This is a genomic window from Streptomyces sp. NPDC002032 (genome assembly GCF_042890765.1).
Classification (GTDB): domain Bacteria; phylum Actinomycetota; class Actinomycetes; order Streptomycetales; family Streptomycetaceae; genus Streptomyces.
In genome coordinates this window covers 112,276-169,946 of record NZ_JBIASM010000007.1, presented here as the reverse complement: position 1 = coordinate 169,946, position 57,671 = coordinate 112,276, and the positions used below count along the sequence as shown (strand labels likewise).

Below are 57,671 nucleotides of genomic sequence, written 5' to 3'. Positions count from 1 at the left end.
GGCGCGCGGATGGCCGGGTTGGTGACCTCCAGGTTCCACTCGTGCGCCGCGTAGGAGTGCACGAAGTAGAAGCGGGCGTCGGCGTCGAGCCCGGCGAAGGCCTGGCTGTCGGCGGGGGCGTCCACGGTGTTCCAGCCCATGTGGGGGACGACGGGGGCCTTGAGCGGGCCGACCGTGCCGGGCCACTCGTCGAGGCCCTCGGTCTCCACGCCGTGCTCGATGCCGCGTTCGAAGAGGATCTGCATGCCGACGCAGATGCCCATGACGGGGCGGCCCCCGGAGAGCCGGCGGCCGATGATCCAGTCGCCGCGGGCGTCCTTCAGGCCGCGCATGCAGGCGGAGAAGGCGCCGACGCCGGGGACGAGGAGGCCGTCGGCGTCCATGGCCTTGTCGTAGTCGCGGGTGATCTCGACGTCCGCGCCGACGCGGGCGAGGGCGCGCTCGGCGGAGCGGACGTTGCCGAACCCGTAGTCGAAGACGACGACGTTCTTGCGTGCGGTCATTCCCAGATCCCTTGGATGCGCAGGACTCCGGCGACGAGGCACATGACGGAGCCGATGGCGAGCAGGACGATGACCGACACGGGCATCTTCTGCTTCTGGAAGGAGTAGACGCCGCCGGCCAGGAACAGGCCGAGGACGATCAGGATGGTGTTGAGGCCGTTCACGGCTAGAGGGCGCCCTTCGTGGAGGGCAGGATGCCGGCGGCGCGCGGGTCGAACTCGGCGGCGTAGCGCAGGGCCCGGGCGAGGGCCTTGAACTGGCACTCCACGATGTGGTGGGCGTTGCGCCCGTACGGGACGTGGATGTGCAGGGCGATCTGGGCCTGCGCGACGAAGGACTCGAAGATGTGCCGGGTCATCGTCGTGTCGTACTCGCCGATCATCGGCGCCATGTTCTCGGGCTCGGTGTGCACGAGGTAGGGGCGGCCGGAGAGGTCCACGGTGACCTGGGCGAGGGACTCGTCCAGCGGCACGGTGCAGTTGCCGAAGCGGTAGATGCCCACCTTGTCGCCGAGGGCCTGCCGGAAGGCGGCGCCCAGCGCGAGGGCGGTGTCCTCGATGGTGTGGTGGCTGTCGATGTGCAGGTCGCCGTCGGTCTTGACGGTGAGGTCGAAGAGGCCGTGGCGGCCGAGCTGGTCGAGCATGTGGTCGTAGAAGCCCACGCCGGTCGAGACGTCGACCTTGCCGGTGCCGTCGAGGTTTATCTCGACGAGGACCGAGGTCTCCTTCGTGGTGCGTTCGACCCGTCCGATGCGGCTCATGCCTGCTGCTCCTTCTTCAGTGCGCGAACCGCTTCCAGGAACGCGTCGTTCTCGGCCGGGGTGCCGGCGGTGACCCGCAGCCAGCCCGGTACGCCGTTGTCCCGGACCAGGACGCCCTGGTCGAGGATCTGCTGCCAGGCGGTGTGCGAGTCCGCGAACTTCCCGAACTGGATGAAGTTCGCGTCGGACTCGGTGACCTCGAAGCCGAGGGCCAGCAGCTCGGTGACGAGGCGGTCCCGTTCGGCCTTGAGCTGCTCGACGTAGCCGAGCAGGGTGTCGGTGTGCTCCAGGGCGGCCAGCGCGGTCGCCTGGGTGACGGCCGACAGGTGGTACGGCAGGCGCACCAGCTGGACGGCGTCGACGACGGCGGGGTGCGCGGCCAGGTAGCCCAGGCGCAGTCCGGCGGCGCCGAAGGCCTTGGACATGGTCCGGGAGATCACGAGGTTCGGGCGGCCCTCGATCAGCGGCAGCAGCGAGTCCCGGTGGCTGAACTCCACGTACGCCTCGTCCACGATCACCAGGGACGGCTTGGCCGCCTGCGCGGCCTCGTAGAGGGCGAGGACGGTCTCCGCGCCGACCGCGGTGCCCGTGGGGTTGTTGGGGGAGGTGATGAAGACGACCTCGGGGGCGTGCGCGGCGATGGCCCGCTCGGCGGCCTCCACGTCGATGGTGAAGTCCTCCCGGCGGGGCCCGGAGATCCAGCCGGTGCCGGTGCCCCGGGCGATCAGCGCGTGCATCGAGTACGAGGGCTCGAAGCCGATCGCGGTGCGCCCCGGCCCGCCGAAGGTCTGGAGCAGCTGCTGGAGCACCTCGTTGGAGCCGTTGGCGGCCCAGACGTTCTCGTACGCCACCGGGTGCCTGCCCGTACGGGTGAGGTAGGCGGCCAGCTCGGTGCGCAGCTCGACGGCGTCCCGGTCGGGGTAGCGGTTGAGGGTCCGGGCGGCGTCGGCGACGCGCTCGGCGATCCGCGCGACGAGCTCTGCGGGGAGCTCGTACGGGTTCTCGTTGGTGTTCAGCTGGACGGGCACGTCGAGCTGGGGGGCGCCGTACGGGCTCTTGCCGCGCAGCTCGTCCCGGATGGGCAGGTCGTCGATGCCGAAGCTCACTGGGTGGGCACCTTCCATCCGAAGCGCGCCTTCAGGGCGGCGCCGTGCGCGGGCAGGTCCTCGGCCTCGGCCAGCGTCACCACGTGGTGGGTGACCTCGGCGAGGGCGTCGCGCGTGTAGTCGACGATGTGGATGCCGCGCAGGAAGGACTGCACGGACAGGCCGGAGGAGTGGCAGGCGCAGCCGCCGGTGGGCAGCACGTGGTTCGATCCGGCGCAGTAGTCGCCCAGCGAGACGGGGGACCAGGGGCCGACGAAGACGGCTCCGGCGTTGCGGACGCGGGCGGCCCAGTCGGCGGCGTCCGCGGTCTGGATCTCCAGGTGCTCGGCGCCGTACGCGTCGACGACCTTGAGGCCGTCCTCCAGGCTGTCGACCAGCACGATCGCGGACTGCCTGCCGGCCAGGGCGGGCTTGATCCGGTCCTCGACGTGCTTGGTGGCGGCGACCTGGGGCGCCAGCTCGCGCTCGACGGCCTCGGCCAGCTCCGCGGAGTCCGTGACGAGGACGGCGGCGGCCAGCGGGTCGTGCTCGGCCTGGCTGATCAGGTCGGCGGCGACGTGCACCGGGTCGGCCGTGGAGTCCGCGAGGACCGCGATCTCGGTGGGGCCGGCCTCGGTGTCGATGCCGATCTTCCCGGTGAAGTAGCGCTTGGCGGCGGCCACCCAGATGTTGCCGGGGCCGGTGACCATGTTGACCGGCAGGCAGTCCTCGGTGCCGTACGCGAACATCGCGACGGCGACGGCGCCACCGGCCGCGTACACCTCGTCCACGCCGAGCAGCGCGCACGCGGCGAGGATCGTCGGGTGCGGCAGGCCCCCGAACTCCTTCTGCGGCGGGGAGGCGAGCGCGATCGACTCGACGCCGGCCTCCTGCGCCGGTACGACGTTCATGACGACGGACGACGGGTACACGGAACGCCCGCCGGGGGCGTACAGCCCCACGCGCTCGACCGGAACCCACTTCTCGGTCACGGTGCCGCCGGGGACCACCTGGGTGGTGTGCTCGGTGCGGCGCTGGCTGCGGTGCACGATCCGGGCACGCCGGATCGACTCCTCCAGGGCGGCGCGGACGGCCGGATCCAGCTGCTCCAGGGCGGCCTTGATGGCCTCCGCGGGGACCCTGACCTGCGAGAGTTCCACCCCGTCGAACTTCCGCGCGTACTCGATCAGCGCCGCCGTGCCACGATGATGGACGTCCTCGCAGATGGGCCGCACCTTCTCCAGGGCGGCTTCCACGTCGAACTCGGCACGGGGCAGCAGATCGCGCAGGGCGCCCCCCTCGGGGAGGGAGTCACCGCGCAGGTCGATACGAGAGATCACCCCCCAATTCTCTCAGACCGATTCCCGGCACCGTTCGCCCGTATCACTGGCTGATACGCGTCCCGGATGTCACCGGCGCCCCTTAGCGTTCTCGTACACGTAACGGGACAGCGGGGGGCTGCCATGACCGAAGTGCGGGTGGACGGGGTTCCGCCGGACCTCACGGACGCCGAACGGCAGATGTGGCAGACCTTCCGGGCGGGCACCGTGTGCGACCTCGGCACCCGGATCGCCGAGCTGGACGATCCGCACGGCGACGCCGTCTGGGGGCCCGAGCGGCGGGTCCGGGCCGAGGTGGTGGCGCTGCTGCTGCTGGCCGGGCCGGAGCCCGTCCCGGGCCGCGTCGGCTGCCTGAAGCTGCGCGGGGCGCAGATCACCGGGCGCCTGGACCTGTCGGGGGGCGCGGTGCCCCCGTACGTCGAGATCCGCTCGTGCCGCTTCGACAGCGAGATCCAGCTCTCCGAGACGCGCTTCGGCACGCTGCGGCTGGACAACTGCGCGGTCCCCCGGATCGAGGCGGCCCGGCTGCACACCGAGGGTGACCTGCACCTGGCGCGCTGCCGGGTGGCGCGCGGGATCCGGCTGACCGACGCGCAGATCGGCACGGACCTGCTGATCAGCCAGGCCGTCTTCCGGCGCGACGGCCGGGGCCGGGCCTTCGCCGCCGACGGGATGGCCGTCGCACAGGACTTCCAGGCCGACCTGCTGGAGGCGTACGGGGAGGTCAGCCTGCGCGCGGCGAAGGTCGGCGCCTCGATGAGCCTGCGCGGGGCACGGCTGTACAACCCGGACGGCCGGCGCGCGCTGAACGCCCCGACGCTGACCGTCGAGCGGACCCTCTACCTGACCTCGATCGCCGCCCCGGAGGCCGGGGACCCCTCCCGCCCGTACGACTGGGGGCAGACCCCGACGCGCGGCGGCCCGGAGCGGCCCTTCGAGTGCCGGGGCGGGCTGCGGCTGGACGACGGCCGCTTCGGGGACTCCGTCGACTTCTACGGGGCCCGGTTCGACCTGCGGCCCGAGCAGGAGGTCTCGCTCCGGCGGATCCAGACCCCCGAGTTCCGCTTCGTCGGCGACGCCCCGGAGCGGGGCCGGGTGGTGGTGTCGGGCGCGAAGGTGGTCAAGCTCGTCGACCGCTCCACGAGCTGGCCCGGCCCGGGCCGGCTGTCCATGGAGGGCTTCGTCTACGGGAACCTCGCCCCTCGGGGCCACTTCCCGCTCGCCCGCCGCCTGGAATGGGTGGCGGCCGCCACGCCCGAGTACTCGCCGGAGCCGTACGAACGGCTGGCCGCCGTACTGCGGGACGGCGGGGAGGACTCCGACGCCCGCGAGGTGCTGCTGGCCAAGCAGCGGCGGCGCCGGTCCACCCTCCCGCCCGCCGCCCGGGCCTGGGGCTACGTACAGGACTGGACGGTGGTCTACGGCTACCGGCCCGGGCGGGCGGCGCTGTGGATGGCGGTGCTGTGGGCGGCGGGCGCCCTGCTGTTCTCCGGCCACCGCCCGGAGCCGATCAAGGCGGACGAGCACCCGCAGTGGAACGCCGCCCTGTACGCGCTCGATCTGCTGCTCCCGGTGATCGACCTCGGCCAGGAGGGGCAGTGGAAGGTGACGGGCGGCTGGCAGTGGGCGGCGGCCTCCCTGGTCCTGCTGGGGTGGATCCTGGCCACGACGGTGGCCGCGGGCGCGTCCCGGCTGCTGCGGCGGGGGTGACGGCCCGGGCCGTCCGGCCACTACCCTGTGCCTCGTGACCACCGTTCGCCTGCCCCTCTTCCCGCTGAACCAGGTTCTGTTCCCGGGCCTCGTGCTGCCGCTGAACATCTTCGAGGAGCGCTATCGCGCCATGATGCGCGACCTGCTGAAGACCGGGGAGGACGAGCCGCGCCGGTTCGCCGTCGTGGCGATCCGCGACGGCCGGGAAGTGGCGCCGACCGGGCCCGGTCTGCCCGACCAGACCGCCCTGCCCGAGCGGGGTCCGGCGGCGGGCTTCGGCCCGGACCCCGTCCAGGCCTTCCACCGGGTCGGCTGCATCGCGGACGCGGCGACGATCCGGGAGCGCGAGGACGGCACCTTCGAGGTCCTCGCCACCGGCACCACCCGGGTGCGGCTGCTCTCCGTCGACGCGTCGGGACCCTTCCTGGTCGCCGAGCTGGAGGAACTCCCCGAGGACGCGGGCGACGGCGCGGGGGCCCTCTCCGAGGGGGTCCTGCGGGCCTTCCGCAGCTACCAGAAGCGGCTGGCGGGGGCCCGCGAGCGCACCCTGGCCCCGGCGCCGGACCTGCCGGACGAGCCGTCGGTGGTGTCCTACCTGGTGGCGGCCGCCGCCGTGCTCGACATCCCCTCGAAGCAGCGCCTGCTCCAGGCCCCCGACACCGCGACCCGCCTCGCGGAGGAGCTCAAGCTGCTCCGCTCGGAGACGGCCGTGATCCGCCACCTGCCGTCCCTCCCGGCGGTGGAGCTGACCCGCACCCCGACGAGCCCGAACTGACGAGATGGCCAAGAAGAAGCAGCAGCAGACGGCGGCGGGCACCCCGGCGATGGCGGCCCTGACCGCGGCCGGCGCCGACTTCACCACCCACGCCTACGAGCACGACCCGGCCCACCCCTCGTACGGCGAGGAGGCCGCCGAGGCCATGGGCGTCTCCCCCGACCGGGTCTTCAAGACGCTGGTCGCGGAGGCCGACGGAGTCCTCACGGTGGCGGTGGTCCCGGTCTCGGGCTCGCTGGACCTGAAGGCGCTGGCGGCGGCGGTGGGCGCCAAGCGGGCGGCGATGGCCGACCCGGCCCTGGCGGAACGCACCACGGGCTACGTCCGGGGCGGCATCTCCCCCCTGGGCCAGCGCAAGCGCCTGCGCACGGTGGTGGACGCCTCGGCCGCGGCCCACGCCACGATCTGCGTCTCGGCGGGCCGCCGGGGCCTGGAGGTGGAACTCTCCCCCACCACCCTCACCACCCTCACCTCAGCCACCCTGGCCCCCATCGCCCGCCCCTCATAACCCGCCCAACCCAGCCCCGCCGGCGTTTGAGGCGCGGGCGCGGAGCGCCGTGTCGTAACCCGCGCCGCCCAACCCAGCCCCGCCGGCGCTTGAGGCGCGGGCGCGGAGCGCCGTGTCGTCAGTGAGCCGCGCCGGCGTCCGAGGCGGGAACGGTGGAAGGGCGGGCAGGGGACGGCCCCGCGCAGCGGCACCGCACCCACCCCCGAACGGGGTCCGTCAGGACTTGGCCGGGTCCGCGTGGACGTGCGGCGGCGGGTAGGTCCCGGGCCACTCCTCGGCGGGAGCCGGATCCCGCGGCCCCCAGACGGCGGTCAGCCCCAGGTGCACCGCCACGGCCGTCATCGGCCACACCAGCAGCGCCCCGTACGCGAGCAACTGCAGCGGCGCGTCGAACGGCACCCCCTTGCCCGCCTTCGCGGCCGCGGCCGGCACGTCGGAGCTCGGCCCGAGCCACAGCCCCAGCCGCCACCCCACCAGCGCGGCGAAGCACGCCCCGAGGGCCAGCGCGATGACCAGCGGCACGCCCCCGCGCCGCCGCCACAGGAAGACGCCGAGCGCGCTCAGCACCCCGAACCCCAGCGCGAGCAGGAAGAACGTCCCGTCGGCCCCGATCCGGGCCTCGCTCTCGGTGTCGCGCAGGAAGACGGCCTCGCCGTTGGAGACGTACTGGACGCGCGGGGCCAGCCACTCCCACAGCAGCCCGAGGAGCACGCCCGACACGCCCACCACGAGGGCGACGGCGGCCGCGTCGCGGATGTCCGCCGGGGTGACGGCGGGCTCCGGGCTCGGGAGGTCGGAGGGGGTCGGCGGCGGGGTCAGGGCTTCGGTCACCCCCACATCGTGCCAGGTACCCCCGCCGTCGGCGTCAGCGGACCGCCGCCCGCCGGTACGCCCAGGTCGCGGCCGCCAGCGACAGCACCCCGACGGCTCCGCACACCCCGAGGTCGAGGACGACGGCCGCCCAGTCGGGGTGCGGGGCGAAGGTCTCCGCGAAGGCCTGCACCCCGTAGGTGGAGGGCAGCAGGTCCCGCGCCCACACGATGAGCTCCGGCATCCGCTCCGGCGGCAGCACCCCGAGCAGCAGCGCCGCCGACATGCCCAGCTGACCGGCCAGCGTGGCCAGCTCCTGGCGCGGCGCGAGCAGCCCCAGCGCGGCGCCGAGCCCCGCCAGCGCGGCCCCGGCCAGCGGCACCACCGCGGCCAGGATCCACAGCCCGCCCATCGGCAGCCCGAACAGCGCGCAGCCGAAGACGGCCGTCACCAGGGTCCCCGGCAGGGTGAAGGAGGCGTACGCGGCCGCGGCGCCCAGCACCACGGAGGCGGGCGGCACCGGCAGGGTGGCGTAGTGGTCCAGCCCGCCGCTCGCCCTCAGCTGCCCGAAGTACTGGGCGAGCAGGTTCAGCGCGACGAAGGCGACGACGAGCACCGACGAGCCGGCGACGACGGCCCGCGCCTCGGAGCCGCCGCCCCCGTCGACCACGCCCCGCATCAGGATCATGATCCCGACGGACTGGAAGGTGGCGACGAACAGCAGCGGGATCCGCGCCACGCGCGCCCGCGACAGCTGGGCCCGGTACACGGCGGCGAGCGCGGGGAAGAACCGGGCCCGGGGCGCGAGGGCCCCTGGAACGCACGCGGGAGCGGGTACGGCGGGAGCGGCGACCGGCCCGGCGGCAGCGGCGGCAACGACGTCGGTCACGACTTGACCAGGCCCTTCATCCGGCCGCCCAGCGCGAGGTACACGTCCTCAAGACTCGGGGTGGCCAACGTGAAATCGTCGAGGGCGGCGAAGGCCGGACCCCCGGTCACGGCGGCGACGGCCGCCCGTGCCTCCTCCTGGCCCAGCCGCAGCACCCAGCGGCGCCCCGACTCGGCGGCCGCCGGGGCGAGCGCCGCGACCTCGGGCACCTCCAGCGGCGGGGCGGTCCGCCACACCAGTTCCAGGCGGACCTCGTCGGAGACCGCCGCCCTGAGTCCGGCGGGGGTGTCACAGGCGATGACCTTGCCCTGGTCGATGACGGCGACCCGGTCGAGGACGGTCTCGGCCTCGATGACGTTGTGGGTGACCAGCAGGACGGTGGCCCCGTGCCGGGCGCGGCGCCGGTCGACGGCGGCCCACACCGCCCGCCGGGCGACCGGGTCCATGCCGGTGGTGGGCTCGTCGAGGACGAGCACGGGCCGCTCCCCCACCAGTGCGGCGGCGAAGCAGGCGAGACGGCGCTGACCGCCGGAGAGCTTCTTCAGGGGCCGCCCGGCGATCTCGGTGAGCGCGAGCTCCTCCAGTACCTCGTCCCGCGCGGTCCGCGCCTCGCGGGCGCCGAGGCCGCGCAGCCGGCCGGTGGTCTCGGCGGCGAGGGCGACGGTGAGTTCGTCGAGGGCGGTGGATTCCTGCCCGAGGTAGGCGAGGAGGCGGGCGGCCCGTTCGGGGTGGCGCACGAGGTCGTGGCCGAGCAGGGTGACGCTGCCCGCGTCGGGCCGCATCAGGCCCGTGAGCTGGCGGACCAGGGTGGACTTGCCGGCGCCGTTGGGGCCGAGCAGGCCGAAGATCTCGCCGCGCCGGACCTCCAGGCAGATCCCGTCGGTGGCGCGGGTCTCGGGCAGTGCGGGGGCCCCGCGCCGGCCGCGTACGGCCGGGTAGGTCTTGACCAGGTCACGCACCGCGCAGACCACGTCGGAAGCCGCTGCGGCGGCCGCTGCCGTGCTGTGCCCTGCCTGTGCTGTGCCCGTACTCACGAGGGAGCAGCCTACGCGGCTTCCGCCCCTACTCGGCCGCCGGGGTCGGCGGGCCGGGGGCCACCGGGGCGGCCGCCGGACCGGGCGCGCCGCCGATGTGCTCGGCCGCCGCGCGGACGTCGATCTCGCGCCAGAACCCGGCGCGGATGGCGTAGCGGTCGTGTTCGTCGATCTGGTCGTCCTTGTGCGCGAGCAGCCCGAACCGGGCGGCGTAGCGCAGCAGCTCCCCGTCGATGCGGTGCGGGACGCGCGGGTACATGGTGGCGAGCTTCTGGAGGTGGACGCTCTCCGGGAGCCGTTCCATCCAGCGCCGGGCGAACACCTGGCCGACCTCGAACGGGTCGCCGCCGACGGTGGTGATGTCCTCCTCGCGGTCGGCCCAGCGCTGTTCGGCGCTGGTGAGCTGGGCGAGAGTGGGCAGCGAGGCGGTCTCGGCGGGTTCGCCGAGGGGGCCGGCCCGGTCGACCCAGCCCTTGTCGGAGGACCAGCGCAGGGCGCTGGTCGGGCCCGGGGCGCCCTGGCCGTTCTGGGGCTGCGCGGGGCCGGTGGGCTGGGCGGGGGCGCGCAGCGAGGCGAGGTCCTTGGGGGTGGGGACGGGTTTGGCGCCCTCGGCGGCGGGCGCCGGTACGGGTGCTCCGTCCGGGGGGTTTCCGGCGAGGGCCGGGGCGGGGGTGGTGTCGCCGTTAGCCGGGACGGCGCCCGCGCCGTTGCCGTTGCCGTTGCGGGCGGCTTCGGCGAGGGCCGCTTCGGGCAGGGGCGCGGAGAGGATCGCGGCGATCTCGGGGCGGGGCGCGGGCGGCGGGGGGCAGAGTCCGGCGAGGTCGCGGGCGCGGACGGCCCGGGTGATCCAGGCGCGGTCCAGGACGCGGCGTTCGTCGGCTTCGGCGACGAGGTCCTCGGACTGGTTGTAGTCCCCGTCGGCGGCCTGCACGGCCCACAGGTGGACGGCGACGCCGTGTTCTTTGGCGGACATCAGGCCGGGCAGCAGGTCGCCGTCGCCGGTGACGAGGACGACGTCGGAGCAGGCCCGGTTGCGGGCGAGTTCGGTGAGCTCGGCGTGCATGGCGGCGTCCACGCCCTTCTGCGCCCAGCGGCCGTCGCTGCGGGTCAGGGCGCCGAGCCGGACGGTGACGCGGGGCATGACGCGCAGCCTGCGGTGTTCGGGCTGCGGCACCCGGTCGGGGGCGCCGTCGAACCAGTAGATGCGCAGCAGGGGCTGTTCGGTGTCGGCCTCGGCGCGTTCGCGCAGTCCCTGGATGAGGGCGGAGTGGTCGACGGTGATGCGGGAGCGGGAGGGCTCTCCGGCGAGGAGGCTCGCGGCGGCGCCGAGCAGGTATCCGGCGTCCACCAGGACGACGCAGCGGTCCACGCGTTCCACCCTCTTCCCTGCGATGCCTGGGGTCCTCGATGAGTTTTCCCCGAGTCTGCCCGACCGCAAGGGTGTTGACGGCCGGAACTCGATCATCGGCGTGGCGGATGTTCCGGCGGGCCCGGAAAGGGGCCGCACTACGCACGGCAATGATCCAAAATGCGCGGTTTACGGTGGTGTGTGAGTGTGAAGGCGGCCCTGGCCCCTACACCCCCCACGGAGGCATCCCATGGCCAAGAACAAGAACCAGAAGCAGCCCTCCAAGCAGCAGCCGAGGTCGGCGCAGGATACGTCGAAGGCGTCGATGGAGTCCTCGTCGGAGGAACGCTCCTCGCAGTCGCCGAGCCCGCTGGACATGGCCCACAAGGGCAAGCAGAAGCGTTTCGGCCACAACTGACCCGCCGCCCCGCGCGCGGGAACCCGGAAGGGCTCGTCCGGCCGTGCCGGACGAGCCCTTCCGTACGTACGCGCGGTGTGCGGCCCGCGAGGTTGCGCTAGCCGGCCAGGCAGGACGGCCCGAGCAGCACCTTGAGGTCGCCGAAGAGCGCCGGGTCGGGCTGGACCCGGTGCTTGTCGAGGCGGAGCACGGTGGTGGTGCGCGGCCCCTGGAGCTTGATCCGGACCTCCGTGTTGCCCCGGTGGTGGCGCAGGATCTCGCCCAGACGGGTCACCATCGGCGGGGTGACCTTGACGGTCGGGATGGTGAGGACGACGGGCGCGTTGGTGCCGGCCGACGACAGGTCGGGGACCATCATCTCCATGGCGACCAGCCGGGGGACGTCCTCGCGCTTGTCCAGGCGGCCCTTGACGAAGACGACGGTGTCCTCGACCAGCTGGGTGGAGACGAGCTGGTAGGTCGCGGGGAAGAACATGCACTCGATGGAGCCGGCCAGGTCCTCGACGGTGGCGATGGCCCAGGCGTTGCCCTGCTTGGTCATCTTGCGCTGGAGACCGGAGATGATGCCGCCGATGGTGACGACCGCGCCGTCGCCGTGCTCACCGCCGGTGAGCTGGGAGATGCCGGCGTCCGTCTTGTCGGAGAGGACGTGCTCCAGGCCGAAGAGCGGGTGGTCGGAGACGTAGAGGCCGAGCATCTCGCGCTCCTGGGCGAGCAGGTAGGACTTCTCCCACTCGACGTCGGAGAACTCCACGTCGAGGCCGAAGCCGGGCTCGTCGCCCGCGCTCTCGTCACCCATTGCGCCGAAGAGGTCGAACTGTCCCTCGGCCTCCTTGCGCTTGACCGCGACCACGTTGTCGATCATCGGCTCGTGGTGGGCGACGAGGCCCTTGCGGGTGTGGCCCATCTCGTCGAACGCGCCGGCCTTGATCAGCGACTCGACGGTGCGCTTGTTGCAGACGACGGCCTCGACCTTGTCCAGGAAGTCGGGGAAGGAGGAGAACTTCCCCTTCGCCTTCCTGGTCTTGATGATCGACTCGACGACGTTCTGGCCGACGTTGCGGACGGCGGTCAGGCCGAAGAGGATCACGTCGTCGCCCTGGGCCGCGAAGTTCGGCTCGGACTCGTTCACGTTCGGCGGGAGCACCTTGATGCCCATGCGCCGGCACTCGTTCAGGTAGATCGCGGACTTGTCCTTGTCGTCCTTGACCGAGGTGAGCAGTCCCGCCATGTACTCGGCGGGGAAGTTCGCCTTGAGGTAGGCGGTCCAGTAGGAGACGAGGCCGTACGCGGCCGAGTGGGCCTTGTTGAAGGCGTAGCCGGCGAAGGGCACCAGGACGTCCCACAGGGCCTTGATGGCCTGGTCGCTGAAGCCCTTCTTCTTCGCGCCCGCCTCGAAGATGACGAAGTTCTTCGCCAGCTCCTCGGGCTTCTTCTTGCCCATCACGCGGCGCAGGATGTCGGCCTCGCCGAGCGAGTACCCGGCGATGATCTGGGCGGCCTTCTGCACCTGCTCCTGGTAGACGATCAGGCCGTAGGTGACCGCGAGCACCTCTTCGAGGGGCTCCTCCAGCTCCGGGTGGATCGGGGTGATCTCCTGCTGCTTGTTCTTGCGCAGGGCGTAGTTCGTGTGCGAGTTCATGCCCATCGGGCCCGGCCGGTACAGGGCCGAGACGGCGGAGATGTCCTCGAAGTTGTCGGGCTTCATCAGGCGCAGCAGGGAGCGCATGGGCCCGCCGTCGAACTGGAAGACGCCGAGGGTGTCACCGCGGCCGAGGAGTTCGAAGGTCTTGGGGTCGTCGAGCGGGAGGCCCAGGAGATCGATGTCGATCCCCTTGTTGGCCTTCACCATCTTGACGGCGTCGTCCATGATCGTGAGGTTGCGCAGGCCGAGGAAGTCCATCTTCAGCAGGCCGAGCGACTCACAGCTCGGGTAGTCCCACTGGGTGATGGTGACCTGGTCCGTGTGCCGGACCCAGACGGGCACGTGGTCGGTGATCGTCTCGCTGGACATGATCACGCCGGCGGCGTGCACGCCCATCTGGCGGACCAGGCCCTCCACACCGCGGGCGGTGTCGATGACCTTCTTCACGTCCGGCTCGTTCTCGTACATCGAGCGGATCTCGCCCGCTTCGCCGTAGCGGGGGTGGTTCGGGTCGAGGATGCCGGAGAGCGGGATGCCCTTGCCGAGGACGTCGGCGGGCATGGCCTTGGTGAGCCGGTCGCCCATGGCGTACGGGTAGCCCAGGACGCGCGCGGAGTCCTTGATCGCGTTCTTGGCCTTGATGGTGCCGTAGGTGCCGATCATGGCGACCTTGTCCTGGCCGTACTTCTCGGTCACGTACCTGATCACCTCGACGCGCCGACGCTCGTCGAAGTCGATGTCGACGTCGGGCATGGAGACGCGCTCGGGGTTCAGGAAGCGCTCGAAGATCAGACCGTGGGTGAGCGGGTCGAGGTCGGTGATGCCCATGGCGTACGCGACGATCGAGCCGGCCGCGGAGCCTCGGCCGGGGCCCACCGCGATGCCCTGGTTCTTGGCCCACATGATGAAGTCGGCGACCACGAGGAAGTAGCCGGGGAAGCCCATCGAGATGATCGTGTCCATCTCGTACTCGACCTGCTTCATCCGGTCGTCCGGGATGCCCCCGGGGTAGCGGCGGTGCATGCCGCGCATGGTCTCCTCGCGGAACCAGCTGACCTCGGTGTGTCCCTCCGGGATGTCGAACTTCGGCATGAGGTTGCGGAACTTGAACATGCCCTCGGTGTCGATCTGGTCCGCGACCAGTTTCGTGTTGGCGCAGCCCTGCTGCCAGGCGTCCGAGGAGTCGATGGCGTACATCTCCTCCGTGGACTTCAGGTAGTAGCCGGTGCCGTCGAAGCGGAAGCGGTCCGGGTCCGAGAGGTTCTTGCCGGTCTGGATGCACAGCAGGGCGTCGTGCGCGGTGGCCTCGCTGGCGTACGTGTAGTGCGAGTCGTTCGTGACCAGCGGCGGGATGCCGAGCTTCTTGCCGATCTCCAGCAGCCCGTCGCGGACCCGGCGCTCGATCTCGATGCCGTGGTCCATCAGCTCCAGGAAGTAGCGGTCCTTGCCGAAGATGTCCTGGTACTCGGAGGCCGACTTCAGGGCCTCGTCGAACTGGCCGAGGCGAAGGCGCGTCTGGAGCTCGCCGGAGGGGCAGCCGGTGGAGGCGATCAGGCCCTCCGACCACTTGCTGATGGTCTCCTTGTCCATGCGCGGCCACTTCGTGAGCCAGCCCTCGGCGTACGCGTCGGAGGACAGCCGGAAGAGGTTGTGCAGACCGGTGGCGTTCGCGGCCCAGATCGTCTTGTGCGTGTAGCCGCCGGAGCCGGAGACGTCGTCGCGCTTCTGGTGGGGCTGGCCCCACTGGATGCGCCGCTTGTTGCGCCGGGACTCGGGGGCCACGTACGCCTCGATGCCGATGATCGGGGTGACCCCGGCCTTCTTCGCGCTGTGGAAGAAGTCATAGGCGCCGTGCAGGTTGCCGTGGTCGGACATCGCGATGTGCGTCATGCCCATCTCGTTGCACGCGTTGAACATGTCCTTCAGCCGCGCGGCACCGTCCAGCAGCGAGTACTGGGTGTGGACGTGCAGGTGCGTGAACGGCGTCTTGGTCACGGTGGGGATCCTCCGGCGGGGAGAGAGGGGGCAGCTCTGAATCCTACGTCGGCCGGGTGACAGATCACGGGCACCGACCGGTACGGTCATCCGTTGCAGAGCCAAGGACCGTGTCCGGAATCCGATCCCGCACGTGATCGACCAGCGCCACCAGGAGGCACCCGCCATGGCGGTACCCGAGACGACCGACGAGCAGCGCGCCGAGCAGATACTCGATGTCTTCGACACCGCGTTCGGCCGGCTGCTCGCCGCCGACCCCGCCGCCTTCCAGGTCAAGTTCCGGAAGATGGCGGCCTCGGCCTTCGCCTTCTACCGGGGCACGGCCTGCCTCTTCTACACCGACCTGGAGCGCGACCGGCACGGCGGCCCGTACCTGGACGAGCAGACCGGCCGGGTCTGGATCCACGGTGACCTGCACGCCGAGAACTTCGGCACGTACATGGACTCCAACGGCCGGCTGATCTTCAACGTCAACGACTTCGACGAGGCCTACGTCGGCCCCTTCACCTGGGACCTGAAGCGGTTCGCCGCCTCCGTGGCCCTGATCGGCTACACCAAGGCGTTCAGCGACGGGCAGATCAGCGAGCTGGTCCGGATCTACGCGGGCGCCTACCGCGAGCGCATCCACCTCCTGGCCACCGGCGCCAAGCACGAGGAGGTGCCCTCCTTCACCCTGGACACCGCCGAGGGCGCCCTGCTCTGCGCCCTGCGCGCGGCCCGCTCCCGCACCCGTTTCTCCCTGCTGGACTCGATGACGGAGATCCGCGACCACGAGCGCCGCTTCACGGACGGCGGCGGGGCGATCGAGCTGGACGCGGCCACCCGCTACAAGGTGCTGGCCGCCTTCGACGGGTACCTGGAGACCCTGCCCGACGAGTCCCTGGTCCGCCCGGACTCCTACCGGGTCAAGGACGTCGTGGGCCGCCGGGGCGTGGGCATCGGCTCGGCCGGGCTGCCCTCGTACAACATCCTGCTGGAGGGGCACAGCGACGCCCTGGAGAACGACGTCGTGATCTACCTCAAGCAGGCGCAGACCCCGGCCGTGTCCCGGCACATCACCGACCGGGCGGTGCGCGAGTACTTCCAGCACGAGGGGCACCGCACGGTGATCTCCCAGCGGGCCCTCCAGGCGCACGCCGACCCGTGGCTGGGCTGGACGGAGCTGGACGGCTCGGGGCAGCTGGTCGCGGAGGTCTCCCCGTACGCGGTGGACCTGGACTGGTCCGACCTGGACGACCCGGAGGAGATCGCGGCGGTCGTCGCCGACCTCGGCCGGGCCACGGCGACCATGCACGCGGCGGCCGACGCGGCGGAGAGCGGCCAGTCCCTGGTCCCCTTCTCCACCGAGCGGGCCATCGACGCGGCCATCGCCGCCGACGAGGAGGGCTTCGCCCCCCTGCTGGTGGACTTCGCCCACGCCTACGGGGCCCGGGCGCGCGCCGACCACCAGATCTTCGTGGACCTGTTCCGCAACGGCCGGATCATGCCGTAGTCCGGGGGGTCCGGCGGACCCGGGGCCCTGGATTCACAGGGAGGCATGAAAGACTCGCGACGATGGACATATCAGGGGCAGGACCGAGGGCCCTGCGGGCCGCGCTGTTCAGCGCGCTCGTCGTGCTGCTCTCGGCGGGCTCCCACGTGCTCATGTCCCGGGTCCCGCTGCCGCCCGCCCTGGTCGGCGGGGCCTTCGCCGGGGTCTTCGCCCTCGCCTTCGCACTGGCCGGCCGCGAGCGCGGCTTCGGCCCGATCGCCGGGCTGCTGGTACCGCTGGAGCTGGCGGCCGACACCGTCTTCACCGCCGGGCAGCACCTCTGCTACGGCCCCGCGGGCGGTCCGGTCTCCGGGCCGCTGCGCGCCCTGGGCCTGGACGAGCTGTGCGGCGGGACCCCGGTGGGCGCGCCGCTGGCCCGGATGACCGGTCCCGGCGAGGGCCTGGCCGCGCTGCCGGCCCCGCCCGGCCCGTGGACGCCCTGGCTGCTGCTCGGCGCGCACGTCGGCGTCGGGCTGCTGGCCGCCGCCTGGCTGCGGCACGGCGAGCGGGCCCTGGCCCGGCTGCTGCGGGCGGTGGGCGCCCTCGCGTTCCGGCCGCTGCTGCTGGCGGTGGCCTCGGTGGCGGTGGCCGCCCGGTCCGCCGGACGGGCGCTGGGGCCGGTGTTCCCGGGCACGGGGGCCCGTACCCGTTTCCCGGCCCATTCCGTGGGACGACGGGGACCTCCCGTACGCACGGCGCTCGCGAGCGTCTGACGTACGCAAGGCAGTTCCCCCTTCCGTTCCTCCCCGTCCCACGGAGACCACCATGAGTGCACGCAACAACCAGCAGAACAAGGCCGCGGCCCGCGAGCGGCTGCGCGTCGAGCGCGAGAAGCAGGCCAAGAAGGAGAAGGCGCGTCGCCAGATGTTCGTGGCGGGCGGGATCGTCGCCGCCCTGGCGCTGGCCGGCGGCGTCGGCTTCCTGGTCGTCAAGGGCAACGAGCCCGGTTACTGGGACAAGGCCGCGGACGCCGCCCTCGTCAAGCCGAAGAACACCGAGGGCGCCGACGGCCTCACCGTGGTGATCGGCAAGCCCGAGGCCAAGAAGACCCTGGAGATCTACGAGGACTCCCGCTGCCCGGCGTGCGCCGCCTTCGAGCAGTCCTCCGGTGAGCAGGTCAAGAAGGACGTCGAGGCGGGCAAGTACAAGCTCCGCTACTTCGGCGCGACCTTCATCGACAACGCGGCCAAGGGCGAGGGCTCGAAGAACGCGCTGAGCGCGCTCGGCGCGGCGCTGAACGTGAGCCCGCAGGCCTTCCTGGACTACAAGGGCGCGCTCTACTCGAAGGCGCTGCACCCCGACGAGAGCACCGACAGCTTCGCCAAGGACGACTACCTGCTCAAGGTCGCGGACACGGTGCCGGCCCTGAAGGGCAACGCCGAGTTCAAGAAGGCCGTCGAGGACGGCACCTACGACCGGTGGGCGATGGACATGTCGAAGGCCTTCAACAAGTCCGGGGTGACGGGCACTCCGACGCTGAAGATGGACGGGAAGAAGATCGAGACCCCGGCCACGCCCGAGGCGTTCACGGCGGCGATCGACAAGGCCCTGGCGGGCTGAACCGGCAGAACCGGTCCGATCCGGGGTCATACCGGACGGCGAACGGGCGGGCGGACTCCCAGAGTTCGCCCGCCCGTTGTCGTCCGTAGGGTGTTCCCGGCCACATACCGATCAGTAATATCGTTGTCCGTGACCAGTCATCTCATCCCTTCCGCCGGCAGCGCCGACCCGGCCTCCCGCCCGGCGCACCCGCGCCGCCGTACGGTCGTCCTGGCCGCCGCGGCCACCGCCGCGCTCGCCCCGCTCGCCTCGCTGGGCGCCGGCACCGCCCACGCCGCGGACGCCGCCCCCGCCTTCCTGCACGGCGTCGCCTCGGGCGACCCGCTGCCCGACGGGATCCTGCTGTGGACCCGCGTCACCCCGGTCCCCGAGGCGGTGCCCGGCTCCGGCCTGGGCCCGGACACCTCGGTGGGCTGGGAGGTGGCCGAGGACAAGGCGTTCTCCCGGATCGTCGCGAGCGGTTCGGTCACCGCCCAGGCCGCCTCCGACCACACCGTCAAGGCCGACGTACGCGGACTGCGCCCGCAGACCCCGTACTGGTACCGCTTCACCGCGGGCGCCACGGTCTCCCCGGCCGGGCGCACCCTGACCGCCCCGGCCGCCGACATCACCACCCCCGGCGTGCGCTTCGGCGTGGTCTCCTGCGCCAACTGGGAGTCCGGGTACTTCTCCGCGTACCGGCACCTGGCCGCCCGCGGCGACCTGCACGCCGTGCTGCACCTGGGCGACTACATCTACGAGTACGCCGCCGGGGCCTACCCCGAGGCGAAGTACACCGTCCGCTCCCACGAGCCCCGGCACGAGATCATCTCGCTGACCGACTACCGCACCCGGCACGGCAAGTACAAGACGGACGCCGACCTCCAGGCCCTGCACGCGGCCCACCCGATCGTCGCGATCTGGGACGACCACGAGTTCGCCAACGACGCCTGGTCCGGGGGCGCGGAGAACCACACCCCGGGCGCCGAGGGCGACTGGGCGGCCCGCGCGGCGGCGGCGAAGCAGGCCTACTTCGAGTGGATGCCCGTCCGCCCCTCCATAGCGGGCACCGTCTACCGCCGCCTGCGCTTCGGCACCCTCGCCGATCTGCACCTGCTGGACCTGCGCTCCTTCCGCTCCCAGCAGGCCAAGGTCGGCAGCGGCGCGGTGGACGACCCCGAGCGCAGCATCACCGGCCGGGCGCAGCTGGACTGGATCAAGGCGGGCCTGGCGGCCTCGAACGCGACCTGGCAGCTGGTCGGCACCTCGGTGATGATCTCGCCGATCGCCTTCGGCGCGCTGCCCGCGCACCTGCTGGCGCCGCTCACCAAGCTGCTCGGCCTGCCCGAGGGCGGAGTGGCGGTCAATGTGGATCAGTGGGACGGCTACACCGACGACCGCAAGGAACTCCTGGGCCACTTGAAGGACCGGAACATCAAGAACACGGTGTTCCTGACCGGCGACATCCACATGTCCTTCGCGAACGAGCTCCCGGTGGAGAAGGCGACCTACCCCGCTTCGGGCACGGCGGCGACCGAGTTCGTGGTGACCTCGGTGACCTCCGACAACCTCGACGACACGCTGCACGTGCTGCCGGACACGCTCTCGCTGGTCGCGGAATCGGCCATCAAGACCGCGAACTGGCACGTCAAGTGGCTGGACATGGACGCCCACGGCTACGGCGTGCTCGACGTGACGGCCGCGCGTTCGCAGATGGACTACTACGTGGTCTCCGACAAGCGGCGCCAGGACGCGACCTCCGCCTGGCAGCGCTCGTACCGCACGCTCAGCGGCACGCAGAAGGTGGAGCGGGCCGACCGTCCGGTCAACTGATCATCTGTCAAATCTTTTGTGAGAAGGGGCTCCTGGTACAGACCGGGGGCCCCTTCCGCACCTTCGGCAACAAATCTTTAACCTACGAGTACTTGCCAACTCGATGACATGCACACGTAAGCTTCCGGCCAGCGTGAGGACCCGCCTCACCCCCCACCACGCTTCGCGAGGAGTCAACGTGCGCGCTGTTGCCCGCATATCCCCCCTGCTCCGCCGCCGCCTCATGGGCACGGCCGTCCTGGCCTCCACCCTGGCCTTCGCCCCGCTCACCGCGCCGACCACGGTCGCGGCAGCCGCCGCCAAGACCCCCGCCGAGATCTGTGCGGGGCAGGGCTCCGCCCCGGCCAACGCCCGGGTGGCCCGCCCGAAGGACCAGCACGCGGCCGACCCCAACGAGATCACCGACGCCCAGGTCAAGTCCATGGACGCCGACCTGAAGAAGAAGCTCTCCCAGCTCCAGCTCTCCCCGCAGCAGAGCGAGGGCATCGCCGGCGCCGCGGCCGCCACCACGACCATCCCGGTCTACGTGCACGTCATCACCTCCGGCACCACCGGCAAGCTGACGGCCGCCCAGGTCAACAGCCAGATCTCGGTCCTCAACGCCGCCTACGCGGGCCAGGGCACCGGCAACGTCAACTCCGGCTTCCAGTTCAGCCTGGCCGGGACCGACTACACGGACAACTCGGCCTGGTACAACGTCTCCGACGGCACCCAGGCCGAGAAGGACATGAAGAACACCCTGCGCAAGGGCGGCAAGAACGCGCTCAACCTCTACACCGCCAACCTCGGCGGCGGGCTCCTCGGCTGGGCGACCTTCCCCAGCTCCTACGCCTCGCAGCCGAAGATGGACGGCGTGGTCATCCTCAACAGCTCGATCCCCGGCGGCGCGGCCACCAACTACAACCAGGGCGACACCGCCACCCACGAGGTCGGCCACTGGCTGGGGCTCTACCACACCTTCCAGGGCGGCTGCTCGGGCAGCGGTGACTCCGTCTCCGACACCCCGGCCGAGTCCAGCGCCGCCTTCGAGTGCCCGACCGGGCGCGACACCTGCACCGCGGCCGGTGCCGACCCGATCCACAACTTCATGGACTACACGTACGACTCCTGCATGTACCAGTTCACGGCCGGCCAGGTCTCCCGCATGAAGAGCATGTGGACCGCCTACCGCGCCTGACCGACGCGTCCGCTCCACCCGCGCCTCCCCGCGCACCGGCAGGGCCCCCGGCGAGAACGCCGGGGGCCCTGCCCCGTACCGCGGGCGGCCGGACGGACGGCTACAGGGTGTCGAGGAAGCCGAGCGCGGCCTTCCAGGCCGCCTCGGCGGCCTCCGCGTCGTAGTCCTCCAGGTCCGGGTCCGTGAACAGGTGCCCGGCCCCCGGATAGGTGTGGACCTCCACGTCCGCCCCGGCCCGCCGCATCCGCAGGTACCAGGCGGTCAGCCAGTCGTGCGGCTCGAAGGGGTCCGGGTCCGCGATGTGCAGCTGCACCGGCAGCTCGTCCGCCGTCGTCCCCTCCTCCAGGTCCGCCGTGCCGTGCAGGAGCAGCAGCCCGCGCGCCCGGTCGTCGGCCAGCGCCAGGTGCTGGGCGACGGAGCCGCCGTAGGAGAAGCCCGCGTAGACCAGGCCCCGGTCGGAGTACGGGGCCACGGCCAGCACCGCCCGCTTGAGCAGCTCGTCGCGGCCGACCTCCTCCTGGTGAGCCAGCCCCTCCTCGACCGTCGCGAACGTACGCCCCTCGAAGAGGTCCGGCACCTGTACCTCGTGGCCGGCCGCGCGCAGCCGCCCGGCCGCCGCGTGCACCGCGGGCCGCAGCCCGTACGTCGAATGGAAGAGCACGATGTTCATGCCTCCCATCGTGCCATTCGCGGCGAAGGCGGCGGCCCCGGGACCCGGCGCGGCTAGGTTCTCTGCCATGGAGATGGAGAACGTCCTGCGACCCGTCGTGGCCCTCGCCGCCGTACTGGTCCTCACCCTGCTCGCCGGGTGGCTGCTGGACCTGCTGCTGCGCCAGGCCGACGCCCGGCACACCGAAACCCCGTTCTGGGGGCTGCTGCGCCGCTGCGTCACGCCCTTCCGGCTCGTCCTGGGCACCGCCCTGCTCCAGGCCTCGCACCGGCAGGCGGGCGTCTTCCCCGCGTACGGGGCCGTCGTCGGGCACGTCCTCGGCCTGCTCATGATCGCCTCGACCGTCTGGCTGCTCGTACGGATCGTCACCGCCATCGTCGACTCCGCCTACGCCCGCTACGCCGCCTCCGCCCCCGACGACGCCCGCGTCCGCCGGGTGCGCACCCAGGTCGCCCTGATCCAGCGGGTGGTCACGGCCGTCGCCGTGGTGGTCGCCGCCGCCGCGATGCTGCTCACCTTCCCCGCGATGCGCACCGTCGGCGCCTCGGTGCTGGCCTCCGCCGGAGTCCTCGGCATCGTGGCCGGCATCGCCGCCCAGTCCTCCCTAGGCAACCTCTTCGCCGGCCTCCAGATCGCCTTCGGCGACACCGTGCGCATCGGGGACACCGTGGTCGTGGACAAGGAATGGGGCAAGGTCGAGGAGATCACCCTGACCTTCCTCGTCGTCCGCACCTGGGACGAGCGCCGGATCACGATGCCGGTCTCCTACTTCACGAGCAAGCCCTACGAGAACTGGTCGCGCGGCGGCGCCGAGAGCACCGGCACCGTCCTCTTCCACCTCGACCACGCGGCGCCGGTCGCCCTGATGCGCGACGAGCTCGCCGACCTGCTGAAGAACATCCCCGAATGGGACGGCCGCACCGGCAGCCTGGCCGTCACCGACACCACCCCGAACACCATCGTGGTGCGCGCCGTGGTCACCGCCAGGAACGCCGACGAGGTGTGGACCCTGCGCTGCGCGGTGCGCGAGCAGCTGATCGCCTGGCTGGCCGCCCACCACCCGGACGCCTTCCCCCGCGTGACGGCCGCCGAGCCGCCCTCCCCGCCCCCGCCGCCCCCGGCAGCGTGAGCGCCCGGCCGCCGGGCCCCCGGCCGCCCGCCGCTACGGACTGCGCAGGCTGCGCACGTCGAGGTGGCGCAGCACCCGGTCCACGATCTCCGGGTCCGAACCCGGCTCGCTGCGCGCCGCCAGCACCTCGTGCCGGGCGGCGGACATCATCTCCCGCTGGATGCGCTGGACGTCCCGGATCCGCTCCACCCGCTTCGCGTACGCCTCCCGCCGCTCCTCGTCGACCAGGTCGGGGCTGATCCTGGCCCCGACGTCGTAGGCGCGCCGGTAGAGGACCTCCACCAGGTCCTCGGGCAGGTCCTCGACCTCCTCGATCTCCTTCAGCCGCCGCTTCGCGGCCTTCGCCGCACGCAGCGCCAGCCGCCGCTGCGTCTCGCGTTCCGCGTCCGGGTCCGCCTCCACGCCGAGCCGCCGTACCAGGGAGGGCAGCGTCAGCCCCTGGCACACCAGGGTCACCATGATCACCGCGAAGGCGATGAAGACGATCTCGTCGCGGGCGGGGAAGGGATCCCCGGAATCGGTGCGCAGGGGAATGGCCAGGGCCAGCGCCACCGAGGCCACCCCGCGCATCCCCGACCACCACATCACGACGCTCTCCCGCCAGGTCAGCGGGATCTCCTCCTCATAGTCGCGGCGCCGGTGCAGCCTCTGCGCGAGCCAGCCCGCCGGCAGCAGCCACACCAGCCGTACGCCGACCACCACCACGACCACCACCGCCGCCCACCCGGCCATCTCCCCCACGCGGCCCTCGGCGACGCCGAAGACGTTGTGCAGCTCGAGCCCGATCAGCCCGAAGGCCACCCCGGTGACCAGGGTGTCGACGATCTCCCAGAAGGTGTGGCCGGCCAGCCGTCCGAGCACGTCGTCGGCGTCGGAGGCGTACTCCGCGAGGAACAGCGCCGTCGTCAGCACCGCGAGCACCCCGGAGCCCTGGAGCTCCTCGGCCACCACGTACGAGACGAACGGGACCAGCAGCGTCAGCCCGATCTGGAGCGTGGCGTCCCCGAGCCGGCTCATCAGCGCCCGCGTGGCCCAGCCCAGCGCGAGCCCCACGGCCACGGCGACCACGGCGGACAGGACCAGCTCGCGCAGGGCGTCGGGCCAGGAGAAGCTGCCGCTGACGGCGGCCCCCACGGCGACGTGGTAGAGCACGATGGCGGTGACGTCGTTGAACAGGCCCTCGCCCTCCAGGATGGACACCATCCGGCGGGGCAGCCCGAGCGAGCCGGCGACGGCGGTCGCCGCGACGGGGTCGGGCGGGGCGACGAGCGCGCCGAGCGCGACGGCGGCGGCCACGGGCAGCCCCGGCACGACGGCGGTCGCGACGGCCGCGACGGCGGCGGTGGTCACGAACACCAGGGCCACGGCCAGCAGCAGGATCGGCCGGACGTTCGCCGCGAACTGCCGCCAGGAGGTCCGCTGCGCGGAGGCGTACAGCAGCGGGGGCAGCACGAGCGGCAGGATGTACTCGGGCGGGATGTTCACGTTGGGCACCGCCGGCACCAGGGCCAGCAGCGCCCCGCCGATGGTCATCAGCACGGGCGCGGGCAGCCGCAGCCGGTCCCCGAGCGGAACGGTGACCACGGCCCCGAGCAACAGCACGAACAACAGAGCTAGCTGATCCACTCCCCCACCCTGCCACTTCACCGCATCCCGGCCGCCAGGTCGAAGGTCCCGCCCTCGACGTGTCGGCCGGCCGGGCTACGGCAGGGGGCGCCGCATCGCGCGGTGGGGGATGCCCGCGTCCTGGAACTCCGGGCCGTACGCGACGTACCCGAGCCTCTCGTAGAAGGCCAGCGCATGCGTCTGCGCGCCCAGATCGACCGCCGCCAGCCCCAGCCGGCCGGCCTGCGCCTCGATCGCCCGGACCAGCATCGCTCCGACGCCCAGTCCGCGCGCGGACTTCCGTACGGCCAGCCGCCCCAGCGAGCCGACCTCCGGCGCGCCGGTCTTGGCGAGCGCCTCGGGCCCGTACAGCAGCCGCCCGGTGCCCAGCGCCTCGCCGTCCGGCCCCACGGCCAGCACGTGCAGCGCCACGGCGTCGTACGCGTCGTACTCGACCGACTCCGGCACCGCCTGCTCGACCACGAACACCTCGGTGCGCACGGCGTAGCAGGCCGCCAGGTCCGCCTCGGACCCGGCGACCCGCACCGAGACGCCGCCGGCGGTCACTGGCTCTCGGCCCGGATCACATCCAGCGCGTGCTGGAGGTCGGCCGGGTAGCCGCTCTCGAACTCCACCCACTGGCCGTCGGCCGGGTGCTCGAAGCCGAGCCGCACCGCGTGCAGCCACTGCCGGGTCAGGCCCAGCCGCTTCGCGATGGTCGGGTCGGCCCCGTACGTCAGGTCGCCGACGCAGGGGTGCCGGTGCGCGGACATGTGCACGCGGATCTGGTGCGTGCGCCCGGTTTCCAGCTTGATGTCCAGCAGCGACGCCGCCCGGAACGCCTCGATCAGGTCGTAGTGGGTGACCGAGGCCTTGCCGTCCTGGGTCACCGCCCACTTGTAGTCGGCGTTGGGGTGGCGCCCGATCGGTGCGTCGATCGTGCCGCTCATCGGGTCCGGGTGGCCCTGCACGAGCGCGTGGTAGCGCTTGTCCACGACCCGCTCGCGGAACTGGTTCTTCAGCGAGGTGTACGCGCGCTCGGACTTGGCGACGGCCATCAGGCCGGACGTGCCGACGTCGAGGCGGTGCACGACGCCCTGCCGCTCGGAGGCGCCCGAGGTGGAGATCCGGTAGCCGGCGGCGGCGAGGCCGCCGATGACGGTGGTGCCCGTCCAGCCGGGGCTCGGGTGGGCGGCGACACCGACGGGCTTCATGATCACGACGATGTCGTCGTCGTCGTGGATGATCTCCATGCCCGGGACCGGCTCGGCGACGAGCTCGACGGGGCGCGGGGGGGCGGGCATCTCGACTTCGAGCCAGGCGCCGCCGTGCACGCGCTCGGACTTGCCGACGACGCTGCCGTCGACCGAGACCTTCCCCTCCGACGCCAGTTCGGCCGCCTTGGTCCGGGAAAAACCGAACATACGGGCGATGGCGGCGTCGACGCGCTCGCCCTCGAGGCCATCGGGAACGGGCAGGGTGCGGATCTCGGGAATCGTACTCACCTGTCGAGTATGCAGGACTCGGCAGAGGAGGATTCCCGCGATCAGTCCTTGTGGACGGTGCCGTCCGGGTCCAGACCCCTGAAGGACAGCAGGACGATCAGGATCCCGCCGCACACGATCGCCGAGTCCGCGAGGTTGAAGACCGCGAAGTGGGCGGGGGCGATGAAGTCGACGACCGCCCCCCGGAACACGCCCGGCGAACGGAAGATCCGGTCGGTCAGGTTGCCCAGCGCGCCGCCCAGCAGCAGGCCCAGCGCGATGGCCCACGGCAGGCTGTACAGCTTGCGGGCCAGCCGCACGATCACCACGATCACGGTGGCCGCGATGCAGGTGAAGATGATCGTGAAGGCCTCGCCGAAGCCGAAGGCGGCCCCCGGGTTGCGGATCGCCGAGAGCTTCAGCAGGTCGCCGACGAGCCGGACCGGCGGCTCGTGCTCCAGCCTCGCCACGACCAGCATCTTGCTGCCGAGGTCGAGCAGGTACGCGAGCACCGCCACGACGAGCAGCGCCGCGATCCGCCGCCGCCCCCGGGGCGCGGCCGGTTCCTGCTGCGGCTCGGCGTCGTCCCCGACGTCCGGAGTACCGATGATGCGCTCCGCCTCTGCCACGTGAGTCCCTCGACTAGCCCGATCCCGACGAGACACGAGAGTACGTCAGGGGCGCCGGTCGCGCCGGGCCGCCTCCGCCGGTGCCCGCTAGTGCCGCCGCTCCTGCTTCTGCTTGCAGTCGACGCACAGCGTGGCCCGCGGGAAGGCCTGCATCCGCGCCTTGCCGATGGGCTTGCCGCAGTTCTCGCAGAGGCCGTACGTGCCCGCCTCCAGCCGCTCCAGGGCCCGCTCGGTCTGCTCCAGCATCGAGCTGGCGTTCGCGGCCAGGGCGAGTTCGGACTCCCGGGTGATGTTCTTGGTCCCGGTGTCGGCCTGGTCGTCGCCCGCGCCGTCGCCCGAGTCCCGCATCAGGCCCGTGATGGCCACCTCGGAGGCGTCCAGCTCGGCGCGCAGCCGCAGCACCTCCGACATCAGCTCCGTACGGGCCTCGTCGACCTCCTGTGCGGTCCAGGGCTCCTCCCCGGGCCGTACCGCCAGCCCGCCGGCCGGCGTGGCCGCCGTGGCCCGCGCCTTCGGGAGCCCGCTGGTGGCCGCAGTGGCCGTCTTCCTGGCCGTACCCGCAGTCTTCTTGGCAACCACTTTCCGAGCTCCCGTCTTCCGCGCGGCCGGGGCCGCCCCCTCGGTCGTGGCCCTCTTGGCCGCGGCCTTGCCCGTGGTGCCCTTCGCGGCCGCCTTCGCGGGCGCCGCCTTGGCCTTGTGCGCCGTCCCGTCGACCGTGGTCGAGGCGGGGGCGGCGCTCTTCGCGGCGGCCGCGGTCTTCGCTGCGGCCGCCGTCTTCTTCACGGCCGCCGCGGTCTTCCCGGCCGCGCCCGTCGTCTTCTTCGCCACCATGGCAGCGGCCCCTTTTCACATACTGTGATCTGGTTCGCGAATCGTGCCGGAACGATAAATCGGCGCCGACCACACGGCAACGGGGCACGCGTCCATCGAGATCAACCTGCATCCGTTGTGCCCAGCCGGAAGCCCGGTAATCCGCCCCGCCCGCCCCGGTGGATCCCGTCCGGGGCGATCAGCCCATCCGGGTCACCCCGCGCCCGCCGGAAAGCCGGTGGGCCGAGGGGGGCACCGGCCCGTACACTGGGCGCAGCGAGAGGCATGGATGGGGACGAGTAGCGTCGGACGCAGCCAGGAGCGACCCGGGGACGGTGAGAGCCCGGGGGCGAGCGCGATGTGAAGGATCACCCCGGAGCCGCCGGAAGAACGCCGTACGGATCCCCGTAGGGCCAGTAGAACCGGCTTCGCACCCCAATGAGGGGGCCACCGGCGCGTCCGGCGGCCAAGGAGGGTGGTACCGCGGGAGCAGCACGTCCCTCAGCAGAGGGCGGCTCTCGTCCCTCCGGACGGAAGTGACATCCCGCCGGAGGAAGAGTTCAGCCTCATGACCACACCGCCGCAGTACCGCCCGGTACCCGCCCAGGTCGACCTGCCTGCCCTTGAGCACGCGGTCCTCGACTTCTGGCGGGAGAGCAAGACCTTCGCCAAGACCCTGGAGCAGTCCGAGGGCCGCCCCGAGTGGGTGTTCTACGAGGGCCCGCCCACCGCGAACGGCATGCCCGGCGCGCACCACATCGAGGCCCGCGTCTTCAAGGACGTCTTCCCCCGGTTCCGCACCATGCGCGGCTACCACGTGGCCCGCAAGGCCGGCTGGGACTGCCACGGCCTGCCCGTCGAGCTCGCCGTCGAGAAGGAACTCGGCTTCAACGGCAAGCAGGACATCGAGGCGTACGGCATCGCCGAGTTCAACGCCAAGTGCCGCGAGTCCGTGACCCGCCACACCGACGCGTTCGCCGAGCTCACGACCCGCATGGGCTACTGGGTCGACCTGGACGACGCCTACCGGACCATGGACCCGGAGTACGTCGAGTCCGTGTGGTGGTCGCTGAAGGAGATCTTCAACAAGGGCCTGCTCACCCAGGACCACCGCGTCGCCCCCTGGTGCCCGCGCTGCGGCACCGGCCTGTCCGACCACGAGCTGGCGCAGGGCTACGAGACGGTCGTCGACCCCTCGGTCTACGTCCGCTTCCCGCTGACCTCCGGCCCGCTCGCGGGCGAGGCGGCGCTCCTGGTGTGGACGACGACCCCCTGGACCCTGGTGTCCAACACCGCCGTGGCCGCGCACCCCGAGGTCACGTACGTCGTCGCGAGCAACGGGCAGGAGCAGCTCGTCGTCGCCGAGCCGCTGCTGGAGAAGTCCCTCGGCGAGGGCTGGGAGGCCACCGGCCGGACCTTCACGGGCAAGGAGATGGAGCGCTGGACGTACCAGCGCCCCTTCGAGCTGATCGAGTTCCCTGCCGAGGCCCACTACGTCGTGAACGCCGAGTACGTCACGACCGAGGACGGCACCGGTCTGGTCCACCAGTCCCCCGCCTTCGGCGCCGACGACCTCGCGGTCTGCCGCGCGTACGGCCTGCCCGTCGTGAACCCGGTCCGCCCCGACGGCACCTTCGAGGAGGACGTCCCGCTCGTCGGCGGCGTCTTCTTCAAGAAGGCCGACGAGAAGCTGACCGCCGACCTGGACGCGCGCGGCCTGCTCTTCAAGCACATCGCCTACGAGCACAGCTACCCGCACTGCTGGCGCTGCCACACCGCGCTGCTCTACTACGCGCAGCCGTCCTGGTACATCCGCACCACCGCCGTCAAGGACGCGATGCTGCGGGAGAACGAGAAGACCAACTGGTTCCCGGACTCGGTCAAGCAGGGCCGCTTCGGCGACTGGCTGAACAACAACATCGACTGGGCGCTCTCCCGCAACCGCTACTGGGGCACCCCGCTGCCGATCTGGCGCTGCGAGGAGGGCCACCTCACCTGCGTGGGCTCCCGCGCGGAGCTGAGCGAGCTGTCCGGCACGGACCAGTCCGCCCTGGACCCGCACCGCCCGTACATCGACGCCGTCACCTTCACCTGCACCCACGAGGGCTGCTCGCTGGAGGCCGTCCGCGTGCCGGAGGTCATCGACGCCTGGTACGACTCGGGTTCGATGCCGTTCGCGCAGTGGGGCTACCCGTACAAGAACAAGGAGATCTTCGAGAAGCGCTACCCGGCGCAGTTCATCTCGGAGGCCATCGACCAGACCCGCGGCTGGTTCTACACGCTGATGGCGGTCGGCACGCTCGTCTTCGACAAGTCCTCGTACGAGAACGTGGTCTGCCTGGGCCACATCCTCGCCGAGGACGGCCGCAAGATGTCCAAGCACCTCGGCAACATCCTCCAGCCGATCCCGCTGATGGACCAGCACGGCGCGGACGCGGTCCGCTGGTTCATGGCGGCCGGCGGCTCCCCGTGGGCGGCGCGGCGCGTCGGCCACGGCACGATCCAGGAGGTGGTCCGCAAGACCCTCCTCACGTACTGGAACACGGTCGCCTTCCAGGCCCTGTACGCCCGCACCTCGAACTGGGCGCCGTCCGCCGCCGACCCGGCCCCGGCGGACCGCACGGTGCTGGACCGCTGGCTGCTCTCCGAGCTGAACACCCTGGTCTCGGAGATCACCGGGGCGATGGAGTCGTACGACACCCAGCGCGCCGGCAAGCTCCTCTCCTCCTTCGTCGACGACCTCTCCAACTGGTACGTGCGCCGTTCGCGCCGCCGCTTCTGGCAGGGCGACAAGGCCGCGCTGCGGACCCTGCACGAGGTCGTCGAGACGGTGACCCGGCTGCTGGCCCCGCTGACCCCCTTCATCACGGAGCGGGTCTGGCAGGACATGGTCGTCCCGGTCACCCCGGACGCCCCGGAGTCGGTGCACCTGTCCTCCTGGCCGGAGGCGGACACGGCGGCGATCGACCCGGTCCTGTCGCAGCAGATGCTGCTGGTACGCCGCCTCGTGGAGCTGGGCCGCGCGACCCGCGCGGAGTCCGGGGTCAAGACCCGCCAGCCGCTCTCGCGTGCGCTGGTCGGCGCGGCCGGCTTCGACGCGCTCTCGCCCGACCTCCGGGCGCAGATCACGGAGGAGCTGAACGTGTCCTCCCTGGCCTCCCTCTCGGAGGTCGGCGGGTCGCTGGTGGACACCACGGCCAAGGCCAACTTCCGTGCGCTGGGCAAGCGGTTCGGCAAGGGCGTGCAGGACGTCGCGAAGGCGGTGGCCGCGGCCGACGCGGCGGCGCTGTCGCTGGCCCTGCGGGCCGGCTCCGCCGAGGTCGAGGTGAACGGGGAGTCCGTCTCCCTCACCCCGGAGGAGGTCATCATCACGGAGACCCCGCGCGAGGGCTGGTCGGTGGCGTCCGACTCGGGCGCGACGGTCGCCCTCGACCTGGAGATCACCCCGGAGCTGCGGCTGGCGGGTCTGGCCCGTGACGCGATCCGCCTGATCCAGGAGGCCCGCAAGAACTCCGGCCTGGACGTCGCCGACCGCATCGCCCTGCGGTGGTCCTCGACGGACCCGGAGGTCGTGACGGCCCTGACGGACCACGCGGCCCTGATCGCGGACGAGGTCCTCGCCACGGACTTCGCGTCCACCGAGCCGGACGCCGCGTACGGCTCCCCCTTCACGGACGAGCCCCTGTCCCTGACGTTCCGCCTCCGCAAGGCCTGACCCACCCCCGAAGCGGCCCGCCCCTCCCCATCCGGGGGGGCGGGCCGCTTCGCCGTTCCCGGCGCCCCTCTCCCCGCCCCGCCCTTCCACCGTTCCCGCCTCGATCACCGGCGCGGCTCCAGACACGGCGCTCCGCGCCCGCGCCTCAAGCGCCGGCGGGGCTGGATTGCCCTCCGGGCAACCCCAGCCACCGCCCGGCACAATCCACCCCCACCGCCGTGTGAGGCGCGCGGGCCCAGGGGCCGACCCCATCCAACCCCGCCCGCGTTCGAGACGCCGGGGCCCGGGGGCCCAATCCAGCCCCGCCAGCGCTCGCGACTCGGGGGTCCGGGGGCCGGCCTCATCCAGCCCCGCCAGCGTCTAAGGCGCCGGGGCCCGGGGGCCAGCCCCATCCAGCCCCGCCAGCGCTCGCGGCGCGGGGGTCCGGGGGCCGGCACCATCCAGCCTCGCCGGCGTTTGAGGCGCGGGCGCGGAGCGCCGTGTCTTGAGCCCCGCCGGCGTTTGAGGCGCGGGCGCGGAGCGCCGTGTCTTGAGCCCCGCCGGCGTTTGAGGCGCGGGGGTCCGGGGGCCGGCCCCCGGGAGCGGCGCCGCACGCGGCAGGGGTCCGGGCGGAGCCCGGGGAACGGTGGAAGGGCGGGGAGGGGCCGGAGCCCGCGCAGCGCGACCCCCACCCCCCGGGTACGGGAACGGGCCGGGCCTGGCACCCCCGAAGGGGAACCGGGCCCGGCCCGTAAGACTGCCGACAGGGGCGGCCGCGCCGCCTAGTTGTCGTCCTCGTCGATCAGGAAGCCCCGCATGGGAGACGGCGCCTGCTGCATCGGCTGCGGCGCAGCCGGCCGCACCGGAGCCATCGGCTGCGTCATCGCCGGGGACATCTGCTGCTGGCCACCGTACGAGGGACCGCCGCCCATCGGCGAGGGACCGCCCATGGGGGACGGACCGCCCATGGAGTGACCCATCGCGCCGGCCGGAGCCATCGACGGGGACGGCGACGGCGGCAGCGCCGGGCCGGCCGGGTTCCGCGGCGGGGCCAGGGAGTCGTCGGCCTGGGTCTCCAGCTGGCGCAGCTGCGACTCCAGGTAGGACTTCAGACGCGTGCGGTACTCGCGCTCGAAGCCCCGCAGGTCCTCGACCTTGCGCTCCAGCGTGGCGCGGGCGGACTCCAGGGAGCCCATCGCGACGCGGTGCTTCTCCTGCGCGTCCCGCTCCAGCGCGTCGGCCTTGGCGCGGGCGTCCCGCTCCAGGCCCTCGGCGCGCGAACGGGCCTCGCCGACGATCTTGTTGGCTTCGGAGCGCGCCTCGGCGATCGCCTGGTCGGCGGTCTGCTGCGCGAGCGACAGGACGCGGGCGGCGCTGTCGCCACCGGGGCCCTGCTGCGGGAGCTGCGGCGGCTGCTGCATCTGCTGCATGGGCTGGCCCATGGGCTGCATCTGCTGGCCCATCTGCTGGCCCATCGGCTGCATCTGCTGGCCCATCGGCTGTCCGAGCGGGTTCTGTCCGCCCATGGACTGCTGCTGCATGGGCTGCTGGCCCATCTGCTGCTGCTGCTGTGCCATGGGGTGCTGGCCACCCATGGACTGCTGCTGCATCGGGTTGCCCATCTGGCCCGGACCCTGCGGTCCGTGTCCACCGGGGCCGGGGGGCAGCTGCGGCTGGCCGCCGGGCAGCTGCGGCGGGCCCATCTGCGGCTGCTGCTGCTGCGGCGGGCCGGATATGGCCGCGGGCACGGGGGCTCCCGGGCCTCGCTGGTCCTGGGGCTCCGGCTTGCGCATGTTCTGCTGCTGCTGGTTCTGCGCGGCGGCACGCGTCGCGGCGGCCAGCTTGGCGCGCAGGTCCTCGTTCTCGCGCAGCAGGCGCGTCAGTTCGGACTCGACCTCGTCGAGGAAGGCATCGACCTCGTCCTCGTCATAGCCTTCTCGGAGGCGGACGGTCGTGAACTGCTTGTTCCGCACGTCCTCGGGGGTCAGCGGCATGTCTTCTTCACCTCTACGTAGTCGTCGGCAGTCGGCAAGACCGTATCGGGACTGTCCCCGCGCCCGCGGGGAAGCACATCGTTCACACGCTTCTCGCAGCGGTGCTCACGAAACTGATGAGGATGTAAACGATGATCATCAGAACGAAGAAGGACAGGTCGAGTGCCACGCCCCCGAGACGCAACGGCGGGATGAAGCGCCGGAGAAGCTTGAGCGGTGGATCGGTGACAGTGTAGGTGGCCTCCAGAACGACCACCATCGCCTTGCCGGGGGTCCATGAACGTGCGAACTGGAACACGTAGTCCATGACCAGTCGGAAGATCAGCACGATGAGGAAGCACATCAGCGCGATGTAGACCACTTGCAGTGCGACGCCCATCCCGCGCTTCCCTCTCCCCGTTCTCGCTCAGTTCCCGGTCCCGTGTCTGACGGATCGGTCTAGCTTTGGTTGAAGAACCCGCCCTCCGCGATGCGGGCCTTGTCCTCCGCCGTGACATCGACGTTAGCAGGCGACAGCAGGAACACCTTCTGTGTCACGCGTTCAATACTGCCGTGCAGACCGAAGACGAGGCCGGCGGCGAAGTCGACCAGACGCTTCGCGTCGGTGTCGTCCATCTCCGTGAGATTCATGATCACCGGAGTGCCCTCACGGAAGTGTTCCCCGATGGTACGGGCCTCGTTGTAGGTCCGGGGGTGCAGCGTCGTGATGCGGTACGGCTCCCGCTCGGAGACGACCTTGGGCATGATCACGGGGGCGTTCTTCTCCAGGTTGGTGCGGTCAGGTGTGATGGATGCCACGGGGGCAATTCGCGCGGGACGTCCGTTTTCTGACGGAATTGGGAGGGGCTCCCGCGGCGCCGGAGGCTGTACCACTCGTACCGGTTCGTCCGGTACGGGCGATTGGTGCACGGGCTGCTGTCGGCGGTCCCGGTCCCGCGCCCGCTCCGGTTCCGGCTCGGGCTCGAACTCGTCATCGGGGTCGTACCCCGGGTTGTCGTACCGGTCGTCCTCCACGAGGCCGAGGTAGACCGCCATCTTGCGCATCGCGCCGGCCATTCTCCGAGTCCTCCGCTCTGTGGTGGATCGCCCTGTCGCAGGTGTCGCTGTGTCCGTCAGCAAAGTCGCTGTGTCACCAAAGTCACCAACTGCCCGCGATCCACGTGGTCTGTCCGCTCATCTGCGGAAATGACCATATTTTCTGCTGTGGTCCGACTTTCTTCGCGACGTTACCCGAGCCGGGGTCTCGCGCCGAGTACCGCAGTGCCGACGCGTACATGTGTCGCACCCGCCAGCACGGCCTGTTCCAGGTCGGCGCTCATTCCGGCCGAGACCATCGTGGCAGCCGGATGGTCCGCGCGCAGGCCGGATGACAATTCCACCAGCCGCTCGAAGGCCGCCCGTTCGCGTCCCGCGTAAGGGCCCGCCAGTGGAGCCACCGTCATGAGACCGTCGATCCGCAGCCCCGGGGCGGCGGCCACGAGGCCGGCCAACTCCGGCAGCAGATCGGGGGCGGCGCCGCCGCGGGCCCCGCGCTCCCCCGATTCGGCGTCGAGCGCGATCTGCACCAGACAGCCGATTTCCCGCCCCTGCGCCTCGGCGGCCGCCGACAGCGCGCTGACGAGCTTCGGCCGGTCGACGGACTGCACCACCTGCGCGTAACCCGCCACCGAACGGACTTTGTTCGTCTGCAACTGGCCCACGAAGTGCCAGCTCAGCGGCAGATCCGCACAGGCCTCCGCTTTGGGGGCGGCGTCCTGGTCACGATTTTCCGCAACATGACGGACACCCAGGTCCGCCAGCAGTCGTACGTCGCTCGCCGGGTAGGTCTTGGTGACCACGATGAGGGTCACCTCCTCGCGCTCGCGGCCGGCCGCCGCGCAGGCGGACGCGATCCGCTCCTCCACCCGCGCGAGGTTCTCCGCGAGTTCCGACTTACGGTCTGTCATCGATCCGTTCCAACCACACATATCCGGCGAGCCGCCCGGTCACCCGGTCACGGCGGTACGAGAAGTGGTCCCGCGACTCCAGTGTGCAGACCGGCGAACGGTGGCGGTGCGCCACCCCCGCCTCCGCGAGCTGCGCGTGCACCCCGGCGACCACGTCCACGGCCGGTGTCCCCCAGCTGGTCTCGGCCCTGGCGGCCGGCACCACGGCGGCGACCGCCTCCCGCATCTCGGCGGGCACCTCGTAACAGCGCCCGCAGACGGCGGGCCCGGTACGGGCGACCATCCGCGCGGGGTCCGCGCCCAGGGCCGTCATGGCCTCGACCGCGGCCGGCACCACCCCGGCGACCAGCCCGGGCCGCCCGGCGTGGGCGGCCCCGACGATCCCGGCGACGGGATCGGCCAGCAGCACCGGGGTGCAGTCGGCGGTGAGGACCGCGAGGGCGAGCCCCCGACGGGCACTCACCACCGCGTCCACCGAGGGGACCCCGGCGCCGGCCGGCCAGGGGCCGTCCACCACCGCCACGTCCCGCCCGTGCACCTGGTTCATCCAGACGACCAGGTCCGGGTCGATCCCCAGCTCCCCCGCCGCGGCGGCCCGGTTCGCGCGAACGGCGGCCGGGTCGTCTCCGACCGCGCCGCCGAGATTGAGCTCCTCGTACGGAACGGCGCTCACCCCGCCCCACCGGTCGGTGAAGGCGAAGTGGGCGCCGTTCTCGGTGTGCTGCCCCGATGTCACTTCAAGAAGTCCGGGACATCCAGCTCTTCGGCCGGGCTGTCCTGGTAGGGACGGGCCGTCGGGACCTGCGGCGCGGGCGCCGGCTCGACCGGGATCTCCACCGGAGCCGGGGGCTCCTCGCGCGGGGTGACCGAGCCGAGTCCGCCGAAGGCCGGGCGGACCGGCTCAGGCGCGCGGACCGGCGCCGGGGCCGGCTCCTCGCGCTTGGTGGACGCGGCACCGATGACGTTGTCCCGGCGGGCCGGGGGCTGGCCCCCGTCGAACCCGGCGGCGATGACGGTGACGCGCACCTCGTCGCCGAGCGCGTCGTCGATGACGGCACCGAAGATGATGTTCGCCTCGGGGTGCGCGGCCTCGCTCACCAGCTGCGCGGCCTCGTTGATCTCGAAGAGACCGAGGTCCGAGCCGCCGGAGATGGAGAGCAGGACGCCCCGCGCCCCGTCGATGGAGGCCTCCAGCAGCGGCGAGGAGATCGCCATCTCGGCGGCGGCCACCGCGCGGTCGTCGCCGCGGGCCGAGCCGATGCCCATCAGCGCCGAGCCCGCCTCGGACATCACGGACTTGACGTCCGCGAAGTCGAGGTTGATCAGACCCGGGGTGGTGATGAGGTCGGTGATGCCCTGGACGCCGGAGAGCAGGACCTGGTCGGCCGACTTGAAGGCGTCCAGGACGCTGACCTGGCGGTCCGAGATGGACAGCAGGCGGTCGTTGGGGATGACGATGAGGGTGTCGACCTCTTCGCGGAGCTCGGCGATGCCGTCCTCCGCCTGGTTCGCGCGGCGCCGGCCCTCGAAGGTGAACGGCCGGGTGACCACACCGATCGTCAGGGCGCCCAGCGAGCGCGCGATGTTGGCGACGACGGGGGCGCCGCCGGTGCCGGTGCCGCCGCCCTCACCGGCGGTGACGAAGACCATGTCGGCCCCCTTGAGGACCTCCTCGATCTCCTCGCGGTGGTCCTCTGCCGCCTTGCGACCGACGGCCGGGTTGGCTCCGGCGCCGAGGCCCCGGGTGAGTTCGCGGCCGACGTCGAGCTTGACGTCGGCGTCGCTCATCAACAGCGCCTGGGCGTCCGTGTTGATGGCGATGAACTCGACGCCCTTGAGACCGACCTCGATCATTCGGTTGATGGCATTGACACCACCGCCGCCGACACCGATGACCTTGATGACTGCGAGGTAGTTCTGCGGTGCTGCCACGTCGAAGGCCTCTCGCCTCGAGTTACGTGTCGCCGCCTCGCGGGCCTGCGGTGCGACGACTGATGCCGAAATTGGGACGGTCCGTACGCGCCGACCCGAACCCTAAACCTGAAGTTTAGGGTGAGGAGTGTGTCTGTTCTTTGGACTCTTCCGAACAGGACACTAAGTCGACAAGTAGCGCGGGTTCAACGAACACGCCGAACCTCCCGTTTTTCTTTTCACCCTATGTGATCACCCGTATCGGTGGCCAACCAGGGTGCTTCGCTGTTCGACCCGACGTCAACTCCCGGACACCGCAGGTGCGGTGGGGACGCTCACATCGAAGTGGTCGGCCTTGGGCGCGGCTTTGAGCAGTGCGGTCAGCGCGCGGCCCTTCGCCTCGCCCAGTTCGCCGCTCCCCCACACCACCGTGCGCCCCTTCGTGAGCTCCAGCAGCACCGCATCGTACGACCGCACCTTGACCTGCAAGGTCTCCTTGGCGATGGCCTCGGGGAGGCTGCCCGCGATGCCCACGGCCTCGCGCAGCAGCCGCTCCTCGTCGAAACGCCGGGCGCTCGGCGACCGGTCCGCGGCCAGTTCGAGGACCGGAACGCGGGCGGGCGCCTGTCGGACCGTGTCGAATCGCACACCCGACGCGTCCACTTCGACGAACTCCGCGTCCTTCTTGATGAGCAGGACGGGTTTGCGTTCCGTCACTTTCAGCCCGATCGCGTGCGGCCAGGCACGCACCACATCGACCGAATCGATGCGGGGCAGCCGGGACCGCAGCCGGCTCGCGATCTCGTCGGTGTCGACCCCGACGAGGGGTGCGCCGACGGGCACGGCCGCGGCGGTGAGGACCTGCTCGGGGGTGAGCACCTCGGTGCCGGAGGCCGTGACCTTCTCGACGCGGAGCCAGGAGGAGCCGTAGAGCACCCAGGTGCAGCCCGCGGCGAGGAGCACCGCGGCGGCGAGGGCCACCAGGAGGGTGACCCGGCGGCGGCGCCCGCCGCCGGGTCCCCGCGGGCCGGTCCGTTTCGACGGTCCGCCGGGCCGGGGCGGGCGCGCCGGGCGGCCGGGGCCCTTGCCCCCGCGGCCCGGCCGGTCGGACGTGCCGCGCTGTGCCGTCGTCGCTCCGGCCACTCCTGTGCCTCCTGGGTCTAGCGGTTTCGTGCGGCCGCGATCGCCTCGTAGACCAGTCCGACGAGCAGTTCGTCGGCGTCCCTGCGGCCGAACTCGGCGGCCGCGCGGGACATCTCGTACAGGCGGTGCGGGTCGGACAGGATCGGGACCACCTGGCCGAGCACCCACTCGGGCGTCAGCTCCGCGTCGTCGACGAGCAGGCCGCCACCGGCCTTCACCACCGGCTGGGCGTTGAGCCGCTGTTCGCCGTTGCCGATCGGCAACGGTACGTACGCGGCCGGCAGCCCGACGGCGGAGAGTTCGGCGACGGTCATCGCGCCCGCGCGGCACAGCATCATGTCGGCGGCGGCGTACGCGAGGTCCATCCGGTCCACGTACGGTACCGGGACGTAGGGCGGCATCCCGGGCATGTTGTCGACACGCGGCAGTTCGTTCTTCGGGCCGACCGCGTGGAGGATCTGGATCCCGGAGCGCTGCAGGGTCGACGCGACCTGCTGGATGGTCTCGTTCAGCCGCCGGGCGCCCTGCGAGCCGCCGGAGACCAGCAGGGTCGGCAGGTTGGGGTCCAGGCCGAACGCGGCCCGCGCCTCGGGGCGTACGGCGGCCCGGTCCAGGGTGGAGATGGACCGGCGCAGCGGGATGCCCACGTAGCGGGCGCCGCGCAGCTTGCTGTCCGGGGTGGACACCGCGACGGCGTGCGCGTAGCGGGAGCCGATCTTGTTGGCCAGCCCGGGGCGGGCGTTGGCCTCGTGGACGATGATCGGCACCCCGAGCCGCTTGGCGGCGAGGTAGCCGGGCAGGGCCACGTAGCCGCCGAAGCCGACGACGCAGTCGGCCTTGGTGCGCACGAGGATCTCCTCGGCGGCCTTGATGGTGCCGCGCAGCCGTCCGGGGACGGTGATCAGCTCGGGCGTCGGCTTGCGGGGCAGCGGTACGGCGGGGATCAGCCCCAGCTCGTAGCCGCGCTCCGGGACGAGCCGGGTCTCAAGGCCGCGTTCGGTACCGAGGGCGGTGATGCCCACGGTCGGGTCCTGCCTGCGCAGGGCATCCGCGAGGGCGAGCGCCGGCTCGATGTGGCCGGCGGTCCCCCCACCGGCGAGTACGACATGCACCGAAATTCACCGCTCTCCGGACGGACGCCTCTTGACGCGCCGTCTCATCGACTTCCATATCGGCCCGCTCCGCTGCCGGCCGGACCTCGGCCGGCGCATCGCGAGCGCCGCCCGCGCCGCCGGCTCCTCCCGCGCGAAGGCGATGAGCAGTCCGACCGCGAACATGGTCGGCAGCAGGGCCGACCCTCCGTAGGAGAACAGCGGGAGCGGGACCCCGGCGATCGGCAGCAGACCGAGCACCGCACCGATGTTGATCACGGCCTGGGCCGTGATCCACGTGGTCACGCCTCCCGCGGCATACCGTACGAAGGAGTCCTCCGTGCGTCCGGCCACGCGGATACCCGCATAGCCTAGGGCCGCGAACAGGGCGAGCACCGACAGAGTCCCCGCCAGTCCCAGTTCCTCGCCGGTGATGGCGAAGATGAAGTCGGTGTGGGCTTCGGGGAGTTGCCCCCATTTTTCCACACTCGCGCCCAGGCCGGAACCGAACCATCCGCCCGATGCGAGGGCGTAGATCCCGTGTACGGCCTGCCAGCAAAGGTCGTTCTTGCCCGGGTCTGTCGCCCCCAGGCACGCGAGCCGGTCCATGCGGTGCGGGCTGGTCTTGATGAGCAGTGCGACGATCACACCCGCGAAGACCAGGACGCCCGCGAACATCCGGGTCGGCGCCCCGGCGAGCCAGAGCAGGCCGAACAGGACGGCTCCGAGGATCATCGCGGTGCCCATGTCCCCGCCGAGCATGATGAGCCCGAGCAGCAGGAAGGCCACCGGGACCAGCGGCACCAGCAGGTGCTTCCACTGGCTCAGCAGCCCCTTCTCGCCCTTGCGGGCCAGCAGGTCGGCGCCCCACAGGATCAGGGCCAGCTTGCCGAACTCACTGGGCTGGAGCATGAACGGACCGCCAAGGGAGATCCAATTCTGGTTGCCGTTGATCGAGACCCCTATCCCGGGGACCTGGACCAGGACCATGAGGAACAGGGTGCCGGCGAGCACCGGATAGGACAGCGCCCGGTGCAGCTTGACGGGCATCCGGGAGGCGGCGAAGAGCAGGACGGAGCCGATCAGGGCGGCCAGGAACTGCTTCTTGAAGAAGTACGCGTCCCCCAGGCCCAGCTGGAGGGCCTTGATCATGGAGGCCGAGTAGACCATCACCAGGCCGAGCCCGGTCAGCAGCAGCGAGCTGCCGAAAATCAGGTAATACGCCGTGAGCGGGCGGTCCCAGGCCTTGGTCAACTGCCGCTGCGTACGCCGCAGCCGCTCCAGCGGCCCGGACCGGGCGGGCCGTCCCGCGGCGGCGGCGGGGCGCTTGCGGCCCTGCGCCTTCACCGCGGACGGCCGCCGCCCGGGCAGCATCTGCTTGGCCGGCATCTGTGATCTTCCCCTCCACTCGTACGAGGCGAGCAGCCGGGTCGGGCAGGAGTCCTGCCCCGGATCGACCTAGGCGCTCTCGGCGGCCAGTTCGCGCACGGCGTCGGCGAACGCGTCCCCACGCTTGTTGTAGTCGGCGAACATGTCCATCGAGGCACACGCGGGCGCCAGCAGGACCGTGTCGCCGGGCTCCGCGAGCCGGGCCGCCTCCCGGACCGCTGCGAGCATCGCCCCAGTGTCGGTCCGTTCGAGGTCGACGACCGGGACCTCGGGCGCGTGTCGCGCCAGCGCCTCGGCGATCAGCGCCCGGTCGGCGCCGATCAGCACCACCGCGCGCAGCCGGTCGGCGGACGTGCGGACGAGCTCGTCGAAGGTCGCGCCCTTGGCGAGGCCCCCGGCGATCCAGACGACCGGTTCGAAGGCCGCCAGCGAGGCCTCCGCCGCGTGGGTGTTGGTGGCCTTGGAGTCGTCGATGTAGGTCACCCCGGCCACCTCGTCCACGTACGCGACGCGGTGCGCGTCGGGGCGGAAGTCGCGCAGGCCGTCGCGGACGGCGCGCGGCGGCACGCCGAAGGCGCGGGCCAGGGCGGCGGCGGCGAGGGCGTTGGCGATGTTGTGCGGGGCCGGCGGGTTGACGTCCTTGACCTCGGCGAGCTCCTGGGCGTTCTTCTGCCGGTTCTCGACGAAGGCCCGGTCCACGAGGATCCCGTCGACCACGCCCAGCATGGACGGGCCGGGGGCACCGAGGGTGAAGCCGATGGCGCGGCAGCCCTCCTCGACGTCGGCCTCGACGACCAGGGCCTCGGTGGCGGGGTCGGAGACGTTGTAGACGCAGGCGACCGTGTTGCCCTCGTAGATGCGGCCCTTGTCGGCGGCGTAGGCGTCCATCGAGCCGTGCCAGTCGAGGTGGTCCGGGGCCAGGTTGAGGACGGCCGCGGAGTGGGCGCGTACGGAGGGCGCCCAGTGCAGCTGGTAGCTGGAGAGCTCGACGGCCAGGACGTCGTAGGTCTCCTCGCCGGTCACCACGTCGATGATCGGGGTGCCGATGTTGCCGACGGCGGCGGTCTTCAGACCGGCCGCCCGCAGGATCGACGCGAGCATCTGGGTCGTGGTGGTCTTGCCGTTGGTGCCGGTGATCGCGAGCCAGGGCGCGGCGTTCTCGCCGCGCAGCAGCCAGGCGATCTCGACGTCGCCGACGACCTCCACCCCGGCCTTGGCGGCGGCCTCGAACAGGGGGCTGTCGGGCTTCCAGCCGGGCGAGGTGACCACGAGGTCGGTGCCCCCGGGAAGGGTGGCCGCGTCGCCCAGGCGTACGGAGATCCCCGCCGCCTCCAGCTCCGCGGCCCTGGCCCGGTGGCCCTCGGAGTCGCCGCCGTCGACGACGGTCACCGAAGCGCCGAGGCCGGCCAGGGCGCGGGCGGCGCTGACGCCGCTCACGCCGAGGCCGGCGACGGTGATGTTCCTGTCCTGCCAGGAGGTCACTTGTCTGCTGCCCATCCCGCGTAGAAGAGACCGAGACCGACGATCACGCACATGCCCTGGATGATCCAGAAGCGGACCACGACGAGGACTTCGGACCAGCCCTTGAGTTCGAAGTGGTGCTGGAGCGGCGCCATCCGGAAGACCCGCTTGCCGGTCATCTTGAAGGAGCCGACCTGGATGACGACCGACATCGTGATGAGCACGAAGAGGCCGCCGAGCAGGGCCATCAGGAACTCCGTGCGGGAGCAGATGGCCAGGCCCGCGAGCGCGCCGCCGAGGGCGAGCGAACCGGTGTCACCCATGAAGATCTTGGCGGGCGAGGTGTTCCACCACAGGAAGCCGAAGCAGGCTCCCATCAGGGCGGAGGCGACGACCGCGAGGTCCAGCGGGTCGCGCACCTCGAAGCAGGCGTTCGGGTTGGTCAGGGTCTGCGCGTTGGCGCAGGACTCCTGGAACTGCCAGACGCCGATGAAGGTGTAGGCGCCGAAGACCATCACGGCGGCGCCGGTGGCGAGGCCGTCCAGACCGTCGGTGAGGTTCACGCCGTTGGACATGGCCAGGATCATGAACAGCGCCCAGACCACGAACAGCACGGGGCCTATCGCCCAGCCGAAGTCCGTGACGAACGACAGCTTCGTGGAGGCCGGGGTGAGTCCGCGCGAGTCCGAGAACTGGAGCGCGAGGACCGCGAAGGCGATGCCGACGATCAGCTGGCCGGCCATCTTGGCCTTGGCGCGCAGACCGAGCGAACGGCGCTTGACGATCTTGATGTAGTCGTCGAGGTAGCCGACCACGCCCATGCCCGCCATCAGGAAGAGGACGAGCATTCCGGACATGCTGGGCGATTCGCCGGTGATGGCCTTCGTCGCCGCGTACGCGATGAGCGTCGCCAGGATGAAGGAGATGCCGCCCATGGTGGGCGTGCCCTTCTTCCCGGCGTGGCCGCGCGGGCCGTCGTCGCGGATGAACTGGCCGTAGCCCTTGCGGGCCAGCAGCTTGATCAGGAGGGGGGTGCCGATGACGGTGAGGAACATACCGATGACACCCGCGAACAGGATCTGCCTCATCGGCCGGCGACCTCGCCCTCGCTGTCGAGCAGCGCCTGCGCCACCCGCTCCAGGCCGATCGACCTGGAAGCCTTCACCAGCACGACGTCCCCCGGGCGCAGTTCACTGCGCAACAGGTCGACCGCCGCCTGCGCGTCGGACACGAGCACCGACTCCTCACCCCACGAACCCTCGTTATATGCGCCCAGTTGCAGCCAGGACGCTTCCCTGCCCCCGACTGCCACGAGCTTGCTCACGTTGAGCCGGACGGCGAGCCGTCCCACCGCGTCGTGCTCGGCCAGTGCCTCGTCGCCCAGTTCGGCCATGGGGCCGAGCACCGCCCACGTACGTCCCCCCCTGGCCCTCGCGGAGTCACCCATCGCGGCAAGTGCGCGCAGGGCGGCCCGCATGGACTCGGGATTCGCGTTGTAGGCGTCGTTGACGATCGTGACGCCGTCCGCGCGCTCGGTGACCTCCATCCGCCACCGGGACAGCGTGCCCGCCGCGGAGAGCGCGGTGGCGATCTCTTCGACGGACATGCCCAGGACATGGGCGACGGCGGCCGCGGCGAGCGCGTTCGACACGTGGTGCTCACCGTACAGCCGCAAGGTCACATCGCTGCACCCGGTCGGGGTGTGGAGTGTGAACGAGGGCTGTCCCGCCGGTGTCATCCGCACTTCGGTGGCCCGGACCTCGGCGTCCTCGGCCTCCCCGAAGAAGACCGTGCGGGCCTTCGTACGGGCCTCCATCGCGCGGACCAGGGGGTCGTCGGCGTTGAGGACGGCGACCCCGCCCTCGGCGGCGGCCGGCAGGGACTCGACCAGCTCTCCCTTGGCCTGGGCGATGGCCTCGCGGCCGCCGAACTCGCCGATGTGGGCGGTGCCGACGTTCAGGACGAGGCCGATGCGCGGCGGGGTCAGACCGGTCAGGTAGGCGATGTGGCCGATGCCGCGGGCGCCCATCTCCAGGACCAGGTGCCGGGTTTCGGCGGTGGCCTTCAGGGCCGTGAGCGGCAGGCCGATCTCGTTGTTGAGGGAGCCGGGCGTCCACACGGTGGGCGCGTGGTGCTGGAGCACCTGGGCGATGAGGTCCTTGGTGGACGTCTTGCCGGCCGAACCGGTCAGCGCCACCACGTCGGTGCCCAGACGCTCCACGACGGCCCGGGCGAGGGCGCCGAGGGCCTTCTCGACGTCGGGGACCACGATCGCCGGTACGCCGACGGGGCGGGCGGCGAGGACGGCCGCGGCTCCGGCCGCGACCGCGCGCTCGGCGTAGTCGTGGCCGTCGACGTGTTCGCCGTCGAAGGCGGCGAACAGGCTGCCGGGCTCCACCTGGCGGGAGTCGATGACGACGGGGCCGCCGATCCGCACCGAGGGGTCCGGTATGTCGTGGGGCCGCCCGCCGGTGATGTCGGCGATCTCGGCGAGGGAGAGGTCGATCACTGGTTCACCTCGGCCTGTCGGGCGCTGCGCTGCTGGGTCTCGATGGCCGCGCGGAGCACGGCGCGGTCGTCGAAGGGGCGTACCACGCCCGCGGTGTCCTGGCCCTGCTCGTGGCCCTTGCCCGCGACGAGGACGGTGTCCCCGGCCTCGGCGCGCGCGACGGCGGCGGCGATGGCCGCGGCCCGGTCGGCGTCGACGAGGACGGCGGCGCGCTCGGCGGGCGGTACGGAGACGGCTCCCCCGAACATCGCCGCGAGGATCGCGAGGGGGTCCTCGGAGCGCGGGTTGTCGGAGGTCAGGACGGCGGTGTCGGCGTACCGGGCGGCCGCGGCGCCCATCGGGGCGCGCTTGGTGGTGTCGCGGTCGCCGCCGCAGCCCAGGACGATGTGCAGCTTGCCGGTGGTGACCTCGCGCAGGGCGCGCAGCACCGACTCGACGGCGTCCGTCTTGTGCGCGTAGTCGACGACGGCCAGGTACGGCTGGCCCGCGTCGACCCGCTCCAGGCGGCCGGGGACCCCGGGGACCGCGGCGACGCCGTCGGCGGCGGTCTGCGGGTCGATCCCGGCGACGGCGAGCGTGACGATCGCGGCGACGGTGTTGGCGACGTTGAACGGGCCGGGCAGCGGGGCGGTGGCCCGTACGCGCTGTCCTTCGGGCCCGACCAGGGTCAGGGTGGAGTCCATGTGGCCGCTGACCACGTCCTCGGCGCGCCAGTCGGCGCCCGGGTCGCCGGCGGCGGAGAAGGTGACGACCGGGATCGTCGCCTCCTTGGCGAGGCGGCGGCCGTACTCGTCGTCGAAGTTGACCACCCCGAGGCGGGCGCGGCGCTCGGTGAAGAGCTGCGCCTTGGCCTGGAAGTAGTCCTCCATGTCCGAGTGGAACTCCATGTGTTCCGGGCTCAGGTTGTTGAAGACCGCGACGTCGAAGACGCAGCCGTCGACCCGGCCCAGGACCAGGGCGTGGCTGGAGACCTCCATCGCCACGGCCTCGACGCCGCGTTCGCGCATGACGGCGAACAGGGCCTGGAGGTCGGTGGCCTCGGGGGTGGTGCGCTCGGACTTGATGCGCTCGTCGCCGATGCGCATCTCGACGGTGCCGACGAGTCCGGTGGCGCGGCCGGCCGCGCGCAGCCCGCCCTCCACGAGGTAGGCGGTGGTGGTCTTGCCGGAGGTTCCGGTGATGCCCAGCTGGAGCAGGCCCGTACCGGGACGGCCGTAGATCTCGGCGGCGAGCTCCCCCATCCGGCCGCGCGGGTCGGCGACGGTGAGCACCGGCAGGCCGGTCGCGGCGGCGCGCCCGGCGCCGTCCGGGTCCGTCAGCACGGCGGCGGCGCCGAGGGCGGCCGCCTGCGCGGCGAAGTCCGCGCCGTGCGCGCGGGCACCGGGGAGGGCGGCGTACAGGTCGCCGGGGCGCACGGCACGGGAGTCGTGCGTGATGCCGGTGACCTGGGTGGCGCCTGGCTCAGGGAGGCCCAGCAGGGTGGCCAGCGCGCCCAGGGGGGTCGGGCGGGCGGACACGGGCCGGGGCGCTCCCGGCGGCGCTGCCGGGGCGTCTTTCTGGGCGGTTCTGGGCTGATCAGCGTGGGACACGGCGGTGAGCGTACCGGGCGCGGCGGGCCGCTCGCGAAGCGAGGGCCCGCCCCGGGCGTCGGCGGCCGACTGGTTCCCGGGTTTCGGGGTGATCGTTGTCACTGATGGTGCCTCACGCGTTTCTGGCCGGACGGCCGGTTCACTGGCCGGGCTGGGGACCTGGCTGCGGGCTGGTCGGGGCGGTGTTCGGCGGGGTGTTCGGGGCGGCCTGCTGGGGGCCGGGGTCGAAGGTCACGGGCAGTCCGGCGGGCGCCGTTCCGCTGGGCGCGACCTGGAGGGTCTTGAGCGCGAACTCCATGACGGTCTTGTAGATCGGGCCGCAGATCTGGCCGCCGAAGTAACTGCCCTTGGTGGGGTTCTGGATGGCGCAGTAGACGGTGATCCGCGGGTTGTCGGCCGGGGCGAAACCCGCGAACGAGGCGGTGTAGCCCTTGTAGCGGCCGGTGGCCGGATCCACCCGGTTGGACGTGCCGGTCTTGCCGCCGACGCGGTAGCCGGGGATGCGGGCCTTGGTGCCGGTGCCCTCCTGGTCGTCGACCACGGATTCGAGCATCTCCGCGAGGGTCTTGGCGGTCGCCGCGCTGACCACCCGGGCCTGTTCGGGGGCCGGGGCGGGGGTGAAGCGGCCGTCGGGGCCCTTCGTGCCGCGCACCAGGGTGGGTGTGATCCGGACCCCGCCGTTGGCGATGGTGGAGTAGACGGAGGCCGCCTGCATCGCGTTGAGGGAGAGGCCCTGCCCGAAGGGGATCGTGTACTGCTGCGAAGTGGACCAGGCCTCGGGCTTGGCGAGGATGCCGCGCGATTCGCCGGGGTAGTTCAGGCCGGTGGGGCGGCCGATGCCGAACTTGTCCAGGTAGGAGTACAGGACCTTGTTGGCCTCGGGCTGGCTGGCGCCGAGCTGGCCGGTGGCCAGGATGGTGCCGATGTTGGAGGACTTGGCGAGGACCCCGTTGAGGGTCAGGTACCAGGTCGGGTGGTCGACGTCGTCCTTGAAGAGCCGGTCGCCGCGGTGGAGCCGGTTGGGGACCTCGACGTGGGTGTCGGGGGTCGCCTTCTTCTCCTCCAGCACGGCGGCCATCGAGATCACCTTGGCGGTGGAGCCGGGCTCGTACACGTCCTGGAGCGCGGCGTTGCCCATGGCGGCCGAGCTGGCCCTGGTCAGGTCGTTGGGGTCGAAGCCGGGGGCGTTCGCCATCGCGAGGACCTCACCGGTGCGGGTGTCCTGGACGACGACGTAGCCGCGGTCGGCGCCGGACTTCTCGACCTGCTCGGCGATGGCCGACTGCGCGGCCCACTGGATGTCGCGGTCGATGGTCAGCTCGATGTCGTCGCCGGGTACGGCGGGCTTCTCGCTGGAGCCCGCGGTGGGCACGCGGCGGCCGCCGGACTGGGCGTAGGTGAGCTGCCCGTCCTTGCCGGCCAGCTTCTTGTCGAGGGAGGACTCCAGACCGCCGCCGCCCTTGCCCTCGGCGTTGACGTAACCCAGTATCCCGGCGGCGAGGTTCCCGTTCGGGTACACGCGCTTGCTGCTGACCTCGTTGAAGACGCCGGCGATGACGTTGGCGCCGGGGCCGTTGCTCTTCTTGTCGGCGGCGGCCTTGTCGGCGAAGAGCTTCTTGAGGTCCTTGATCTGGTTCCACACCTGGGGGGTCTGGCGGCGGGCCAGGATCACGTAGCGGGTGTTCTTGGTCTTCAGGCGGGCGGCGAGTTCCCCGGCGTCCTTGCCGAGGATCGGGGCGAGGAGGGCGGCGGCCTGCTCGGGGGCGTCGGGCGCCTTGCTCTCCTGGGGGGTGAACATCTTCGGGTCGGCGGTGATGTCGTACGCGTCGACGCTGGTGGCCAGGGCCACGCCCTTGCGGTCGGTGATCTCCCCGCGCTCGGCGGCCAGGGTGTAGCTGGTGAAGCGGTTCTCGGTGGCCTTGGCGGAGTACGCGGAGGCGTCGACGGCCTGTACCTGGAGGAGCCGGACGACGAAGGCGAGCATGACCAGCGTCAGGCCGACGCCGACCAGGCGCAGCCGGGGCCGGGGGCTGCCGAGCCGGATGGTGTGCGGGGTCCGCTGCGCGGCGGGGCGCCGGGTGGCGGGGCGGCTGGCGGCGGGGCGGCCGGTGGCGGGGCGGCCGGCGGCCCGGGCCCGGGCCGGCCCGGGCACCCGGCGCCGCGGCGGTTCCTGAGGACTCACCGCACCCCCCGGGAACGGGCGAAGGGCGGGGCGGGGAGGGCCCCGGCGGGGATCCGCGTCACGACGTCACCTTCCAGGGGTCTGGCTCGGCTGCGGCTGGGCTTGCGGGGGTACGGGGGCCCCGGACGGCGCCCCGGACGGCGTCGGAGCCGCCGACGCCGAGGGCGCCGGACCCGGCGCGGCGGCCGAGGGCGTGGGCGGCGGCGGCGCCTCCGCCACGGCGGGGGTGCCGGCGACCTTCCCGTCGGCGCCGACGAAGACCGGGCTGCCGCCCGGCACCAGCCCCAGCTCCCGCGCCCGCCGCTGCAGCGCGTCCGGGGCCGAGTACCCGTCGACGTCCCGCTGGAGCGCCTGCTGCTCGTCCGTGAGGGCGGTGGTCTCCTTCTTCAGCTTCGTCAGCTGGAACGACCCCTGGTTGAGCGCCGAATTCAGCAGCAGCAGGCTGATCAGCCCGCCGCCCAGCAGCGCCACCACCAGCAGCACGAACGGCATCCGCGCCGCCTGCCCGGCCGACGCGGCGGCGGGCCGCACCCGGACGAGGCGGGCAGCCCGGCCGGCCCTGCCGCCCCCGGAGCGGCCCGCCGGGGTCACAGCCGCGCCTCGCGGATGCGCTCGACACCGCGGAACCGGGCCGGGGCGGCCCGCCGGTTCTCGGCGATCTCCTCCTCCGTCGGCAGCTCCGCGCCGCGCGTGAGCAGCTTCAGCTTCGGCTGGTACTTCTCCGGTACGACCGGCAGCCCGGCCGGCGCCGTGGAGGTGGCCCCCGCCGCGAAGACCTGCTTGACGAGGCGGTCCTCCAGCGAGTGGTACGAGAGCACCGCGATCCGCCCGCCGACCGCGATCCGGTCGACCGCCGCAGGAATGGCCTTCTCCAGACCGGAGAGCTCCCCGTTGACCTCGATGCGCAGGGCCTGGAAGGTCCGCTTGGCGGGGTTGCCGCCGGTGCGCTTGGCGGCCTGCGGCAGCGCGTCCCGGATGAGCTCCACCAGCCGGGCGCTGTTGCCGAAGGGCTCCTTGTCGCGCTCGCGCACCACCGCGGACACGATCCGCTTGGCCTGCTTCTCCTCGCCGTACTGGCGCAGGATCCGCACCAGCTCGCCGGGGGCGTAGGTGTTGAGGACCTCCGCGGCGCTGATCCCGGTCGTCTGGTCCATCCGCATGTCGAGCGGCGCGTCCTGCGCGTAGGCGAACCCGCGGTCGGCCTCGTCGAGCTGCATGGAGGAGACGCCGAGGTCGAAGAGGATGCCCTGGACGGACGGGATCCGCAGGCCGTCGAGCACCTCGGCGAGGTCGGCGTAGATCGCGTGGACGAGGGTGGCCCGCTCCCCGAAGGGCGCGAGGCGCTCGCCGGAGAGCCGCAGGGCCTCCTTGTCGCGGTCGAGGCCGATCAGGCGCACCTCGGGGAACCGGGTCAGCAGGGCCTCGCTGTGGCCGCCGAGGCCGAGGGTGCAGTCGACGACGACGGCCCCGGGCCTCTCCAGCGCCGGGGCCAACAGGTCCAGGCACCGCTGGAGCATCACCGGGACATGTCGGGACTCGCTAGTCAAAGCGCCCTCTCAGATAACGGCGCGGCAGGCGTACGCCGCGCCGCGCACGCGGAGTTTTACCAGGGGGCCGGGCGGCCGGTGAGGGCCGGGCTCCGGCCGGTTCGCGCCACTTTAGTGCAACGCCCGCCCCGGTCAACGAACCGCCCCGCGCCCGGTGCGCCCCCCTCCGGGGGAACCCGCGGGACCCCCGAATCACCCGGTCGGCGGCCCCCGCCTCACCCCTGTGGGTTAGCTCACAACAAGGTCCGTTGACGTTCTTTGTCCCCTCTCCCTCAGTGCCGTACCGGCCCGTGACCACTAACGTCGTACCCATGACGACTTCCGCATCCCTGCCCGCCAGCTCCGCTACCCCGGCATCCGGCGTCGCCTCCGTCACCGACCGGCTGGTGGCGGCCAACCGCCGCTACGCCGCCCAGTTCACCGATCCGGGCATGGACGCCCGCCCGGTCCTGCACGTGGCGGTCGTCGCCTGCATGGACGCCCGTCTCGACCTGCACAAGGCCCTGGGCCTGGAGCTCGGCGACTGCCACACCATCCGCAACGCCGGTGGCGTCGTCACCGACGACACCATCCGCTCGCTCACCATCAGCCAGCGCGCCCTCGGCACCCGCGCCGTGATACTGATCCACCACACCGGCTGCGGTCTCGAAAGCCTGACCGAGGACTTCCGGCACGAACTGGAGGACGAGGTCGGCCAGCGTCCCGCCTGGGCCGTGGAGGCCTTCCGCGACGTCGACCAGGACGTCCGCCAGTCCATGCAGCGCGTTCGCACGAACCCCTTCCTGCCGCACAAGGACGATGTGCGAGGCTTCGTCTTCGACGTGCACACCGGGCTCCTGCGGGAGATCGATCCCGCCTCTTGAGTGACACCGGGCCGTGAGGGCGTCAAGAATGCGTGGAGACGCCCCCCGGATCCCCTCCGGAACGGCGTCCGTGTTTCGGGGTGGGCCGGTTCATGCGCCAAGAGCGTCGGCCCTGGGAAAGGGCCGAGGAGAACCAGGTGACCACGTACGACGACCGAGCGAGCCTCGCTGATCTGACCAGCACGGCCGAGCGGATCCGGCAGTCGGTCGAGGGCGTGATCGAAGGGAAGCCCGAGGTAGTCCGCCTCGCGCTGACCGTGCTGCTCGCCGAGGGGCACCTGCTGATCGAGGACGTGCCGGGCGTCGGCAAGACCATGCTGGCCAAGACGCTCGCCAAGTCCATCGACTGCTCGGTGCAGCGCATCCAGTTCACCCCCGACCTGCTGCCCTCCGACATCACCGGTGTCAGCATCTACGACCAGCAGCGCCGCGAGTTCGAGTTCAAGCCGGGCGCGATCTTCGCGCAGATCGTCATCGGCGACGAGATCAACCGCGCCTCGCCCAAGACGCAGTCGGCGCTGCTGGAGTCGATGGAGGAGCGCCAGGTCACCATCGACGGCACCACCTACGCGCTGCCCAGCCCGTTCATGGTGGTCGCCACCCAGAACCCGGTGGAGATGGAGGGCACCTACCCGCTCCCCGAGGCCCAGCGCGACCGCTTCATGGCCCGCGTCTCCGTCGGCTACCCCAGCCCCGAGGCCGAGCTCCAGATGCTCGACGTGCACGGCGGGGTCTCCCCCCTGGACGACCTCGCCGCCGTCGCGCACGCCCACGAGGTCGTCAAGCTGATCGAAGCGGTCCGCGAGGTGTACGTCGCCCCGCCCGTCCGCCGCTACGTCGTCGACCTGGTCTCCGCCACCCGCAGCCACCCGGACCTGCGCCTGGGCGCTTCCCCCCGCGCCACCCTGCACCTGCTGCGCGCCGTGAAGGCCTCCGCGGCCCTGGCCGGCCGGGACTACGTCCTGCCCGACGACGTCCAGCAGCTGGCCGCGCCCGTCCTCGCGCACCGGCTGCTGCCCACCGCGCAGGCCCAGCTCAACCGGCGCACCGCCGAGCAGGTCGTCCACGACATCCTCCAGCGCACCCCCGTCCCCGCCGCGCACGCCCGCGGCGAGATGCCGCCCGGCGCGGGCATCCGGGGCTTCTGATGGGCGCCGGTGCCCCGCGCGGCGCCGGCGGGGAGGTCAGGGATCCGGGCGGGCTGCGCGCCTCACTGGCCGGGCTGACCACCCGGGGCCGCTCGTTCCTGGCCGCCGGCGCCGCCGCCGCCGCGTGCGCGTACGTCCTGGGCCAGGGCCAGCTGCTCCGCGTCGGCCTGCTGCTCGTCGTCCTGCCGCTGATCTGCGTGCTCGCCCTGCACCGCACCCGCTACCGGGTCACCTCCACCCGCCGGCTCACCCCGGAGCGGGTGGCCGCCGGCTCCGAGGCCCGCGTCCTGCTGCGGCTGGAGAACGTCTCCCGCGTCCCCACCGGACTGCTGATGCTCCAGGACCGGGTGCCCTACGTACTGGGGCCCCGGCCCCGCTTCGTCCTGGACCGCGTCGAGGCGGCCGGGCTGCGCGAGGTCTCCTACCGGGTCCGCTCCGACCTGCGCGGCCGCTACCCGCTCGGCCCGCTCCAGCTGCGGTTGAGCGACCCCTTCGGGCTGGTCGAGCTCACCCGCTCCTTCAGCACCTACGACACCCTCACCGTCGTCCCGCGCACCGTGCCCCTGCCCCCGGTCCGCATGACCGGCGAGGCCAACGGCTACGGCGACGGCGCCCGCCGCTCGCTCGCCCTGGCCGGCGACGACGACGTGATCCCCCGCACCTACCGGCGCGGCGACGACCTGCGCCGGGTGCACTGGCGCTCCACCGCCCGCTACGGCGAGCTGATGGTGCGCCGCGAGGAGACCCCGCAGCGCAGCAAGGTCACCGTCCTGCTGGACACCCGGGGCGCCGCCTACGAGGGCGCCGGCCCCGACTCGGCCTTCGAATGGGCCGTCTCGGCCGCCGCCTCCACCGTGCTGCACGTCCTGGAACAGGGCTTCTCGGTGCGGCTGCTGACCGACACCGGCGATTCCGTGCCCGGCGAGGGCGGCGGCTTCTCGGCCGGCGGGCAGGAGTCCGCCGAGGCGGCCGGACTGATGATGGACACCCTCGCGGTCGTCGGCCACTCCGACGGCTCCGGACTCTCCCGCGCCCTCGAAGCCGTACGCGGGCCGGGAGCGGGCCTCGGCTCCGGCGGGGACGGCCTGCTCATCGCGTTCTTCGGCGACCTGGACGACGTACAGACGGAAATGGCGGCCCGGATGCGGCAGCGCAGCGCGGCAGCGGTGGCGTTCGTACTGGACTCCGCGACCTGGGCCGGTGAGCCCTCGCGGGTGGAGGAGCGGCTGCGCGGGCTGCGCGAGGCGGGCTGGACGGCGCTGGCCGTACCGCCCGGCGCGGCCTTCGCCGAGCTGTGGCGGCAGGGCGGGAACATCCCGCTCGCCACCGGAACCGGAACCGTGGGGGGGCCGGCATGAGCGGGCGGGCACGCGTGACGCTCTTCGGCGTCCTGGCGACGCTGCTGACCTCCTGGTCGCTGGCGCCGCTGGTGGAGACCTCCGGCTGGCTGATCCAGGCGGCGCTGCTGCTGTGCCTTCAGGCCGCGGTGGGAGCGGGGGCACGGCGGGTGCCGCTGGCCCGCCCGCTGACGGTCGCCGCGCAGCTGCTGGTGTCGCTGCTGGTGCTCGCGTTCCTCTTCGCGGGCAAGGGCGAGTCCACCGGGAGCGGGCCGCTGGCCTTCCTGGTCACCGACTTCGGGGCACTGTTCGAGCGCGGCGTACGGGACGTGGGCGAGTTCGCCATACCGGCGCCGCTCTCCGACGGCATCCGGCTGCTGCTGCTGTCCGGGGTGCTGCTGATCGGGCTGCTGGTGGACGTGCTGGCGGTGACGCTGCGCACGGCCGCGTCGGCCGGGCTGCCGCTGCTGGCGCTGTACTCGGTGGCGGCCGGGCTGTCGGCGGGCCAGGGCGGATCCTGGTTCGCCTTCCTGCTGGCCGGCGCGGGCTACCTGCTGCTCCTGCTGTCGGAGGGGCGCGACCGGCTCGCCCAGTGGGGCCGGGTCTTCGGCGCCGCCCCCAGCTCACGGGTGTCCGCCGCCTCGGGGTACGGCGGCGGCGCGGGCAGCGGCGGCGGCCGGGCCCTGGCGCCCGTACGCACCGGACGCCGCATCGGCGCGGTCGCGCTCGGTCTGGCGCTGGCGGTGCCGGCCGTGCTGCCGGCGCTGGGCGGCGGGGTGCTCGGCGCCCCCGGCGAGGACTCGGCCGTCGCGGGCGGCGGGGGCACGATCTCGGCGGTGAACCCGCTGGTGTCGCTGCAGAGCAGCCTGAACGCGCAGGACAACCGGGTGGTGCTCAAGTACCGCACGGACAGCCCGCAGCTGGGCGAGCAGTACCTGCGGATCCTGGCGCTGGACGAGTTCAACGGGGTCAAGTGGGAGGCCTCCGGGCGCCCGCTGACCGACGTGCCGGAGCGGCTGCCGAATCCGTCCGGGCTCAGCGAGCAGGTCCGCGGGAGCGCGGCGGAGATCCGCACCACCGTCTCGGCGGCCGAGACGTACGCCCAGCGCTACCTGCCGATGCCGTACCCGGCGACGCAGGTGGACATCGCCGGGAAGTGGCGTTACGAGCCGGTCGGCCGGACCCTGGTCGGCGACCAGCTCGGCAAGGACCGCTTCCAGAACGTGCAGGGCGCGCAGTACACCGTACGCAGCCTGCTGCTGCGGCCCACGGCGGCGCAGCTCCAGGCCGCGCCGGGCCCGAACCCGTTCGTGCAGGCCGAGTACACCAAGCTGCCGGACAACCTGCCGCCGGTGGTGGCGGAGACCGCCCGGCGGGTGACGCAGGGCGCCCAGGACGACTACACGCGGGCCGTCCGGCTCCAGGACTTCTTCGCCGTGAACGGCGGCTTCCGCTACGACACGAAGGTGTCCTCGGGGACGGGTTCGCAGGCCATCGCCCGCTTCCTGGCCGACAAGGAGGGCTTCTGCGTCCACTTCGCCTTCTCGATGGCGGCGATGTCGCGCACGCTGGGCATCCCGGCGCGGGTGGCGGTCGGCTTCACCCCGGGCGAGAAGCAGTCCGACGGCAGCGTGAACGTCTCGATGCGGGACGCGCACGCCTGGCCGGAGCTGTACTTCGAGGGCGTGGGCTGGACCCGCTTCGAGCCGACGCCCCGGTCGGGGATCTCGGTGCCGGACTACAGCCGCACCGACGTCCCGGCGCCGCAGCCGTCGGCCCCGTCCGCGCTGCCCTCGCAGTCCGCGGCGGCGCCCTCGGCGGCCCCGTCGCAGAACGACGCCTGCCCGCCGGAGCTGAAGAAGCTCGGCGAGTGCGGGGGCGCGGCGCCGAAGCAGGACCTCGGGGCCGGCTCCGGTGGGGTCTCCGCCGGGGCGGTCCTCGGCTGGGGCGCGGCGGCGCTGGTCGTGCTGGGCCTGCCGCTCCTCCCGCTGGTGTGGCGCCGCCGGGTCCGCGACCGGCGGCTGGCCTCCGGCGGGGTGCCGGCCGCCTGGCGGGAGCTCGGTGACGCCGCCTGGGACGTGGGCATCCCGCCCGACGGGGCGCTGTCGCCCCGGCGGGCGGCGGAGCGGGTGGTGCGGCTGGGCGGCCTGGACGCGGAGGCCGCGCAGGCTGTGCACCGGGTCGCGGGCGCGGTGGAGCGGGAGCTGTACGCCCCGCCCGGCGCGGAGGCCTCGTACCCCGGGCTGTCCGCGGACGTCCTGCGCGCCCGCACCGCCCTGCTCGCCTCCCTCACCCGCCGGGGGCGCCTGCGCGCGCTCCTCCTGCCCCGCTCGGCGGCCCGCCTGGCCTGGGCCGCCTCGGCCCGCGTAGCCGCCGCCACCGCCCTCACCACCCGCCTCACCACCCACCTCCGCACCCACCTCCCCCTCCGCCGCCCCTGACCCGGCCCCGCACCCCCGCGCCTCAATCGCCGGCGGGGCTGGTTTTACCGACCGGGGTGAGCAACTTCAGCCCCGCCGGCGTTTGAGGCGCGGGCGCGGAGCGCCATGTGGTGACCCGCGCCGGGGCGTACGGGCGGCGTCGAGGCGCTGTGATGGGTCGTGTGCGGGCCGTTTCCGGGGGCCAGCCCCCGCACCCCCGCGCCTCAAACGCCGGCGAGGCTGGTTTTTGGCGGCGGCGCTGAACGGTGCGAGCGGCGCGGCAGAAAAGGAAACGCCGGCCCCCGGTCCGCTCCGCGGCCCCGTGTCCGCGGTGCGGGCCGCGTGCCCGCCCGATGCTCCCAGTCTGCTGTCCGCGCAGGCCGGAGCCATCCGTACGCGTACTCATCTGTGCGACTAGGTACGGATACTCAGTTCTACGCCGCCCCCACCCCCGGAGGGCACCGCCGACCGGGGGGTCACCGGCTCCCGCTGACCCGCCCCCGCAGCAGCAGCGACAACGCCGAGTGGACGTCGTCCAGCGACCGCTCGCTCTGGAAGGCCTGCCAGTCCAGCGCGGCCACCAGCACCATGCCCACCATCGCCGCCGCCGTGAGCGGCACGTCGATCTCGGGGCTGAGTTCGCCCCGCTCGACCCCTTCCCGCAGGACGGTCTCGACGACGGCCACCGCCTCCTGCCGGACCACCATCAGGGTGGACTGCCAGGCGCGGTTGGTGCGCCACAGCTCGGCGACGTAGAGCTGGGTGAAGGCCGGGTAGCGGTCGATGAAGACCAGCCCCGCCCGGATCATGGCGTCGAGCGCCTCGACCCGGGTCCCGCCGCGCTCCTCCGTCTCCCCCGCCGCCGACCGCAGCGAGGCGGTCAGCAGACCGACCCCGTGCCGCAGCAGCTCCTCGAAGAGGTCGGTCTTGCTCGCGAAGTTGTAGTAGACGGTGCCCTTGGCGACCCCCGCCCGCTCGGCGATCTCGTCGACCGTGGTCGCGGAGAACCCCTGCTCGGCAATGAGGGTGACGGCGGCTTCGTAGAGCTTCTGCCGGGTGGCCTGGCGGCGTGCGCCGCCCGTGCCCGTACCGGTGCTGCTGCTTTCCATGGCGCTGATTCTCACAGGTCAACAGCCCCTTACAGGCTCAGTTCGGGGTGCAGCCGGTCCATCGTCCACACCTGCTTGCCGCGGGCGGCGAGCGCGGTGAGGGCCAGGGCCCCCGCGGTGAAGGCGGCCAGGACCGCGCAGCCCTGCCACACCGGGGTGAGGTCGCCGCCGGTGATGAGGCGGCGCAGGCCCTCGACGATGTACGACATCGGCAGGTAGGGGTGGATGGCGTTGAAGAAGCCCGGGCTGGTCTGGACGGGGTAGGTGCCGCCCGCCGAGGTCAGCTGGAGCATCAGGAAGGCCAGCACCAGGATCCGGCCCGCCGCGCCGAACTTGGCGTTGAGCCACTGGACGATGGCCGCGAAGCAGCAGGTGACCAGGAAAAGGAACCCGATGGTGAGGGCCGGGCGGGCCATCTCCAGGCCGAGGCCCCAGTGGAGTACGGACATCAGCGCGCCCACCTGCGCGGCGCCGAGCCCGGCCACGGGCAGCCAGCCCGCGAGCGCGACCCGCCAGGGCGAGGCGCCGACGGCCAGGGCCCGCTTGTTGAGGGGGGCGATCAGCATGTAGGCGACCATCGCGCCGACCCAGAGGGACAGCGGGATGAAGTACGGGGCGAAGCCGGTGCCGTAGTTGGGCGCCTTGTGCAGGGACTGGTTGGCGAGCTTGACCGGGTCGGCCATGACCTGGGTGCGGGCGTCGCGCTGCTGCTGGTCGTAGTCGGGGATCTTGCCGACGCCGTCGTGCAGACCGCCGGCGAGTTCGCCGCTGCCGTCGACGAGCTTGAAGATGCCGCCGTCGAGGCTGTGCGCGCCGTCGCCGAGCTTGCCGACGCCCTCGCCGAGGGCTCCGGAGCCGCCCGCGGCGGTGCCGATGCCGCTGTGCAGCTGGACCATGCCGTCGGCGACCTTGTGGGCTCCGCTGTTGAGGGCGTTGACCTTGGCGACGGCCGCGTCGAGGTCCGAGGCGAGGCCGGGGGCCTTGACGGCGAGTTCGCGGGCCGTGGTCTCCAGGTCGTTCAGCTGGGTGCGGAGCTTGTCGATGTCGCCGCCCGAGTTGCCGACGAGGGTGTTGACGTCGCCGGAGAGCAGGGCGGCCTCGGCGGTGACGT

The 57,671-nt window shown here is 72.4% G+C and carries 49 protein-coding genes (2 of these 49 only partly in view); 15 read left to right on the top strand and 34 right to left on the bottom strand.

Going from position 1 to position 57,671, the window contains the following annotated elements; genetic code table 11:
• The 5 genes in view from hisH to hisD are tightly spaced (at most 2 nt apart) and all read right to left on the bottom strand, a layout consistent with a single transcriptional unit that may run on beyond the window.
• Window positions 1-503: the 5' portion of an imidazole glycerol phosphate synthase subunit HisH gene (hisH, locus tag ACFYYT_RS18660; protein ID WP_351818778.1), read on the bottom strand. The gene continues 139 nt to the left of window position 1, outside the view; 503 of the gene's 642 nt are visible here — the first part of the coding sequence; it begins with the start codon at window positions 501-503; its stop codon lies beyond the left edge, outside the window.
• On the bottom strand, window positions 500-667 hold the full coding sequence (locus ACFYYT_RS18655; protein WP_351818781.1) for a hypothetical protein: 168 nt from the start codon (window positions 665-667) through the stop codon (window positions 500-502). The genes hisH and ACFYYT_RS18655 overlap by 4 nt, the downstream gene beginning before the upstream one ends.
• A gap of 2 nt (window positions 668-669) precedes the next feature.
• Window positions 670-1,263, bottom strand: a complete 594-nt coding sequence (gene hisB, locus ACFYYT_RS18650) for an imidazoleglycerol-phosphate dehydratase HisB (protein WP_048480319.1) — start codon at window positions 1,261-1,263, stop codon at window positions 670-672.
• Window positions 1,260-2,387, bottom strand: a complete 1,128-nt coding sequence (locus ACFYYT_RS18645; RefSeq protein ID WP_385364687.1) for a histidinol-phosphate transaminase — start codon at window positions 2,385-2,387, stop codon at window positions 1,260-1,262. The genes hisB and ACFYYT_RS18645 overlap by 4 nt, the downstream gene beginning before the upstream one ends.
• Window positions 2,366-3,688, bottom strand: coding sequence for a histidinol dehydrogenase (gene hisD, locus ACFYYT_RS18640; protein ID WP_351818788.1), 1,323 nt, complete (start codon window positions 3,686-3,688; stop codon window positions 2,366-2,368). The genes ACFYYT_RS18645 and hisD overlap by 22 nt, the downstream gene beginning before the upstream one ends.
• A 123-nt stretch (window positions 3,689-3,811) precedes the next feature.
• On the opposite strand from hisD, the gene ACFYYT_RS18635 reads away from it, so the two are divergent.
• The 3 genes from ACFYYT_RS18635 to ybaK are packed head-to-tail and all read left to right on the top strand — an operon-like array spanning window position 3,812 to window position 6,681.
• On the top strand, window positions 3,812-5,398 hold the full coding sequence (locus ACFYYT_RS18635) for an oxidoreductase (protein ID WP_351818791.1): 1,587 nt from the start codon (window positions 3,812-3,814) through the stop codon (window positions 5,396-5,398).
• Between the two features lie 34 nt (window positions 5,399-5,432).
• A complete protein-coding gene (locus ACFYYT_RS18630; protein ID WP_351818794.1) occupies window positions 5,433-6,173 on the top strand; it encodes an LON peptidase substrate-binding domain-containing protein in 741 nt (246 codons plus the stop codon).
• 4 nt (window positions 6,174-6,177) lie between these two features.
• The gene (gene ybaK, locus ACFYYT_RS18625) at window positions 6,178-6,681 is read left to right on the top strand and encodes a Cys-tRNA(Pro) deacylase (protein WP_351818796.1); all 504 of its coding nucleotides are present in this window, start codon (window positions 6,178-6,180) and stop codon (window positions 6,679-6,681) included.
• A gap of 216 nt (window positions 6,682-6,897) precedes the next feature.
• On the opposite strand, the gene ACFYYT_RS18620 is transcribed toward ybaK, so the two are convergent.
• The 4 genes from ACFYYT_RS18620 to ACFYYT_RS18605 form a co-directional block, all read right to left on the bottom strand.
• Window positions 6,898-7,512 (bottom strand): hypothetical protein, encoded by a 615-nt coding sequence (locus ACFYYT_RS18620; RefSeq protein ID WP_385324578.1) that lies wholly within the window; start codon window positions 7,510-7,512, stop codon window positions 6,898-6,900.
• A 34-nt stretch (window positions 7,513-7,546) separates the two neighbouring features.
• The gene (locus ACFYYT_RS18615) at window positions 7,547-8,380 is read right to left on the bottom strand and encodes an ABC transporter permease (RefSeq protein WP_351828836.1); all 834 of its coding nucleotides are present in this window, start codon (window positions 8,378-8,380) and stop codon (window positions 7,547-7,549) included.
• A complete protein-coding gene (locus ACFYYT_RS18610) occupies window positions 8,377-9,351 on the bottom strand; it encodes an ABC transporter ATP-binding protein (RefSeq protein WP_351828847.1) in 975 nt (324 codons plus the stop codon). The genes ACFYYT_RS18615 and ACFYYT_RS18610 overlap by 4 nt, the downstream gene beginning before the upstream one ends.
• A gap of 91 nt (window positions 9,352-9,442) precedes the next feature.
• On the bottom strand, window positions 9,443-10,792 hold the full coding sequence (locus ACFYYT_RS18605; protein ID WP_351828834.1) for an NYN domain-containing protein: 1,350 nt from the start codon (window positions 10,790-10,792) through the stop codon (window positions 9,443-9,445).
• A gap of 220 nt (window positions 10,793-11,012) precedes the next feature.
• Between ACFYYT_RS18605 and ACFYYT_RS18600 the strand changes: the two genes are divergently transcribed.
• Window positions 11,013-11,180: a hypothetical protein gene (locus ACFYYT_RS18600; protein ID WP_351828832.1), complete on the top strand. Its 168-nt coding sequence runs from the start codon at window positions 11,013-11,015 to the stop codon at window positions 11,178-11,180.
• Window positions 11,181-11,277: 97 nt separating this feature from the next.
• On the opposite strand, the gene dnaE is transcribed toward ACFYYT_RS18600, so the two are convergent.
• Window positions 11,278-14,820 (bottom strand): DNA polymerase III subunit alpha, encoded by a 3,543-nt coding sequence (gene dnaE / locus ACFYYT_RS18595; protein WP_351828830.1) that lies wholly within the window; start codon window positions 14,818-14,820, stop codon window positions 11,278-11,280.
• A gap of 166 nt (window positions 14,821-14,986) precedes the next feature.
• Here dnaE and ACFYYT_RS18590 point away from each other — a divergent pair, with 166 nt between their 5' ends.
• From ACFYYT_RS18590 to ACFYYT_RS18570, 5 genes are all read left to right on the top strand, one after another.
• On the top strand, window positions 14,987-16,312 hold the full coding sequence (locus ACFYYT_RS18590; RefSeq protein WP_351828845.1) for a DUF2252 domain-containing protein: 1,326 nt from the start codon (window positions 14,987-14,989) through the stop codon (window positions 16,310-16,312).
• Between the two features lie 62 nt (window positions 16,313-16,374).
• Window positions 16,375-17,064, top strand: a complete 690-nt coding sequence (locus tag ACFYYT_RS18585; RefSeq protein ID WP_351828829.1) for a hypothetical protein — start codon at window positions 16,375-16,377, stop codon at window positions 17,062-17,064.
• 52 nt (window positions 17,065-17,116) lie between these two features.
• Window positions 17,117-17,911, top strand: coding sequence for a DsbA family protein (locus tag ACFYYT_RS18580; protein ID WP_351828827.1), 795 nt, complete (start codon window positions 17,117-17,119; stop codon window positions 17,909-17,911).
• 129 nt (window positions 17,912-18,040) lie between these two features.
• Window positions 18,041-19,723, top strand: coding sequence for an alkaline phosphatase D family protein (locus ACFYYT_RS18575; protein WP_351828826.1), 1,683 nt, complete (start codon window positions 18,041-18,043; stop codon window positions 19,721-19,723).
• 223 nt (window positions 19,724-19,946) lie between these two features.
• A complete protein-coding gene (locus tag ACFYYT_RS18570) occupies window positions 19,947-20,900 on the top strand; it encodes a zinc metalloprotease (RefSeq protein ID WP_351828843.1) in 954 nt (317 codons plus the stop codon).
• 100 nt (window positions 20,901-21,000) lie between these two features.
• Here ACFYYT_RS18570 and ACFYYT_RS18565 read toward each other — a convergent pair whose 3' ends face one another.
• A complete protein-coding gene (locus ACFYYT_RS18565; RefSeq protein WP_351828841.1) occupies window positions 21,001-21,579 on the bottom strand; it encodes a dienelactone hydrolase family protein in 579 nt (192 codons plus the stop codon).
• A 64-nt stretch (window positions 21,580-21,643) separates the two neighbouring features.
• Between ACFYYT_RS18565 and ACFYYT_RS18560 the strand changes: the two genes are divergently transcribed.
• Window positions 21,644-22,699, top strand: coding sequence for a mechanosensitive ion channel domain-containing protein (locus ACFYYT_RS18560; RefSeq protein ID WP_351828838.1), 1,056 nt, complete (start codon window positions 21,644-21,646; stop codon window positions 22,697-22,699).
• 33 nt (window positions 22,700-22,732) lie between these two features.
• Here the strand turns inward: ACFYYT_RS18560 and ACFYYT_RS18555 are convergent, their stop codons facing one another.
• The 5 genes from ACFYYT_RS18555 to ACFYYT_RS18535 form a co-directional block, all read right to left on the bottom strand.
• Entirely contained in the window at window positions 22,733-24,325 is a 1,593-nt protein-coding gene (locus ACFYYT_RS18555; RefSeq protein ID WP_351828823.1) for a Na+/H+ antiporter, read from the bottom strand.
• A 75-nt stretch (window positions 24,326-24,400) separates the two neighbouring features.
• Window positions 24,401-24,871: a GNAT family N-acetyltransferase gene (locus ACFYYT_RS18550; protein ID WP_351828821.1), complete on the bottom strand. Its 471-nt coding sequence runs from the start codon at window positions 24,869-24,871 to the stop codon at window positions 24,401-24,403.
• Entirely contained in the window at window positions 24,868-25,809 is a 942-nt protein-coding gene (locus ACFYYT_RS18545) for an RluA family pseudouridine synthase (RefSeq protein WP_351828818.1), read from the bottom strand. The genes ACFYYT_RS18550 and ACFYYT_RS18545 overlap by 4 nt, the downstream gene beginning before the upstream one ends.
• Before the next feature lie 41 nt (window positions 25,810-25,850).
• Entirely contained in the window at window positions 25,851-26,417 is a 567-nt protein-coding gene (gene lspA / locus ACFYYT_RS18540) for a signal peptidase II (protein ID WP_351828816.1), read from the bottom strand.
• An 87-nt stretch (window positions 26,418-26,504) separates the two neighbouring features.
• Entirely contained in the window at window positions 26,505-27,248 is a 744-nt protein-coding gene (locus tag ACFYYT_RS18535) for a TraR/DksA C4-type zinc finger protein (RefSeq protein ID WP_351828815.1), read from the bottom strand.
• 547 nt (window positions 27,249-27,795) lie between these two features.
• Here ACFYYT_RS18535 and ileS point away from each other — a divergent pair.
• Window positions 27,796-30,942 carry an isoleucine--tRNA ligase gene (gene ileS / locus ACFYYT_RS18530; RefSeq protein WP_351828813.1) on the top strand — a complete coding sequence of 1,049 codons (3,147 nt, stop codon included), beginning with the start codon at window positions 27,796-27,798 and terminating at the stop codon, window positions 30,940-30,942.
• A 761-nt stretch (window positions 30,943-31,703) separates the two neighbouring features.
• Here the strand turns inward: ileS and ACFYYT_RS18525 are convergent.
• The 16 genes from ACFYYT_RS18525 to rsmH all read right to left on the bottom strand — a co-directional run bounded on the left by ACFYYT_RS18525 (window position 31,704) and on the right by rsmH (window position 49,653).
• The gene (locus ACFYYT_RS18525) at window positions 31,704-32,915 is read right to left on the bottom strand and encodes a DivIVA domain-containing protein (RefSeq protein WP_351830085.1); all 1,212 of its coding nucleotides are present in this window, start codon (window positions 32,913-32,915) and stop codon (window positions 31,704-31,706) included.
• 82 nt (window positions 32,916-32,997) lie between these two features.
• Complete coding sequence (locus ACFYYT_RS18520) at window positions 32,998-33,294, bottom strand: YggT family protein (RefSeq protein WP_030155988.1); 297 nt, start codon at window positions 33,292-33,294, stop codon at window positions 32,998-33,000.
• A 59-nt stretch (window positions 33,295-33,353) separates the two neighbouring features.
• The gene (locus ACFYYT_RS18515) at window positions 33,354-33,971 is read right to left on the bottom strand and encodes a cell division protein SepF (protein ID WP_030228043.1); all 618 of its coding nucleotides are present in this window, start codon (window positions 33,969-33,971) and stop codon (window positions 33,354-33,356) included.
• Between the two features lie 170 nt (window positions 33,972-34,141).
• Window positions 34,142-34,861, bottom strand: coding sequence for a YggS family pyridoxal phosphate-dependent enzyme (locus ACFYYT_RS18510; RefSeq protein WP_351830081.1), 720 nt, complete (start codon window positions 34,859-34,861; stop codon window positions 34,142-34,144).
• On the bottom strand, window positions 34,848-35,597 hold the full coding sequence (gene pgeF, locus ACFYYT_RS18505; RefSeq protein WP_351830078.1) for a peptidoglycan editing factor PgeF: 750 nt from the start codon (window positions 35,595-35,597) through the stop codon (window positions 34,848-34,850). Before pgeF ends, ACFYYT_RS18510 begins: the two co-directional genes overlap by 14 nt.
• The gene (ftsZ, locus tag ACFYYT_RS18500) at window positions 35,594-36,793 is read right to left on the bottom strand and encodes a cell division protein FtsZ (RefSeq protein ID WP_351830075.1); all 1,200 of its coding nucleotides are present in this window, start codon (window positions 36,791-36,793) and stop codon (window positions 35,594-35,596) included. Before ftsZ ends, pgeF begins: the two co-directional genes overlap by 4 nt.
• 279 nt (window positions 36,794-37,072) lie before the next feature.
• The gene (locus ACFYYT_RS18495) at window positions 37,073-37,915 is read right to left on the bottom strand and encodes a cell division protein FtsQ/DivIB (RefSeq protein ID WP_388608502.1); all 843 of its coding nucleotides are present in this window, start codon (window positions 37,913-37,915) and stop codon (window positions 37,073-37,075) included.
• Window positions 37,916-37,932: 17 nt separating this feature from the next.
• The gene (murG, locus tag ACFYYT_RS18490; RefSeq protein WP_351830074.1) at window positions 37,933-39,027 is read right to left on the bottom strand and encodes an undecaprenyldiphospho-muramoylpentapeptide beta-N-acetylglucosaminyltransferase; all 1,095 of its coding nucleotides are present in this window, start codon (window positions 39,025-39,027) and stop codon (window positions 37,933-37,935) included.
• Window positions 39,028-39,033: 6 nt separating this feature from the next.
• Window positions 39,034-40,395 carry a putative lipid II flippase FtsW gene (gene ftsW, locus ACFYYT_RS18485; RefSeq protein ID WP_351830071.1) on the bottom strand — a complete coding sequence of 454 codons (1,362 nt, stop codon included), beginning with the start codon at window positions 40,393-40,395 and terminating at the stop codon, window positions 39,034-39,036.
• Between the two features lie 69 nt (window positions 40,396-40,464).
• Entirely contained in the window at window positions 40,465-41,892 is a 1,428-nt protein-coding gene (murD, locus tag ACFYYT_RS18480; protein WP_351830069.1) for a UDP-N-acetylmuramoyl-L-alanine--D-glutamate ligase, read from the bottom strand.
• Window positions 41,874-42,944 (bottom strand): phospho-N-acetylmuramoyl-pentapeptide-transferase, encoded by a 1,071-nt coding sequence (gene mraY / locus ACFYYT_RS18475; protein WP_351830066.1) that lies wholly within the window; start codon window positions 42,942-42,944, stop codon window positions 41,874-41,876. Before mraY ends, murD begins: the two co-directional genes overlap by 19 nt.
• Complete coding sequence (gene murF, locus ACFYYT_RS18470; protein WP_351830063.1) at window positions 42,941-44,365, bottom strand: UDP-N-acetylmuramoyl-tripeptide--D-alanyl-D-alanine ligase; 1,425 nt, start codon at window positions 44,363-44,365, stop codon at window positions 42,941-42,943. Before murF ends, mraY begins: the two co-directional genes overlap by 4 nt.
• Window positions 44,362-46,056 (bottom strand): UDP-N-acetylmuramoyl-L-alanyl-D-glutamate--2,6-diaminopimelate ligase, encoded by a 1,695-nt coding sequence (locus ACFYYT_RS18465; protein ID WP_351830061.1) that lies wholly within the window; start codon window positions 46,054-46,056, stop codon window positions 44,362-44,364. Before ACFYYT_RS18465 ends, murF begins: the two co-directional genes overlap by 4 nt.
• 37 nt (window positions 46,057-46,093) lie before the next feature.
• Window positions 46,094-48,136 carry a peptidoglycan D,D-transpeptidase FtsI family protein gene (locus ACFYYT_RS18460; RefSeq protein ID WP_388608495.1) on the bottom strand — a complete coding sequence of 681 codons (2,043 nt, stop codon included), beginning with the start codon at window positions 48,134-48,136 and terminating at the stop codon, window positions 46,094-46,096.
• Between the two features lie 66 nt (window positions 48,137-48,202).
• The gene (locus ACFYYT_RS18455) at window positions 48,203-48,727 is read right to left on the bottom strand and encodes a hypothetical protein (RefSeq protein WP_351831316.1); all 525 of its coding nucleotides are present in this window, start codon (window positions 48,725-48,727) and stop codon (window positions 48,203-48,205) included.
• A complete protein-coding gene (gene rsmH, locus ACFYYT_RS18450; protein ID WP_385322781.1) occupies window positions 48,724-49,653 on the bottom strand; it encodes a 16S rRNA (cytosine(1402)-N(4))-methyltransferase RsmH in 930 nt (309 codons plus the stop codon). Before rsmH ends, ACFYYT_RS18455 begins: the two co-directional genes overlap by 4 nt.
• 341 nt (window positions 49,654-49,994) lie before the next feature.
• Between rsmH and ACFYYT_RS18445 the strand changes: the two genes are divergently transcribed.
• From ACFYYT_RS18445 to ACFYYT_RS18430, 4 genes are all read left to right on the top strand, one after another.
• A complete protein-coding gene (locus ACFYYT_RS18445) occupies window positions 49,995-50,546 on the top strand; it encodes a carbonic anhydrase (RefSeq protein ID WP_351831310.1) in 552 nt (183 codons plus the stop codon).
• A 137-nt stretch (window positions 50,547-50,683) separates the two neighbouring features.
• A complete protein-coding gene (locus ACFYYT_RS18440) occupies window positions 50,684-51,694 on the top strand; it encodes a MoxR family ATPase (protein WP_351831306.1) in 1,011 nt (336 codons plus the stop codon).
• Window positions 51,694-53,052: a DUF58 domain-containing protein gene (locus ACFYYT_RS18435; RefSeq protein ID WP_351831303.1), complete on the top strand. Its 1,359-nt coding sequence runs from the start codon at window positions 51,694-51,696 to the stop codon at window positions 53,050-53,052. The genes ACFYYT_RS18440 and ACFYYT_RS18435 overlap by 1 nt, the downstream gene beginning before the upstream one ends.
• The gene (locus ACFYYT_RS18430) at window positions 53,049-55,472 is read left to right on the top strand and encodes a transglutaminaseTgpA domain-containing protein (protein WP_388608491.1); all 2,424 of its coding nucleotides are present in this window, start codon (window positions 53,049-53,051) and stop codon (window positions 55,470-55,472) included. Before ACFYYT_RS18435 ends, ACFYYT_RS18430 begins: the two co-directional genes overlap by 4 nt.
• A gap of 455 nt (window positions 55,473-55,927) precedes the next feature.
• Here the strand turns inward: ACFYYT_RS18430 and ACFYYT_RS18425 are convergent, their stop codons facing one another.
• Window positions 55,928-56,560, bottom strand: coding sequence for a TetR/AcrR family transcriptional regulator (locus ACFYYT_RS18425; protein WP_351820787.1), 633 nt, complete (start codon window positions 56,558-56,560; stop codon window positions 55,928-55,930).
• Window positions 56,561-56,589: 29 nt separating this feature from the next.
• Window positions 56,590-57,671, bottom strand: the 3' portion of a protein-coding gene (locus ACFYYT_RS18420) for a YhgE/Pip domain-containing protein (protein ID WP_351820790.1). Its footprint extends 1,015 nt past the window's final position; the window shows 1,082 of its 2,097 coding nt (coding positions 1,016-2,097); its start codon lies beyond the right edge, outside the window; the stop codon is at window positions 56,590-56,592.

Bases quoted from the DNA above. Each gene is read 5' to 3' on its own strand.
- ACFYYT_RS18570 (WP_351828843.1), top strand. From the start codon at position 19,947: ATGGGCACGGCCGTCCTGGCCTCCACCCTGGCCTTCGCCCCGCTCACC.
- ACFYYT_RS18560 (WP_351828838.1), top strand. From the start codon at position 21,644: ATGGAGAACGTCCTGCGACCCGTCGTGGCCCTCGCCGCCGTACTGGTC.
- ACFYYT_RS18590 (WP_351828845.1), top strand. From the start codon at position 14,987: ATGGCGGTACCCGAGACGACCGACGAGCAGCGCGCCGAGCAGATACTC.
- ACFYYT_RS18600 (WP_351828832.1), top strand. From the start codon at position 11,013: ATGGCCAAGAACAAGAACCAGAAGCAGCCCTCCAAGCAGCAGCCGAGG.
- ACFYYT_RS18645 (WP_385364687.1), bottom strand. From the start codon at position 2,387: ATGGAAGGTGCCCACCCAGTGAGCTTCGGCATCGACGACCTGCCCATC.
- hisB (WP_048480319.1), bottom strand. From the start codon at position 1,263: ATGAGCCGCATCGGACGGGTCGAACGCACCACGAAGGAGACCTCGGTC.
- ACFYYT_RS18515 (WP_030228043.1), bottom strand. From the start codon at position 33,971: ATGGCCGGCGCGATGCGCAAGATGGCGGTCTACCTCGGCCTCGTGGAG.
- ACFYYT_RS18425 (WP_351820787.1), bottom strand. From the start codon at position 56,560: ATGGAAAGCAGCAGCACCGGTACGGGCACGGGCGGCGCACGCCGCCAG.
- ACFYYT_RS18535 (WP_351828815.1), bottom strand. From the start codon at position 27,248: ATGGTGGCGAAGAAGACGACGGGCGCGGCCGGGAAGACCGCGGCGGCC.
- ileS (WP_351828813.1), top strand. From the start codon at position 27,796: ATGACCACACCGCCGCAGTACCGCCCGGTACCCGCCCAGGTCGACCTG.
- ACFYYT_RS18585 (WP_351828829.1), top strand. From the start codon at position 16,375: ATGGACATATCAGGGGCAGGACCGAGGGCCCTGCGGGCCGCGCTGTTC.
- mraY (WP_351830066.1), bottom strand. From the start codon at position 42,944: ATGAGGCAGATCCTGTTCGCGGGTGTCATCGGTATGTTCCTCACCGTC.
- ACFYYT_RS18510 (WP_351830081.1), bottom strand. From the start codon at position 34,861: ATGACAGACCGTAAGTCGGAACTCGCGGAGAACCTCGCGCGGGTGGAG.
- murD (WP_351830069.1), bottom strand. From the start codon at position 41,892: ATGGGCAGCAGACAAGTGACCTCCTGGCAGGACAGGAACATCACCGTC.
- ACFYYT_RS18445 (WP_351831310.1), top strand. From the start codon at position 49,995: ATGACGACTTCCGCATCCCTGCCCGCCAGCTCCGCTACCCCGGCATCC.
- rsmH (WP_385322781.1), bottom strand. From the start codon at position 49,653: ATGCTCCAGCGGTGCCTGGACCTGTTGGCCCCGGCGCTGGAGAGGCCC.
- ftsW (WP_351830071.1), bottom strand. From the start codon at position 40,395: ATGCCGGCCAAGCAGATGCTGCCCGGGCGGCGGCCGTCCGCGGTGAAG.
- ACFYYT_RS18430 (WP_388608491.1), top strand. From the start codon at position 53,049: ATGAGCGGGCGGGCACGCGTGACGCTCTTCGGCGTCCTGGCGACGCTG.
- ACFYYT_RS18525 (WP_351830085.1), bottom strand. From the start codon at position 32,915: ATGCCGCTGACCCCCGAGGACGTGCGGAACAAGCAGTTCACGACCGTC.
- ACFYYT_RS18565 (WP_351828841.1), bottom strand. From the start codon at position 21,579: ATGGGAGGCATGAACATCGTGCTCTTCCATTCGACGTACGGGCTGCGG.
- ACFYYT_RS18580 (WP_351828827.1), top strand. From the start codon at position 17,117: ATGAGTGCACGCAACAACCAGCAGAACAAGGCCGCGGCCCGCGAGCGG.
- ACFYYT_RS18520 (WP_030155988.1), bottom strand. From the start codon at position 33,294: ATGGGCGTCGCACTGCAAGTGGTCTACATCGCGCTGATGTGCTTCCTC.
- ACFYYT_RS18435 (WP_351831303.1), top strand. From the start codon at position 51,694: ATGGGCGCCGGTGCCCCGCGCGGCGCCGGCGGGGAGGTCAGGGATCCG.
- ybaK (WP_351818796.1), top strand. From the start codon at position 6,178: ATGGCCAAGAAGAAGCAGCAGCAGACGGCGGCGGGCACCCCGGCGATG.
- ACFYYT_RS18635 (WP_351818791.1), top strand. From the start codon at position 3,812: ATGACCGAAGTGCGGGTGGACGGGGTTCCGCCGGACCTCACGGACGCC.